This is a genomic window from Sphingomonas sp. SORGH_AS_0789, from assembly GCF_031453055.1.
Classification (GTDB): domain Bacteria; phylum Pseudomonadota; class Alphaproteobacteria; order Sphingomonadales; family Sphingomonadaceae; genus Sphingomonas.
The window spans coordinates 3,737,314-3,794,984 of record NZ_JAVIYV010000001.1 but is presented as its reverse complement, the minus strand read 5'-3'; the positions used below and the strand labels follow the sequence as shown (position 1 = coordinate 3,794,984).

Sequence of the window (57,671 nt, the reverse complement as noted above, 5' to 3'; positions counted from 1 at the left end):
GCTGTATCCGGCAGTCCTGCTGTCCGGCTTCCCGGCGGCGGCTGTACTGGCCTCGGCCCGTTCGCCCGGTGGCGGACGGACAGGGACGCGCGTTCGCGAGACGCTAGTGGTGTTTCAGTTCGCACTTGCCATCGCCTTCATGATCGGAACGGCGGTGCTCGTTGCCCAGACCCAACATGTTCGTAAGACCGATGTCGGTTTCCGTCGTGACGGTTTGGTGATCGTCAGTTCGACCAGCGACTCCGCCGTGGACAAGGCGCAGAGGACGGCCTTTCTGGCAAGGGCTGCCGCACTGCCTGGTATAGTATCGGTCACGACTTCGGATGCCACGCCGGGATCGAGCAGTTTCAACAATGACAGCTATGCCTTGCCCGGCAAGCCAGAACCCGGGCCTAGTCTGCAGGCAATCATCGCCGGACCGAATTTTTTCCCGACCTTTGGGCTGCGGGTGATCGCGGGACGGCTTCCCGACGATGCGCATCGTGCCGACGATACCCGTAATTTCGACAATGTCGGCGGGACGCCGGTGATCAATGTCGTCGTCAACCGCCGGGGCGTTCAGGACCTCGGCTTCGAAAGCCCGGAAGCGGCGCTGGGCAAGACGGTGGGTAGGTCGAACCCGCGCACGATCATCGGCGTTGTCGAGAATGCCCGGTTCTTTTCGCCGCGCGATCCCGTCAATGCGACAATGTATTATTATCGGTCGAGCTATTCGACGAGTCCTCGTACGACCTTGCGAGTCAACGGCGATCCACGCGCGACGATCGCTATGCTGCGCACGTTATGGCGGCAGATCGCACCCCAGGTGCCGTTTGACGCGCGCACTGCCAGCCAGAGTATGGAAGACTATTATACCGCCGACGACCGGGCGACCCGTCTGTTCGGCATCGGTGCGGGCCTCGCCGTCCTGATCGGCTGCGTCGGCCTCTGGGGCCTCGCCTCGTTCAACACCCAGCGGCGGGTGAAGGAGATCGGGATCCGCAAGACGCTTGGCGCATCGTCGGCTGCCATCGTGAAGCTGCTGGTCGGGCAGTTCCTGCGGCCCGTCATCCTGGCCAATCTCCTCGCTTGGCCGCTCGCCTATGTCGCGATGCGGACATGGCTGGCGGGGTTCGAGGATCGCATCAGCCTATCGCCGCTCTATTTCCTCGCCGCCACCGCCCTGGCGCTGACCATCGCGGTGCTGACCGTGCTGGGCCAGTCGCTGCGGGCCAGCCGGGCGGCGCCGGCCTGGGCGCTCCGTCATGACTAAGCGATGGCTTCTGACGGGGGCTGCGCTGGCCCTGGCCGTGCCCGCGTCGGGCGAAACCCTGCGCGATGCCATTGCCGCGGCATGGGACGGCAATCCCCAACTCGCCGCCGCGCGCGCCCGGCAGGAGGCGCTGGCCGAGACGCCCAACCAGGCGCGCGCGGCCGGGCGGCTGACGGCGGCGGCGACGGGCGGCGCGGGTTACGACCGGCTGGGCTATGACGATACGGGCAGGCGTTCGGGCGCGTCGAGCGGGACCGGCGCGGTGACGGCGACCCTGCCGATCTGGACCGGCGGGCGGGTGCGCGCGGCGGTGCGTGCGGCGGACGGCGATGTCGCGGCGGGGGGCGAGGCGCTGCGCGATGTCGAGGCCGATGTGCTCGAACGCGTCGTCGGTGCCTATGCCGACCTGCTCTATACGCAACAGGCGGTGGAGATCGCGCGGGTCGGGATCGAGCGGCTCGACCGGCAGGTGGCGGAGGCCCGCTCGCGCTATGGCCTGGGGCAGGCGACGCGCACCGACATCGCCCAGTTGGAGGCGCAGCGGGCCAGCGTCGTCTCCAACCTCGTCGATGCCGAGGGGGCGGCGGCGACGGCGGCGGCGAGTTATCGCGCAGTCGTGGGGCGCGACGCGGGGGCGCTCGACGCGACGATCGCGCCGCCCACGGCCTTGCCCCGCACCCTGGCCGATGCGCGCGGCGCGGCGGAGGCGGCCAATCCGCTGCTGCTGGCACAACGACAGCGGGTGGAGGCGGCGTCGGCGCGGGTCGATCAGGCCCGCGCCGAACGCGCGCCCGCGCTCGACCTGACCGGAAATTACGGGCGCGGGGTGCAGGTGACCGGAGGCCGCTGGACCGGCTTCGACAGCGCCGCGAGCGCGGGGCTGGGCCTGCGGGTGCCGCTGCTGACCGGGGGGCTGGTCGCCTCGCATGTCCGGCAAGCGGAGGCGGTGCGGCGGGCGGAGCGTTTCGATGTCGAGACGGCGGCGCGCGACGCGGTCCGGAGCGCGGATACCGCCTGGGCTTCGCTGATCGCGGCCGAGGGACGGCTGAAGGCCAGTGTCGAGGGGCTGTCTGCCGCCGACCTCGCGCTGAAGGGTGTGCGTGCCGAATATGGATTCGGGCTCCGTTCGACCATCGACATTCTGGTCGCCGACCAGAGCTATCGCTCGGCGCAGCTGGCGGTGGCGCGGGCAAAGGTCGATGTGCTGACGGCGCAGGCCGCGCTGCTGCGCGCGACCGGGCGGATGGGGCGGGGCGCGTTCGACTGAGCGCGGACCCGCCTCAACTGGCTTCGCGGTCGCCTTCGCTGGGGCCCGATACCGCCATCGACAGGGTGCGGCGGAGCAGCGAGGGTGAGCAGGGCTTGCCGCACACCGCCGAGCCCGGATAGCGATTTTGGAGAGCCTGCTCATCGGCATGACCCGAATGGAAGATCAACGGCACGCCCGCCTCGCGCAGCCGTTCCGCCGCCGGAAAGACCTCTCCGTCGCGCAGCCGAACGTCCAGGATCGCGCAGGCCAGGTCGGGACGATCGCCGTCGAGATGCGCCAGCACCTCTTCGACGCTGACATAAGGGCCGTCGACCTCGTAGCCGCCGTCTTCGATGATATTCTGGATGTCCAGGGCCACGAAAAATTCGTCTTCGACCAGCAAAATCGTTTTAGTCATGCGCGAGGACCGTTTCGGGTAGAGCCAAGTTAAGAATGAAACGCCCATCGGCGTAATTCCGCTCCAGCCGCGCACCCAATTGTCGTGAGGAAGTCTGGACGAGAAGTGTCCCGAAACCGTGCGCCGCGTCGCTGTCGGTCGGCGAACCGCCGGTTTCGACCCATTCGATGGACAGCGTGCCCCCGGCCAGCGTCCAATGGATGGACAATTCGCCCAGTCGGTGCGCCAGCGCGCCATATTTGACCGAGTTGGTCGCCCATTCGTGCAGGATCAGCGCCAGCGGCGACAGGCAACGGCGGTCGACCAGCAGGCGCGGGCCGTCGATGGCGATCTTCGACTGGCCGCTATAGGGCGCGATCGTCGCCTCCACCAAGGCGCGCAGCTCGATCGCCTGCTGCTCGCCCGCGGGCGAGGCCAGCGAATGCGCGCGGCCCAGCGTCGCGATGCGCTCGCGGACATCGTCGGCCAGCTCGGTGACATCCCCATGCGAACGCGCCGCCGCCGACACGATCCCCGAGATGATCGCGAACAGGTTCTTCACCCGGTGGTTCATCTCGCGCAGCATCAGCTCGCGCGTCTCGGCGATGGCATATTCGGCGGTGACGTCGATCGACACGCCGACCATGCGGTGCGGCGGACTGGTGGTGACGCGGCGGCCGAAGCCCTTGATCCAGCGCTGGGTGCCGTCGATGTCGAGGCGGAAGGTCATCTCGAAATCGCCGTTCCCGGCCATCGCCTCGGCCATGCCCAGTTCGACCCCGGCGCGATCCTCGGCTACGATCCGCTCCAGCCAGCGGCCCATTCGGGCCCCGTCATCCTCCGCGCCCAGGCCGAACAGCGCACGGCCGGTGTCGTCCAGAAAGGTCTCGCCGGTGTCGCCGCGATATTCCCAGACGCCGATGCCGCCCGCCTTGATCGCCAGGTCCAGCCGCTCGCGCTCGGCGGCCAGCGCGCGTTCCATGCCGAGCGCCTCGGTGATGTCGGTCAGGACCAGCGTCGCCCCCTCGATCCCGTCCGACTGGGTGCGATAGGGCAGGATGCGCAGCGACAGCGTCCGCGCGCCGTCGCGGGTCGTGACCCGCTGCTGCGACGGCAATCCGCCCGCCGCGACCGATGCCGCGCCGTCGAGATAGTCGGTGTTGCTCAGCCGGGTCGACACATCGGCCAGCAGGCGCCCCCGGTCGCTAGGTTGCAGCGGGAAGATCGCGCGTGCCGCCTCGGTATAGCTGCGCACGCGCAGGTGCCGGTCGAGCACCACCACCGCCAGGTCGGTCGATTCGAAGAAATTGCGCAGGTCGGAATTGGCGATGGTCAGCTGGTCGACCTTGGTCTTCAGCTCGTCATTGACGGTCGACAATTCCTCGTTGGTCGATTGAAGCTCCTCGTTCATCGACATCATTTCTTCGTTGGAGCTTTTCAGCTCCTCGTTCGCCGTCTCCAGTTCCTCGACCGTCGAGCGCAGGCGGTGGCGGGTCAGGCGGAGCTCGTCCTCCAGCGCCTCGATATGATCGTCGCCTGGTTCCAGATCGGCCAGGTCGCTCGCCTCGACCGGGCTGAACGGCTCGGTATCGCGGAACAGGAACAGCAGCGATCCGTCGGTCAGCGGATCGCAGATCACCTCGACCTTCTGGACGCCATATTCGGTCGTCACCGCGACGTCGCGCGCGGCGATCCGCTTGCGGGCGTCGCGCGCCTGGCGGAGCATCGGGCCGATCACTTCGCGCAGGCCGGTCCGCGCCAGCGTCACCGCGCTCGATCCGCCCGCGCGGGTGACGGGGAAGTTGAAATAGCGGCTGAGCTTGCCGAACGCGGCCAGGATGCCGCCGTCCTGATCGACCACCATGCTGGGCGGGGCATAGCGATCGACGATGCGGCGGGCCGCCAGGCTTTCCTCGCCCATCGGTGCGCCATGGTCCCGCTCGCCGCGCTCGCCGCGCCGCCGGATGCTGCGGCTCGTCCCGCCGGGCAGGTCGATCGGATAGGAGGGGGAGCCCGGCGAACGCTCGAACAGGCGGGCATGGCCGTCGATCGCGGGGAAGAGATGGTCGAACCGCCCGACGCTTTCCGACGGACCCAGGAACAGATAGCCGCCCGGCCGCAGCGCATAATGCAGCAGCGGCAACACCGATTGCTGCAACCGATCGTCGAAATAGATCAGCAGGTTGCGGCACGACACCAGGTCGATCCGCGAAAAGGGCGGGTCCTTGACCAGGCTGTGGTTGGAGAAGCGGATCATGTCGCGGATCTGCGCGCTGATCGTGAACCGCTCGGCATGCGGCATGGTGTAGCGTTCGCGCAGCGCCGCCGGAATGTCGGCCAGCGCGGCGGCGGGATAGCTGCCCTCGCGCGCGATCTGGAGCATCTGCTCGTCAATGTCGGTCGCGAAGATCTGCACCGCCAGCGGCTGTCCGCTTTCGCGCGCGGCCTCGGCGAAGAGCATCGCGATGCTATAGGCTTCCTCGCCGCTGGAGCAGCCGGGAATCCAGATGCGGATATCCTCGTCCGGGTCGCGCGCGCGGGTCAGCGGCAGGACCGCCTTGGCCTTCAGCGTGTCGAACAGCTCGGCATCGCGGAAGAAGCGGGTGACGTTGATCAGCAGGTCGCGGAACAGCGCCTCGCACTCGTCGGCATCCTTCTTGACCCGCGCCAGATAGGCCGAGCCCGTCGCGATGCCCAGAACGTGCATCCGCCGCTCGACCCGACGGACCAGCGTGGTCCGCTTATACCCCGAAAAGTCATGGCCGATGGCGTTGCGCAGGACGCGGCACAGATCGTCGATATGATCGGCGACGACCTCGGCCTCTTCCTCCTTGGGGTCGCCCGAACGGCGCGCGAAAAAGGCGTGGAGACAATCCAGTATCTCGCCCGCGGGCTTCACGAAATCGACCAGGCCGGTGCCGACCGCCGAAAGCGGCATGCCGTCATAGCGGGCGCTTTCGGGTTTCTGGACGACGCTGACCCCGCCATTTTCCTTGATCGCGCGCAGCCCGGTCGTGCCGTCCGCGCCGGTGCCCGACAGGATGACGCAGGCGGCATTGGCCTGCTGGTCGCTGGCCAGCGACAGGAAGAAATCGTCGATGGGGCGGCGCAGCCCGCGCGGCTGGATGAAGTCGGTCAGCTCCAGCACGCCGCCGCGTATCGCCAGTCCCCGGCCGGGCGGAATGATATAGACGTGATCGGGCTCGATCCGCTCCAACCCCTCGCACTGACGCACCGCCAGATTGGTGTGCCGGTCGAGCAGTTGCGCCAGCATGCTCTCGTGATTGGGGTCGAGATGCTGGACGACGACAAAGGCCATGCCGGTCGGCGCGCGCGCCGGGGTCAGCATCTCGCGAAGCGCCTCCAGCCCGCCCGCCGAGGCGCCGATGCCGACCACCGGCACGCTCAGGCAGTCATGGTTCGGCATGTCGTGATCCCCGGCCGCGGGCTGCCCCGCATTCACGGAAAGGGCGCTCGGTCGAGGTCCGAAAGCGTCAGCTTGGCCTGGGCGATGGTCGCTGCGGTATTGGCGATCGCGGTCAGCGATCCCTCCAGGACCATGCCGCTTTCCGCCAGGATCGGGGTCAGTCGTCCCAGCGTGCGCCCCAGTTCGGCGTCATAGGCGGACAGCCGGTCGGGATGCGAACGGCTGATGTCGAATTGCGAGGCGAAGATATAGGGCATGTCGCCGCCCAGTTGGCGCAGCTTCGACATGTACAGAAGGTTGACGAAGGGCGAGCCGTCCTTGCGGAAGTTGATCAAAGTCGTGCGGACATTGACCTGACGATCATTCGCCAGAAATTCGCGGATCCGGTCGCGCGCCTCGCGATTGTCGGCATGGCGTTGCAGCATCCGGCAATTCTCGCCGACCACCTCTTCGCTGGTATAGCCGGTCAGTTCGCGAAACCCGTGATTGATGAAGATCAACGGATTGTCGTCGCGCGCATCGGCCAGTGCCAGGGCAATCGGGGACTGGTCCAGATACGCGGCCAGTTGGGTCGGAATGTCGAGATTGTGCAGCAAAACTGGCTCCCTGACGCGCATTCGCATGGCGCCTGCCCCATCGCAAGGGCCGTGAACGCGGCCGGCCCCGAAAAAAGACACATGGATAAACATTCCGGATCGGAAATCCGTTCCCGATCCGAAACGACATCATCCCGTCGTCTTGGCGGGGGATGCGGGGAACGTGCCGACCGATGTTTCACCCAGCCAGGATCGACGGAACCGGACTTGCGCGGGCGTCAGGGTCCGGCCGAGCGTCTCGTCGGGCACGATCTGCATCGTGGGATCGGCCGCAAGCGTCAGCAAGGCGCGACGCTCGGCACCGCGCTGGCGATAGACGATGGGCAGGCGGTCGCCCGGCGCATGGGCGGCGAGCAGGGCGGTCCATGCCCCCGCATCGGCCAGCGGCTTGCCGTCGAGGCTGACGATCCGGTCGCCCTTGTCGAGTCCAGCATCATACAGCGGCGTGCCCGGCGCGGTGGCGCTGGTCAGGGTCAGGCCGTCCTCCCCCGCGACCGGCGTCGCGCCCGCCCAGGCGGCGTCGGCATGGGCCGGGCGCAGGGTCAGTCCGGCCTGCGCCAGAAGCGGCGCGAAGTCGGGCAGCCCGCTGGCCGTCACGCTGCGCGCGAAGAAGCGGTCGGCAAAACCCTGGTCGCCGGTCACCTGCGCCAGCGCCTGGCGGAGATCGTCGGGGCGATATGGCCGCTCGTTCCGGCCGTGGTTCCGCCACAGCTGGCGCATGTAATCGTCCAGCGTCAGCCGCGGAAAGGCCTGGCGCAGCTCCAGGTCGAGCGCGAGTGCGATGACCGCGCCGTAAGGATAATAGGAAACGAAGATATTGGGATTGGTCGGGTCGATCGACTGCGCTGCATCGACGAAGGGCGCGCGCAGGCTCATCTCCTGCGGTCCGCCATAGCGGCGCGCGGGGGTGTTGAGCAGGCCGTTCAGCGTTCCCGACAATTGCCGGATATAATCCGCCAGCGGCATCTCGCCCGCGCGCAGCACCGCCAGCGGGCCGTAATATTGGGTGAAGCCCTCCGCCAGCCAGAGCGACGGCGTGGCGTTGGCGCGGGTGAAGTCGAACGGCTCCAGTTCGGCGGGGCGGATACGCTCGACATTCCAGGCGTGGAAGAATTCGTGGCTGAGCGTCTGAATCTGCTGGAAATTCGCGGCCGCCAGCGAGCGGGGCATGCTGATGACGGTCGAGTTGCGATGCTCCATCCCGTCGCCGCTGATCTGCGGCATATAGTCGGCCAGGAAGGTATAGGTGCCATAGTCGAAGGGCGGCGGCGCGCCGAAGATCGCGATCTGCTGGGCGACGACCTTCTTGGCCATTGCGGCGAAGCGGTCGACATCGGCGGCGCTGCCGTCGTGGTGCACGGTGAGCCGGATGGTATAGCGCTTGGCCCCGTCCGCCACCGTCCAGTTGCGCACGTCATGCGCCGAAAGCTCGACCGGGCTGTCCATGAAATATTGCAGGTCGCGCGCGGTGAAGACGGCCGGATCGTCGGTCGGGGCGAGCTGGGTAGCGATCTTCCAGTCGGGCCGGGGGTGGAAGCGGACGCGGATGGGGCGGTCGTCCTGACCGGTCGCCCAGAGGAAGGTCGCGGGGATGTTCAGCCGGGCATGGGTCGGGTCGATCTGCGCATAGGTGCCGTCGCCGCGATCGCCGAACAGCGTGTAGCGGACGGTGACCGTCCCGTCATGTCCCGCCACCGTCCAGCCATAGGGATCGGTGCGTGTCACGGTCAGCGGGCGGCCCGCGCCGTCGGTGGCGGATACCGCATAGACGTTCTTGCCGAATTCGTGGAGCGCGTAGCGGCCGGGCGAGGACCGCGCCATCTGGAAGCGGACGGGGGCGCTGTCCAGCCCGCGATAAGTGACGCTGACCTGCGCCTCGTGATGCTCGGGATGGGGGAAGGCAACGTCATAGTCGACCGGCGCGCGCGTCGTGGCTGCCTCAGCCGTGTCGCGCGCCCGGGCCGTGGCGGGTGCCAGTCCGCCCAGCGCCAGCGCGATCGTCGCGGCCATCGTTACGTTGCGCATATATCCCCCTGCAAAGCGTCGAGAAACCCGATCTAGGCGTTACGGGGCGACGGGGTCCATCGCTTTTCCGAACCGGCATGGCGGGGGGGGGGGCAGGGCAGGGGCGGGCGGCATATTCCCGTCCGGGGCAGGCATCATGCCCGCCCGCATCGTTCGTCCATCTTCCAGGGGAAACTGGAGGCGCGACCGGGAATCGAACCCGGGTGCAAGGATTTGCAGTCCTCTGCGTCACCACTCCGCCATCGCGCCTCGATGCGGTGAGGCGCGCCCTTTGCGCAGCTTTTGGGGCGGCGTCAACCGCTCATTCATCCAAATGTCGCATTCTTGGCAAAACCCGCTAGGTCATGACCCCGCTTGATCGCGTACTCCGCTTGGCGAGGGCGGGCCCGCGCGATAGAAGCGGCAGGATTGATTTAGTGTATTGCACAGCTAAAACGGTTGTGCGACAGGGATGGGCCATGATGACGATCAGCAATGATTCCTCGAATTTCGACGCGATGCGCCACGCGATGGTGGTGAGCCAGCTGCGCACCACGGCGGTCAGCGACCAGCGCGTCGTCGCCGCGATGGCCCGCGTGCCGCGTGAAACCTTCGTGCCCGAGGCGCTTCGCGCGGTGGCTTACCGCGACGGGACGCTCGATCTGGGCCAGGGGCGCGCGATCAACCTGCCGATGGCGACCGGCCGCCTGCTGACCGAGGCCTATCTGGAGGCGGGCGACCGCGTGCTGCTGATCGGCGCGGCGACCGGCTATACCGCCACGCTGCTGGCCGAGATCGTGGCCGAGGTGGTCGCGGTCGAGGAACAGGGTGAGCTGGTCGCCGCCGCGCGCACCGCGCTGGCCGGGCAGGGCAAGGTCACGCTGGTCGAGGGCCCGCTCAAGGCCGGTCATGCCGCCGGTGCGCCCTATGACGTGCTGATCGTCGACGGCGCGGTCGAGGAACTGCCCGCCGCCCTGGTCGAGCAGGTCAAGGTCGATGGCCGCATCGTCACGGGCCTGGTCGAAAACGGCGTCACCCGTCTGGCCAGCGGTCGCCGGACCGAGGGCGGCCACGGCGTGCGCCCCTTCGCCGATGCCGAATGCACCATCCTGCCGGGCTTTGCCCGTCCCCGCGCCTTCCAATTCTGAGTGTCTATGCGCCCGTATCTTAACCTTGGCCTGACCTCTGGTGTCCTGATCGGGGCGGTGCTGCTCGGCAGCACCGCTTCGGCGGATACGTTGCGCGAGGCGATGCTACGGGCGTATCAAAGCAATCCGACGATCACCGGCCAGCGCGCGGCGCAGCGTGCGACGGATGAGAATGTCCCGATCGCGCGGGCCAGCGGTCTGCCCTCGCTCCAGTCGACCGGGCAGATCACCGACAATATCGTGGTCGCCAACAACAACTTCCTGAACCCCGAACGGACGGCGACCGGCGCGGTGCAGCTGTCGGTGCCGCTCTATCAGGGCGGGGCGGTCAAGAATGCGGTGCGCGCGGCCGAGACGCGGGTGGATGCGGGCCGGGCGCAGCTGCGCGGGGTCGAGGCCAATCTGTTCACCAATGTGGTGGGCGCCTATATGAACGTCATCCGGGACGAGGCGATCGTCAACCTCAACACCCGGAACGTCAATGTGCTGGAGACGAACCTGCGCGCCTCGCGCGACCGGTTCCAGGTCGGCGACCTGACCCGCACCGATGTCGCCCAGTCGGAGGCGCGTCTGGCGCAGGCCCGCGCGCAGCTGCAATCGGCGCAGGCCAATTTGATCTCCAGCCGCGAGAATTACATCAACATCGTCGGGGTCGAGCCGGTCGGGCTGGAACAGCCGCCGGCGCTGCCCAGCCTGCCCGCCTCGCCCAATGCGGCGGTCGGCATCGCGCTCGACCAGAATCCGCAGCTGATCGCGGCGCGTCGCAGCGCGGACGCCACCCGCTATGACATCGACGTCGCGCGCGCCAACCGGCTGCCCCGCGTGTCGGCGGTGTCGAGCGGCAACTATTTCAACTATCTGGGCTCGCTGAACGTCGCCACCGTGCCGTCCTCGGGCGTCAACGCGACGGTCGGCCTGCAGCTGTCGATGCCTTTGTTCCAGGGCGGCCGCCCGGCGGCGCAGGTCCGCCAGGCCGAGGCGCTGCGCGGACAGGCGTTGGAGAATGCAACCGCGACCGAGCGGCAGGTCGTCGCGCAGGTCCGCTCCGCCTATGCCGTGTGGCAATCCTCGCAGGAGGTGATCCTGTCGGCCGAATCGGCGGTGCGCGCCAACTCGCTGTCGCTGGAGGGCGTGCGCGCCGAGAATAGCGTGGGCACCCGCACCGTGCTCGACATACTGAACGCCGAGCAGGAACTGCTGAACAGCCAGGTGACGCTCGTCACCGCGCGCCGCGATGCCTATGTCGCCGGTTTCGCGCTGATCGCCGCGATGGGCAATGCCGAGGCGCGCGACCTGGGGCTGGACGGCGGGGCGCTCTACGACCCGGTCGCCAACTACAAGCGGGTGCGCAACAAGATCAACGACTGGGGCGGCGATGGCGAGCCCGCGCCGGTGGCCTCGACCACCGCCGGAACGCCCGCGCAGACGGCGGTCATCACCCGTCCGCTCGACCCCGACGTCAACGCCCCTGTTGACAGAAGCCCCGCATTAACCACAGGTGCATCGGCACCAAGCCGGCAATAAGGTCGGCTGCGGCCTTTGGGGGCCTTGGGGGGCTGAAATGGGGTTTGCGGTCATGGGTGATATCAGCGCCGAACCGTCGATGGAGGAGATCCTCTCCTCGATCAAACGCATCATCGCCGAAGAAGGGGAGGCCCCGACGCGCCAGCGTCGCCCTGCGCGCCCCGTGCCGTCACCGGCCGTCGAGGAGGATTCGCCCGAGGTCCTCGAACTCAGCGATCCGATGCCCCTGCGCATGAAGGTCGAGGCCGCCGCCGCGCGCGCCGCCGAATCGACGTTGCGCGCCGAACTCGCCCCCCGTCCCGCGCCCGAACCGGCGGCGGCCAAGCCCGAGCCGGTCGCCCCGGCCCCCGTTCCCGCACCCGCAGCCCCCGTGGCGGCACAGAACGGGATCGAGGCGGATGACGGTGAGGAAGCGATCGTCAGCCCTCGCGCGGCGGAGGCCAGCCGTGGTTCCCTGGAGGCGCTCAGCCGTATGATGGTCAAGCCCGAACCGAGCAGCGACGGCACCCTGGAGGGGCTGGTCCGCGACATGCTGCGCCCGATGCTGCGCGACTGGCTCGACGCGAACCTGCCCGAGATGGTCGAGGCGATGGTCGCGCGCGAGATTGCCCGGATCACTCGCGAAGGGCGCTGAGCCGCGCAATTCCCGTCGATTTCCGCCCGTGCCGTTGCGCGGGCGGAACCCGCGTGACCTGACCGGGTTCGATAGCGCATGGCCCCGAGAGACGAGACGCCCGAGATGGAAAAATCGCCGCGCTCGCTCGTGTCCTCACCCCCCATCTCGGACGCGCGGCAGCCGCATACGGGCCAGTCCGACATTTTCTTCGCGGCGGTCAAGACGACGCGCATGCCGATGATCGTCACCGATCCGCGCCAGCCCGACAACCCGATCGTCTTCTGTAACGAAGCCTTCAGCTTCATGACCGGCTATTCCGAGGATGAGATCCTCGGCACCAATTGTCGTTTCCTGCAGGGGCCGGAAACCGACCGTGACGTGGTGGCGCAGGTGCGGGCCGCCGTCGAACGCCGCGACGAGATCGCGGTCGAACTGCTGAATTATCGCAAGAACGGCTCGACCTTCTGGAACGCGCTGTTCGTCTCGCCGGTCTATGACGATGCGGGCGAGCTGGTCTATTTCTTCAGCAGCCAGCTGGACATTTCACGCCGCCGCGAGGCCGAGGATGCATTGCACGAGGCGCAGAAGATGGAGGCGGTCGGCAAGCTGACCGGCGGCATCGCGCACGACTTCAACAATCTGCTGCAAGTCATTCTGGGCTATGCCGATATTCTGGAGGCCCGCGTCGATCAGGGCGACCGCAGCGGGCGGCGCGCGGTCGAGGCAATCGCGGCGGCGGCGGCACGCGGCGCGACGCTGACCCAGCAGTTGCTCGCCTTTGCCCGCAAGCAGGAGCTGCGCGACCGGCTGCTCAACTTCAACCAGCTGATCGAGGATTTCCGGCCGATCATCAACCGCACGGCGGGCGAGGGGCTGGCGGTCCGCCAGAAGCTGGAGGAAAATCTCTGGAACTGCCGGATCGACCCGGTCCAGGCGGAAATGGCGCTGATCAACATCGTGACCAATGCGCGCGAGGCGATCGCGCGCAACCAGGGCCATGGCGAGATCATGCTGTCCACCCGCAACATGATCCAGTCCGCCGACCAGCCCGAGGGACCGGCCAATCTGGAACCCGGCGAATATGTGATGGTTCGCATCGGCGACAATGGCCCCGGCATCGATCCGGCCATCGCCGACAAGGTCTTCGATCCCTTCTTCACGACCAAGGAGATGGGGAAGGGGGCCGGGTTGGGCCTGGCGATGGTCTATGGCTTCATGCGCCAGTCGGGCGGGCTCGCCTCGGTAGAGGCGGGCGAGGAGGGCGGCGCGGTGTTGTCGCTCTATTTCCCGCGCGCGGCGGGCGTGACCGAGCGGCGGCCCTCGCCGACCCAGCCCGCGCGCAGCGGCGGGGTCGAACGCGTCCTGATGGTCGAGGATCAGGAGGATGTCGGCGATCTGGGCAAGTCGATGCTCGAGGATCTGGGCTATGACGTGGTCCTGGCCCGCAGCGCGCGCGAGGCGCTCGACCATCTGGCCGAGGATAGCGACTTCTCGCTGCTGTTCACCGATATCCTCATGCCCGGCGGGATGAACGGGGTGGCGTTGGCGCAGGCGGTGCGGCGCGATTATCCGCGCCTGTCGGTGCTCTTGACCACGGGTTTCGCCGACGAGGCGATCGACGAGGGCGCGCGCTCCTATGAGCTGATCCGCAAGCCCTATCGCCGCGCCGAACTCAACGAGCGGATTCGCGCCGTGCTCGATCGGCCGGGCGCGCGGACCTGATAGCATCTGGCGTCCCAGCCTCAGGCTGATTAAGGCAGCGTCATGACTGAGCTGCCCAAGACGTTCGACCCCGCCGCAATCGAAGCCCGCTGGTATGGCCATTGGGAGGAAAAGGGCCTGTTCCGCCCCGACCGCCCCAATGCCGAGCCCTGGACGATCGTCAACCCGCCGCCCAACGTCACCGGCAACCTGCATATCGGCCATGCGCTCGACAACACGTTGCAGGACATTCTCGTCCGCCATGCCCGGTTGAAGGGCAAGGATGCGCTGTGGGTGGTCGGCACCGACCATGCGGGCATCGCGACCCAGATGGTGGTCGAGCGCCAGATGAACGCGAAGGGGCAGAAGCGCACCGACTTCACCCGTGACCAGTTCCTCGAAAAGGTATGGACGTGGAAGGCGGAGAGCGGCGGCCAGATCACCGGCCAGCTGCGCCGCCTGGGCTGCTCGATGGACTGGGCCAATGAGCGCTTCACCATGGACGAGGGCTTCAGCAAGGCGGTGCTGAAGGTGTTCGTCGATCTGTACCGTCAGGGCCTGCTCTACCGCGACAAGCGACTGGTCAATTGGGACGCCGGGCTCGGCACCGCGATCAGCGACCTGGAGGTCGAGACGCGCGAAGTGAAGGGCAGCTTCTGGCGCCTGCGCTATCCGCTCGCCGATGGGTCGGGCTTTATCGAGGTCGCGACGACCCGGCCGGAGACGATGCTCGCCGACATGGCGGTCGCGGTGCACCCGGACGATGCGCGCTACACCCCGCTGATCGGCAAGCAGGTCCGCCTGCCGATCACCGGCCGCCTGATCCCGATCGTCGCCGACGAACATGCCGACCCCGAACTGGGATCGGGCGCGGTCAAGATCACGCCGGGCCATGACTTCAACGATTTCGAGGTCGGCCGCCGCGCCGGTATCGAAGCGCGCGACATGCTCAACATGCTCGATGCCAAGGCGTGCATCGTCCAGACGGCGGACGGCCTGATCCCCGACGCGTTCCTGGGCCTGTCGACCGCCGAGGCGCGCAAGGCCGTCGTGGCGCGGCTGAAGGACGAGGGCGTCCTGATCCCGCATATCGACAAGGACGGCGAGGAGCATGACGCCGAGCCGCGCACGATCCAGACCCCGTTCGGCGACCGCTCCGGCGTGGTGATCGAGCCGTGGCTGACCGACCAATGGTATGTCGATGCCAAGACGCTGGCCCAGCCCGCGATCCAGGCGGTGCGCGGCGGCGATATCAAGATCGTGCCACAGGCGTGGGAAAAGACCTTCTTCAACTGGATGGAGAATATCCAGCCCTGGTGCGTCAGCCGCCAGCTCTGGTGGGGCCATCAGATTCCGGCCTGGTTCGCCGAGGATGGCCGCGTGTTCGTCGCCGAGAGCGAGGAAGAGGCGCAGGCGGAAGCGGGGGAGGGCGTCACCTTGACCCGCGACCCGGACGTGCTCGACACCTGGTTCTCCTCCGCGCTCTGGCCGTTCGCGACGCTCGGCTGGCCCGATAATGGCGACAAGGCGCTGGCGGGGCGTTACCCGAACGACGTCCTGATCTCCGGCTTCGACATCCTGTTCTTCTGGGACGCGCGGATGATGATGCAGGGCATGCACTTCATGGAAGATGTGCCCTTCAAGACCCTGTATCTGCACGGTCTTGTCCGCGCCGCCGACGGCTCGAAAATGTCGAAGTCGAAGGGTAATACGGTCGATCCGCTGGGCCTGATCGACCAGTATGGCGCCGACGCGCTGCGCTTCTTCATGGCGGCGATGGAGAGCCAGGGCCGCGACATCAAGATGGATGAACGCCGCGTCGAGGGCTATCGCAACTTCGCGACCAAGCTGTGGAATGCGGCGCGCTTCGCCCAGGCCAATGGCATCGGCGCGTCGGCGACGCAGGAGGCCCCGAACGCCACGCTGGCGGTCAACAAGTGGATCATCGCCGAAACGGTGAAGACCGTGCAGGCGGTCGACCTCGCACTGGCCGATTACCGCTTCGACGGCGCGGCGAACGCGATCTACCAGTTCGTGTGGAGCCGTTTCTGCGACTGGTATCTCGAACTCATCAAGCCGGTGCTTCAGGGCGGCGAAGCGGGCGGCGAGGAAACCCGCGCGGTGGCGGGCTGGGTGCTCGACCAGATCCTGGTCCTGCTCCATCCGTTCATGCCGTTCATCACCGAGGAATTGTGGCACGCCATGGGCGCGCGCGATCATGACCTGATCGTCGCGCATTGGCCGATGGCCGATGCCCGCGCGCTCGACCCCGAGGCGGAGCGCGAGATCGACTGGCTGATCCGTCTGGTCAGCGAGATCCGCGCCGCGCGGACCGAGCTGAACGTGCCGCCGGGCGCGCGGCTGCCGATGCATGTCCGCGATGCGAATGAGGCGACGACGGCGCGGCTGGTCCGTCAGGCCTCGGCACTGGCGCGCCTCGCGCGCGTCGACGCGGCCGATGGCGAAGTGTCGGGCGGTGCGGCGCAGGTGGTGGTGGACGAAGCGACCTTCGTCCTGCCGCTGGAAGGCGTGATCGATCTCGACGCCGAACGCCAGCGGCTGACCAAGGCGATCGCGGCGGTCGAAAAGGAACGCGATGCGCTGGGCGGTCGGCTGAGCAATGCCAGCTTCGTCGAACGCGCCAAGCCCGAAGCGGTCGAAAAGGCCCGCGCCGACCATGCCGACAAGATGGCCGAGGCCGCCCGGTTGCACGCCGCCCTGGGCCGGCTGGGCTGACCCCTAAAATCCTCCCCATGCGTAGCATGGGGAGGGGGACCGCGCCCGCAGGGCGTGGTGGAGGGGCAAGGCGCCATCCGTCTCGCCCCTGCGCCGCCGCGACGGTCTCCCTCCCCAGGCATGACCTGGGGAGGATCGGCTCCTACCCCTGTTCCCCCAGCCGCCGCAGCCGCCGAATGCGCGGTTCGCGTTGCAGCTGTGCCTCGCGGCGGATGACCTGACGCAGTTCGTCGCGCTTCTCATGGATCGATGCGATCACCGGTCCCATCGCGACGCCCAGGTCGACCAGCACCGCCTCCGACAATTGCAGCGAGCTTTCCAGGGTTTCGGGCACCGCCTCGCTGACGCCCGCGCGGTAGAGTTCGGTGGCGTGCGCCATGTCGCGCGCACGGGCGATGATCGGCAGGTCGGGCGCCGCCTCGCGGATGCGCCGCGCCAGCCGCACCGTCAGCACGGGGTCGTCCATCGTCAGGATCAGCGCGCGGGCGGCGGGCAGGTTAAGCCGGTCGACCAGCTCCGCCCGCGCGACATCGCCGAACAGCACCGGATAGCCTGCGCGCCGGGCGTCGCTGACCGAATCGATATCCGCCTCGACCGCGACATAGGATTGACCGTGCACGGTCAGCATGTCGGCGATCATCTTGCCGACGCGGCCAAAGCCGATGATTACGGTCCGGCCGCCGTCATGCTCCAGTTCGGGCGGGGCGGGGCCATCGGTGCTGCGCGCCTCGATCCGGCGGGAGATGACGCGCCCGGCTTTCGCGAGCAGCGGCGTGATGGTCAGCCCGATCGCGGTCACGGTCTGCCAGAAGGCGGCGGTCGAGGGCAGGATCAACTGTGCCTGCGCCGCGGTGCCCAGCACGATCAGCGTGGTTTCGGACGGGCTGCCCATCAGCAGCCCGGTCTCCGCCGCGACCCCGCGCCGCGCATGGGCGACGCGGAGCAGCAGATAGGTGACAATCGCCTTGACCGCGACGACCCCGATCACCGCGAGCAGCAGCGTATCCCAGTTCCGCGCGATCAGCCGCAGGTCCAGGCTCATGCCGACGGTGATCAGGAACACACCCAGCGCCAGCCCCTTGAAGGGGGCCGTCATCACCTCGACCTCCGAATGATATTCGGTCTCGGCGATCAACAGCCCGGCGAGCAGCGCGCCGACGATCGGCGACAATCCGGCGGCGGTCGTCGCGACGCTCGCGACGATGACGACGAGCAGCGAGGCGGCCAGGAACAGCTCGGGGCTCTTGGTCCGCGCGGCCTGGGCGAACAGGCGCGGCAGGACGAACTTGCCGCCCAGATACATCGCTACCACGGTCAGTCCGCCGCGCAGCGCCACGCCCGCAATCCCGACCCAGCCCTCGTCGCTCGCGGTCGGTGCCATGGCGCCCAGTGCGAAGATGATCGGCACGAGCGCCAGATCCTCGAATAACAGCATCGCGAACGCCCCGCGACCGACCGGGCTGGTCGTGCCGACCAGCGGCAACACCAAGGCGGTCGAGGAAAGGGTCAGCGCCAGCCCCAGCCCGATCGCCCCGGCCCAGCCCTGTCCCAGCAGGTTCAACGCCGTCCCGATCAGCACCGCCGATCCGAGCAGCTCGGCCACGCCGGTTCCGAAGACCAGCCGCCGCATCGCCCATAGCCTGCGAAAAGATAGCTCCAGGCCTATGGAAAACAGCAATAATATGATGCCGAACTCGGCAAAGGGCTCGATCGATTCGGGGTTGGAGATGGTCAGATAATAGAGCCACGGTGCCTGGGGGACGAGCGATCCCAGTCCGGCGGGGCCGACCAGCAGGCCGACCAGAATGAAGCCGATGACCGGGCTGACCCGGAAACGGGCGAAGGCCGGGATGACGATCCCTGCGGCCCCGAGGATGACGAGCGCGTCGGAGAAACCCTGATTGTCGAGCCGTAATGCCATGACGGCAACCTAACCCGGGTTGGTCGCGCTTGTCAGGTCGTTAATCGGGCGAAACGGTGATGGGACGATCGGTCCACTGACGGCGGGCCTCCCCCGAGGCTAGGGGGCGGCGATGACCAAGGCCCTTCGTTTCGCTTTCCTGCCCCTTTTGTCGATGCTTGTCCTGACGGGATGTGGGGACGGCGACCGCGAGGCACGGCTGAAAGCGGCGGGTCCGAACCCGTCGCTTGATGCGTTGATGCGGGTGGCCAATGCGGATGCGGGGGCGAAGACGTTCGGCCAGTGCCTGGCCTGCCACACGATCGGCAAGGGCGAACTCGATCGCGGCGGGCCCAATCTCCACGGTATCATGGGCAAGCCGGTGGCGGGTGGCAGCGAACGCTTCGGCTATACCGCGGCGCTGATGCGGGTCGGCGGCCGCTGGGACCGGGCGACGATGGACCGCTGGCTCACCTCGCCGCAACGCTTCGCGCCGGGGACCAGAATGACCTTTGCGGGCCTGCCCGATCCGCTCGCGCGGGCGGATGTGATTGCCTATCTGGAGCGGGAAGGGCGGGAGTAACGGACTACCTGAGCGGCGAGGGCCGGGCGTGCGCCTCGACTTCGCTTGGCGTGAACGGAGGTTCGGTCAAGGGGGTATTCGGTTATATCCCCATTGTTCAGCCTGAGCCTCTGGCTGGCCACTCGGAATAGAATTCGGGGCGAAGATCCTGTGACGTTGTTCGCGCAGAGGCGCGGAGGGCGCAGAGAAGGTTTTGCTCTCGCCCTCCACTCCGGCCTGCGTCCGGGTGGTAGGAGGTTCGTAGGGGGGCTTCTCAGCGTCCTCTGCGCCTCTGCGCGAAACAGGATTATTTCTTCGGCCTTTGGCCTCACGCAACTTGGGCGGAACGAAAAAAAGGGCCCGGAGACAATGCCTCCGAGCCCCTTCTTCGCAACAGGCGGCAGGATTACTGCCAGTTGCCCATTTCGGTTTCGAGGTTGACGCGGATCGCCTCGAAGAACTGCTCGGTGGTCATCCAGGGCTGGTCCGGGCCGATCAGGATGGCGAGGTCCTTGGTCATCTGGCCGTTTTCGACGGTCTTGATGCAGACCTTTTCCAGCGTCTCGGCGAAGCGGACGACGTCGGGGGTGTTGTCGAACTTGCCGCGATACTTCAGGCCGCCGGTCCAGGCGAAGATCGACGCGATCGGGTTGGTCGAGGTCGCCTTGCCCTGCTGGTGCTGGCGATAGTGACGGGTCACGGTGCCGTGCGCCGCTTCCGCCTCGATCGTCTTGCCGTCCGGGGTCATCAGCACCGAGGTCATCAGGCCCAGCGAGCCGAAGCCCTGCGCCACCTGGTCCGACTGCACGTCGCCGTCATAGTTCTTGCAGGCCCAGACGAACTCGCCATGCCACTTCAGCGCCGAGGCGACCATGTCGTCGATCAGGCGGTGCTGATATTCGATGCCCGCCGCCTTGAACTGATCGGCGAACTCGGTCTCGTACACCTCCTGGAAGATGTCCTTGAAGCGGCCGTCATAGGCCTTCAGGATGGTGTTCTTGGTCGACAGATAGACCGGCCAGCCGCGACCCAGGCCATAGTTCATCGAGGCGCGCGCGAAGTCGCGGATCGATTCGTCCAGATTGTACATGCCCATGGCGACGCCCGAGCTGGGGAAGTTGAACACCTCCTCCTCGATCGTCTCGCCATTCTCGCCTTCCCACTTCATGGTCAGCTTGCCCTTGCCGGGCACCTTGAAGTCGGTCGCCTTATACTGGTCGCCGAAAGCGTGACGGCCGACGACGATCGGGTGGGTCCAGCCGGGGATCAGGCGGGGAACGTTCTTGATGACGATCGGCTCGCGGAAGACCACGCCGCCCAGGATGTTGCGGATCGTGCCGTTGGGCGACTTCCACATCTTCTTCAGGCCGAATTCCTCGACGCGCTGCTCGTCGGGGGTGATGGTCGCGCACTTGATCGCGACGCCGTACTTCTGCGTCGCATGGGCGCTGTCGATCGTCACCTGGTCGCTGGTGGCGTCGCGATTCTGCACCGACAGGTCGTAATAGGCCAGTTCGATGTCGAGATACGGCTTGATCAGGCGTTCGCGAATCCACTCCCAGATGATCCGGGTCATTTCGTCGCCGTCGATCTCCACGACGGGCGTGTTCACCTTGATCTTCGCCATATGCGCATCCTTAGATTTGGCAGGTTTGGCAACGCGTCTAGGGGAGGGGGCGCGGCGGATCAACCACCCTGCGCGATCCGCGAAAGGGCCGGGGCGAACCGAAAAGATTGTGCGATGGCCGGTGGACAGGTAGACAGGCCCGATGCCTTCGCTTGAAAAGCCTCCCATCGCCACCACCACGGTCAAGTGGCGTTTCCCCGCCGTCCATCCCGAAGGGCGCAAATATGTGCTGATCGGGGCGGGCCTGACCCTGCTCGCCACGCTGATCACCAAGGTGCTGTTCTGGCCGTTCGTTGGCCTGTGCATCTGGATCGCCGCGTTCTTCCGCGATCCCGTCCGCACCACGCCGCAGGGCGACGACCTGATCGTCGCGCCCGCCGATGGCCTCGTCACCATGATCCAGCGCGTCGCGATCCCGCGCGAGCTGGTCGGCGAGCTGGGCGAGGCGCCGCTGGTCCGCGTGTCGATCTTCATGTCGGTGTTCGACGTGCACATCAACCGCACGCCGATCGCGGGCGTCATCCGCCAGGTCGTCTATATCTCGGGCAAGTTCCTCAACGCCGACCTCGACAAGGCGTCGGACGAGAATGAGCGCCAGCATTTCGTGGTCGAGGGGCGGGACGGTCGCAAGATCGGTTTCACCCAGATCGCGGGCCTCGTCGCGCGTCGCATCGTCGGCTTCGTGAAGCCCGGGGACATGGTCGCCGCCGGACAGCGGGTTGGCCTGATCCGGTTCGGCAGCCGGGTCGACGTGTATCTGCCCGACGACGTCACGCCGCAGGTCTGCCTGGGCCAGCGGTCGGTCGCGGGCGAGACGGTGCTGGGGCGTGTCGGCGGCAAGCCGATGAGCGGCATCGCGCAATAACCGATCCGATGGCCATCTCCCCCCGCTTCGCCCGTCGAGGCCCGCCGCGCGGTCTGCCGCTCCGGGCCATCGCGCCTAATGCCGTCACCGCGCTGGCGCTCTGCTCCGGCCTGACCGGCGTGAAGTTTGCCATTGCGGGGTCGTGGGAAGCGGCGGTCACGATGATCATGGTCGCGGCGGCGCTCGACGGCCTGGACGGGCGGATCGCGCGGCTGCTGCGCGGGGAGAGCCGGTTCGGCGCCGAGCTGGACTCGCTCTCGGACGCGATTTCATTCGGCGTCGCGCCTGCGCTCATCCTCTATCTCTGGTCGCTGCAAAACCTGCCTCGCATCGGCTGGATCTGCGCACTGCTCCAGGCGGTCTTCTGCGCGCTTCGCCTGGCGCGGTTCAATTCCCAGCTCGACGTAATCGACCAGCCGCGCAAGACGGCGGGTTTCTTCACCGGGGTTCCCGCACCCGCCGGAGCGGGGCTGGCGATGCTGCCTCTCTATCTCTGGTTCTGGACCGGCGAGCCGATCTTCGCCTCGCCATTGCTCGTCGCGCCATGGGTGGCCTTTGTCGCGCTGCTGATGGTGTCCAGCATCGCCACCCTGTCATGGACCTCGTTCCGGTTGCGGCGCCATATCCGGTTCGAGGCGCTGGCCATCATCGTCCTGGTCGGCGTGGCGCTGATCTCCGCGCCCTGGCATGCCCTGACGGCGATCTGCCTTGCCTATCTGGCAAGCATCCCCTTCACGATGCTCGCCTATGCCCGCATCAAGCGGCCGCGCGGCGGCGCACCAGCGAAGGGGCAGGCGAGTTCGCCGCCCAGCGCCTGACCGCGATCCGCCGCTCGGCCACCACCAGCGTGGCGAGCGGCGTGAAGGCCGGCTCGGCATGTCCGGTCGCCAGATGGAGAATGCGCCGCCACTGGGGCGCGACCATCATGACGATGGTGCCGAGCGAGGCGACCAGCGCGCCCATGAAAACCAGAACACTCACCACGATCATCATGATGCCTGCCTCCTGCCGTTCCCAAACGGTGCGGCCATTAACCGAACCGCAACCGTTGATTTTTTCGTCCGGTTCCGTCGCCATCGCGGCAACATCAGGGCGAGTCGTGCCAAAACCCCGATGTTGCGATTCCGTGATAAGGCGATCCGTCCCGTTTCCCTGTTGTGGTCATCTTATGTTCCATCGATGTTCCAGAGTCAATCGGCGGCGGAACAAAAGTGAACGCAAAGGGTGGCTTGCCAGGCGGTCGGCCATCGTCTAAGGGCGCGCACCTCAACACCGCATGGGAAGCATCATATTTCGGTGCGCATGGGCTTTGCCCGCCGCGTCATCCGCTTCCCAGAGGACCAACCGGAAGGAATTATCTTATGGCGGCACCCGTCGTCACCATGCAGCAGCTGGTCGAGACCGGCGCGCACTTCGGCCACCAGACCCACCGCTGGAACCCGAAGATGAAGCCTTACATCTTTGGCGACCGCAACGGCGTCCACATCCTCGACCTGTCGCAGACCGTGCCGCTCTTCGCGCGCGCTCTGGAGTTCATCAGCTCGACCGTCGCGGGCGGTGGCAAGGTCCTGTTCGTCGGCACCAAGCGCCAGGCGCAGGAGCCGGTCGCCGAGGCCGCTCGTCGCGCGGGCCAGCACTTCGTCAACCATCGCTGGCTGGGCGGCATGCTCACCAACTGGAAGACGATCTCGAACTCGATCAAGCGCCTCAAGACCCTCGAGGAGCAGCTGTCGGGCGACACGCACGGCCTGACCAAGAAGGAAGTGCTGAACCTGACCCGCGAGCGCGACAAGCTCGAGCTGTCGCTGGGCGGCATCCGCGACATGGGCGGCATCCCGGACGTGATGTTCGTGATCGACGCCAACAAGGAAGAGCTGGCGATCAAGGAAGCCAACACGCTGGGCATCCCCGTCGTCGCGATCCTCGATTCGAACGTCTCGCCCGACGGCATCGCCTTCCCGGTTCCCGCGAATGACGACGCCAGCCGCGCGATCCGCCTGTACTGCGAAGCCGTTGCCATCGCCGCGACCCGTGGCGGTCACGAGCAGCAGCGCCGTGGCGGTGCGGACTTCGGCGCGATGGCCGAGCCGCCCGTCGAGGAAGCGCTGACCGTCGCCCCGGCGGACGTCGCCGAGCAGGCGGTCGAGGCCGAGCGCCAGATCGACGCGTAATCGCGTGAGAAAGCCCCGCGGTGCGGGCGGGGCGATCATCGACCGGATGGGGCAACCCGTCGGTCGATGACATCGGCTTGACATGCAAGCCGTGCTAAGGGCCGCCTCCGATGGGGCGGCCCTACCCGCATCCCCCTTTTCAGACAGAGGAAATCAGACAATGGCCGATATCACCGCAGCGATGGTCAAGGACCTGCGCGAAAAGAGCGGCGCGGGCATGATGGACTGCAAGAAGGCGCTGGCCGAGGCGAATGGCGACATGGACGCCGCGCTGGACTGGCTGCGCACGAAGGGCCTGGCGGCCGCGCAGAAGAAGTCGAGCCGTACCGCAGCCGAGGGCCTGGTCGGCGTCGCCACCAGCGGCACCGTCGGCGCGGCCGTCGAAGTGAATTCGGAAACCGACTTCGTCGCCAAGAACGACCAGTTCCAGTCGTTCGTGAAGGACGTCACCGCGATCGCGCTGAAGTCGACCGACGATGTCGAGGCGCTGAAGAACGAAGCGATGCCGCAGGGCGGCACCGTCGCCGAAGTGCTGACCAACAACGTCGCGACCATCGGTGAGAACCAGTCGCTGCGTCGCGCCAAGCGCCTCGAAGTGTCGAAGGGCGCGGTCGTGTCCTATGTCCACAACCAGCAGGCGCCGGGCCTGGGCAAGATCGGCGTGCTCGTCGCGCTCGAATCGGATGCGTCGGACGAGGTCCTGCAGAAGCTGGGCAAGGACCTGGCCATGCACGTCGCGGCCGCCTTCCCCAAGGCGCTGAACGAGGAAGACCTGGACGAGGCCGAGATCGAGCGTGAGCGCGCGATCGCGACCGAAAAGGCCGCCGAATCGGGCAAGCCCGCCGACATCATCGCCAAGATGGTCGAGGGCGGCATCGCCAAGTACCGCAAGGAGCACGCGCTGGTCAGCCAGCTGTTCGTGATGGACGGCAAGACCAAGATCAGCGACGTGGTGGCCAAGGCCGCCAAGGACGCCGGTGCCGAGATCAAGCTGGTGGACTATGTCCGCTTCCAGCTGGGCGAGGGCATCGAGAAGGAAGCGTCGGACTTCGCCGCCGAAGTCGCCGCAGCCTCGGGCGTTCCGCAGAAGGCGTAACGATCCGGGCCGTCCCTTGATGGGACGGTGACGGCAAAGGGGAGCGGTCGCCGCGAGGTGGTCGCTCCCTTTGCGTTTGGGGGTGGGCGATCGCTGCCGAGCCTTTGTTCGCCCTGGGCGAAGTCGAAGGGTGCCGGGTCGGCGGAGCTCCATGGGCTTCGACGTCGCGCCGCCTGAACGGGGCTGGGCCGAAACGCCGAGTCGCTTTTGTGAGACACGGCAGGCCCACGAAAATCCCCGCGATCCGCCGCTCCACGGTTGCCCGCCGCCCGCCCGCCGCCTAAGGTCCGCGGCACTTTCACCATCAAGATCCGAGAAACGATGACCAGCCCGCGCTTCAAACGTATCCTATTGAAACTCTCGGGTGAGGTGCTGATGGGCGAGGGGGGACTGTCCATCTCCCCCGAGATCACCGCGCGCGTGGCGCAGGAGATCGCCGATGTCCGGGCGCAGGGTTATGAACTCTGCATCGTGGTTGGTGGCGGCAACATCTTCCGCGGCCTGTCGGCGGCGGCCAAGGGGTTCGAGCGCGCGACCGCCGACTATATGGGCATGCTGGCGACCGTCATGAATGCGCTGGCGGTGCAGAACGCGCTGGAGCAGATCGGCGTCGACACGCGCGTCCAGTCGGCCATTCCGATGGCCAGCGTGTGCGAACCCTTCATCCGTCGTCGCGCCGAGCGGCATCTGGAGAAGGGCCGGGTGGTGATCTTCGCGGCGGGCGTCGGATCGCCCTTCTTCACTACCGACAGCGGTGCCGCGCTGCGCGCCGCCGAGATGAAGTGCGACGCGCTGTTCAAGGGCACCAGCGTCGACGGCGTCTATGACGCCGATCCCAAGAAGGTGCCGACCGCCACCCGTTACGAAACCGTCAGCTATTCCAAGGTTCTGTCCGACGACCTGAAGGTCATGGACGCCTCGGCCATCGCGCTGTGCCGCGACAACAATATCCCGATCGTCGTCTTCAACATCCGCGAACATGGCAATTTCGGTGCCGTGCTCGCCGGTCAGGGTGTGTCGACGGTCGTTCAGAACGCAGGAGCTTAACCCATGCCAGCCTATGACAAGTCCGATCTCGAGCGCCGTATGCAGGGCGCGGTCGAATCGCTGAAGCACGACCTGAACGGTCTGCGCACCGGTCGCGCGTCGACCGCCTTGCTCGATCCGGTGACGGTCGAGGTCTATGGCAGCCACATGCCGCTGAACCAGGTCGCGACCGTCTCGGCGCCCGAGCCGCGCATGCTGTCGGTGCAGGTGTGGGACAAGTCGAACGTGTCGTCGGTCGAAAAGGCGATCCGCTCGGCGGGTCTGGGCCTGAACCCGATCAATGACGGCCAGACTCTACGCCTGCCGATCCCCGACCTGACCGAGGAGCGCCGCAAGGAGCTCGCCAAGCTGGCGAACAAATATGCCGAGGGCGCGCGCATCGCGGTGCGCAACGTGCGTCGCGACGGCATGGACAGCCTGAAGACCGACGAGAAGAAGGGCGTCTTCGGCGAGGACGAGCGCAAGCGTCACGAGACCGAGGTCCAGAAGCTGACCGACGCCACCGTCGCCGAGCTGGATGCGGCGGCGGCGGCCAAGGAAAAGGAAATCCTGGGCAAGTGAGTCCTCCGGCCGCCTCGGCCCAGACGGCTCTGGGGTCGCTGGTGGCCGTGCCCGATACGGGTGCGGTCCCGCGTCACGTCGCGATCATCATGGACGGCAATGGCCGCTGGGCCAAACGCCGTCTGCTGCCCCGCTTCGCCGGTCACAAGGCCGGAGTGGATGCCGTGCGTCGCATCGCGCGCGCGGCGCGGGCGATGGGGATCGAGGCACTGACGCTCTACGCCTTTTCCTCGGAAAACTGGCGGCGGCCCGAAACCGAGATCAGCGACCTGATGGGGCTGCTCCGCATCTTCCTGCGCAAGGATCTGGCGGAGCTGGTGTCGGACAATGTCCGGCTGCGCGTGATCGGCGACTATCGCCGCTTCGCGCCCGATCTGGTCGCGATGATCGACGACGCCATTGCCCGGACCTCGGTCAATAGCGGGCCGGTCCTGGCCATCGCGCTGAACTATGGCGCGCAGGCCGAACTGGTCGAGGCGACGAAGCGGCTGGCGATGAAGGTGGCGGCGGGCGAGATGACCGCCGACGCCATCACGCCCGAGGCGATCGAGGGCGAGTTGCAGACCAACGGCCTGCCGCCGCTCGACCTGGTCATCCGCACCTCGGGCGAACAGCGTCTGTCCAACTTCCTGTTGTGGCAGGCCGCCTATGCCGAGTTGATGTTCGTCGACACGCTCTGGCCCGATTTCGACGAGGCCGCGCTGGCCGATGCGGTGGCCGCCTTCGGACAACGGCACAGGCGTTTCGGCGGCCTGTGATCGATCGCGATTCCGAACCCGCGGCAAGGCCGGTCGAGCCCGCCGCCAAGCCCATGTCCAACCTGACCAAGCGGGTGTTGGCCAGCATCGTGATGATCGCGGTGGCCAGCCTGTGCCTGGCGCTGGGCGATCTGGCCTTCTGGCTGCTGGCGGTGGTCGTCGGCCTGTTCATGATGGCCGAATGGTCCGACCTGTTGAAGGTTGACGCCAAGCAGAAGCGACTGGCGCAGTTCGCGCTGTCGGTGCCGCTGGCGATCATGGCGCCGGGCCTGGCGGCCGGGCCGGGCTTTTTCGCGCTGGGTCTGATCGCGGCGACCTTTTTCTTCCTGACCATCGTGTCGCGGCGGCCTGCATTCGGGGCCGGTGCCTTCTATGTCGGTCTGCCGGTCTTCTCGCTGCTGGCGATCCGTCTGCATGACGACGGACTGGCGCTGTCGCTCTGGACGATGGCGCTGGTCTGGGCCTGCGACAGCGGGGCGTTCTTCGTCGGGCGGCAGTTCGGCGGACCCAAGCTCGCGCCGAGCATCAGCCCGGCCAAGACCTGGTCGGGGCTGATCGGCGGCGTGGCGGCGGCGACGCTGCTGGCGGTGCTGATGCGCGCCTATCACGGCCTGCCTTTGCACCTCGTCATCGCGACCCCGGTGCTGGCGGTGCTGGCGCAGATCGGCGACCTGTTCGAAAGCGGGCTGAAGCGGCGGGCGGGGGTGAAGGACAGCGGCAATGTCCTGCCAGGCCATGGCGGCGTCATGGACCGGCTCGACGGCATCGTGCCCGTGGCCCCGATCGCGGCTCTCCTGATCTTTCTGCCGGACCTGTTCTGATGCGAAGCGTGACGATTCTCGGCGCGACCGGCTCGGTCGGCACCTCGACGCTGGACCTGATCGAGCGCGAGCCCGATCGCTACCGCGTCCGCGCGCTGACCGCCAATGGCGATGTTGCCAAGCTGGCGGCGGCGGCGAAGCGGACCCATGCCGAGCTGGCGGTGGTCGCCGACGAACGCTGCCTGCCCGATCTGCGCGAGGCGCTGGCGGGAACCGGGACGCGGGTGGCGGGCGGCCGCGCGGCGGTGATCGAGGCGGCGGCAAGCGGCGCGGACTGGACGATGGGGGCGATCGTCGGGTGCGCCGGACTGGAGCCCGCCATGGCCGCGATCGCCCAGGGCGGCACGGTGGTGCTGGCCAACAAGGAGCCGCTCGTCTCGGCGGGTGAGGTGGTGCTGGCGGCGGCCGTGAAGGCGGGGGCGACGCTGCTGCCCGCCGACAGCGAGCACAACGCCATCTACCAATGTTTCGACTTTGCGCGGCCCGAGCGGGTGCGACGCATCGTCCTGACCGCCAGCGGCGGCCCGTTCCGGACTTGGACCACCGAGGCCATGCGCCAGGTCACCCCCGAACAGGCGGTGGCGCATCCCAACTGGTCGATGGGCGCGAAGATCTCGGTCGATTCGGCGACGATGATGAACAAGGGGCTGGAACTGATCGAGGCGGCCCGGCTGTTCCCGGTCCCCTCCGACCGGATCGAGATCGTGTTGCATCCCCAATCGGTGATCCATTCGGCGGTCGATTATGTCGACGGCTCGATGCTGGCGCAGCTGGGGCCGTCCGACATGCGGGTGCCGATCGCGCATTGCCTGGCCTGGCCGGACCGGATGCCGACGCCGATGGCGCCGCTCGACCTGGTCGCGCTGGGCCGGATGGACTTCGCCGCGCCCGACCCGGTGCGCTTTCCCGCGCTGCGACTGGCGCGTGCCGCGCTGGAGGTGGGCGGGGCGGCTCCGGCCATTCTGAATGCGGCCAATGAGGTCGCGGTCGCGGCTTTTCTCGCACGCCGCATCGGCTTCCTCGAAATTGCCGCAATCGTTGAGGATATTCTCCATCGCTACGACCCGGCCCCGCCGGAAACGCTCGACGCGGTGATCGCGATCGATGCGGAGACGCGGGAGCTGGCGGGCGAGCGCGTTGAGGATTGCGTCGTTTGATCGAAACCCCCGGCCTGTTGTTGACCATCCTGGCCTTTGTTCTCGCCATCGGTCCGCTCGTGTTCGTACACGAGATGGGCCATTACCTCGCCGGGCGCTGGTTCGGGGTGAAGGCGGAAACCTTCGCGATCGGCTTCGGGCACGAGGTGTTCGGGCTGACCGACCGGCGCGGTACGCGGTGGAAGATCGGGTGGCTGCCGCTGGGCGGCTATGTGAAGTTCGCCGGCGACATGAACCCCGCCAGCCAGCCCGACGCGGCCTGGCTCTCGCTCCCGCCCGAGGAGCGCGCACGGACGTTCCAGGCCAAGCCGGTGTGGCAGCGCGCGATCATCGTCGCGGCGGGCCCCGCGATCAATTTCGTCGCGGCGATCCTGATCCTGGCGGGCTTTGCCTGTGCCTATGGCGAGGCGGTGATCCCGCCGGTGGTGGGTGAGGTCGTGACGGGAAGCGCCGCTGCCTCTTCGGCGCTGCGCCCCGGCGACCGGGTGACGGCGATCGACGGGCGCTCCGTCACCGATTTCGCCGATATCGCGCGCTATGTGCAGATCCGCGCCGGGCAGCGGGTGACGATCGAGGCGACGCGCGGCGGCGTGCCGTTCGCGACCGACGTCACCGTCGGCACCGACGAGCAGCGCGATCGCTTCGGCAACCGCTATCGCATCGGCCGCCTGGGCGTGCGCGGCACCGGCACGGTCGATGTCCGCCCGGTCGGCGTTCTTCGCGCGCCCGTGGTGGCGGTGAAGCGCACCGGCGAGATCGTCCGCATGATGGTCGAGACGCTGGGGCAGGTGATTTCCGGCCGCCGCTCGGTCAAGGAACTGGGCGGGCCGGTGTCGATCGCCAAGGTGTCGGGCGAGCAGATGGCGCTGGGCCTCGACGCCTTTGTTTTCTTCGTGGCGCTGGTGTCCATCAATCTGGGGTTCATCAACCTCTTGCCAGTGCCGATGCTGGATGGCGGTCATCTTCTCTTCTATGCAATCGAAGCGGTGCGACGTCGCCCCCTGGAGCCGGCGGCCCAGGAATGGGCGTTCCGTGGCGGTTTGGTGGCGATCCTGGCCCTGATGCTCTTCGTGACGTTCAACGATCTGGGCAATTTGGGGCTTTGGAAAAATATCGCTGGCTTGATCGGCTGACGCCGATGGGGCAGGGCGCGAGGACGACAGGGGTCGGTTCGACTTTTCTGGGGTGGGTTTGGTGACAGCAATGACGGGTATCAAGACTGTGCGCGCAGGCGCCTTATTGCTGGCGGGCACGATGCTGTCGGGCGTCCCCGTCATGGCGCAGGTCGCGCCCGCGACGCCCGCCGGGGCGGCGGCACCCGCCGCGACGCCCGCGCCGCAGCGGATCATCAAGACGCTGCGGGTCGAGGGCGCGCAGCGGATCGAGCCGGAGACGGTTCTGTCCTACACCAAGCTGCGGGTGGGCATTCCCTATTCGGCCGAAACGCTCGACCAGGCGCTGAAGGATCTCCAGGCGTCCGAGCTGTTCGCCGACTATTCGATCTCGGGCGTCGAGAGCGGCGACATCGTGCTGCGCGTGCGCGAGAACCCGATCATCAATCGGGTCATTCTGGAGGGCAACAAGCGCCTGAAGGAAGACAAGATCAAGAAGGAGATCAAGCTCGCGCCGCGGCAGATCTTCACCCGCACCGCCGTCCGCCAGGACGTGGCGCGGATCGTCGAGCTGTACCGCCGCCAGGGCCGGTTCGGCGCGGTGGTTGACCCCAAGATGGTCAATCTTGACCAGAACCGCGTCGACGTGGTGTTCGAGATCAGCGAGGGGCCCAAGTCCAAGGTCCGCCAGATCAACATCATCGGCAACGAGAAATTCTCCGACGACGAACTGCGCGGTGCGATGTACACCAAGCAGTCGCGCTGGTTCCGCTTCCTGTCCTCGGCCACCAGCTACGACCAGGATCGCCTGGCCGCCGACCAGCAGAAGCTGCGCGCCTTCTATCTGTCCAACGGCTATGCCGATTTCCGCGTGACCAGCGCGGTGGCCGAGCTGACCCCGGACAAGAAGGACTTCATCATCACATACGTGGTGGAAGAAGGCCCGCGCTACAAATTCGGCGACGTCAAGGTCGACAGCCAGATCCGCGACTTCGACAATGAAAAGCTCGCCCAGTCGCTGCCGATGAAGAAGGGCGACTGGTACAATGCCAAGCTGATCGAGGATTCGATCGACAGCCTCAGCCAGACGGCGGGTCTGTTCGGGTACGCCTTTACCGACGTGAACCCCGAGTTCCAGCGTGACAAGGACACGCTGACCATGTCGATCACGTTCAACATCGCCGAGGCGAAGCGGACCTATATCGAGCGGATCGACATCAACGGCAACACGCAGACCCAGGACAAGGTCGTCCGCCGCGAGTTCCGCGTGGCCGAGGGCGATGCCTTCAACAGTTTCCAGGTCCGCCGCAGCCAGGACCGCATTAACTCGCTCGGCTATTTCCAGGAAAAGCTGGAGGTCAAGCAGAACCCCGGCTCGACCCCCGACCGGATCGTCCTCGAAACCAATACCGAGGAACAGTCCACCGGCTCGCTCCAGCTGTCGGCGGGCTATTCGTCGCTGGAACGCTTCATCATCCAGGCGAACATCACCCAGCGCAATTTCCGCGGCAAGGGCCAGGAACTGCGCGCGGGCGTGAACTATTCGGCCTATTCCAAGTCGATCGAGCTGGGCTTCACCGAGCCTTATGTGTTCGACAAGAACGTCGCGCTGGGCGTCGACGTGTTCCGTCGCGACTATAACTCGTTCAACTATCTGGGCACCACCCGCCAGACGACCTATAGCCAGGTGTCGACCGGCTTCCAGGTGCGCGCGGGCGTGCCGTTGACCGAATATTGGTCGCTGTCGGGCCGCTATGGCCTGACCTATGACGAGGTCGGCCTGGCCTCGTCCTTCTTCAACGCCGATGGCAGCTGTAACTTCCAGACGGCGGGCCGTTATCTCTGCGACGCGATCGGCAATCGCTGGACCTCGTCGGTCGGCTATTCGCTGATCTATGACAGCCTGAACAGCCGTCTGCGTCCGACTGCGGGTCAGCGTTTCTCGTTCAGCCAGGACTTTGCCGGTCTGGGCGGCGACGTGAAATATATCCGCACCCGTGGCGAAGGCGCCAAGTTCTGGGGTCTGGGCAAGGGCTTCGTCTTCTCGGTCCTGGGCGAGGGCGGCTATATCCACTCGCTGGAGGACAGCCGCGGTCCCGGCATCGACCCGGTGCGTATCGTCGACCGCTTCTATCTGGGCGAGCCGCAGTTCCGTGGCTTCGACATTCGCGGCGTCGGTCCGCGTGTGCTGCGCGTGCCCTATGTCATCGGCACCGACGGATCGCAGTCGCGTCAGACCGACCGCGACCAGATCGTCGACGACGCGCTGGGCGGCCGTGCTTATTATCTGACGCGCGCCGAACTCGAGATTCCGCTGGGCTCGGGCGCGCGCGAAATGGGTCTGCGGCCCAGCATCTACGTCCAGGCGGGCAGCCTGTGGGGCATCACCCGCCCGCTGCCGTCGCTCGACTTCCCGCAGGCGCGCGACGCCAACGGCAATCTGCTGTTCAACAAGGACGGGTCGAAGACGCTCGCCCCCTCGCTGCTCAAGGACGGGCAGGGGCGGCAGCTGTACGTCGTGCCGACCGGGTCGGACAATGCGGGCCAGTTCACCACCTGCTCGGTCGGCTTCTCGGCCACGTCGGGCGGTGCCTGCTCGGGCACCAGCACCAACACCATCGCGCAGAATACCAACTATGCCGAAGAGCAGTTCTACGGCGGCACCTGGCGTCCGCGCGTGTCGATCGGCATCGGTGTGAACTGGAATTCACCATTTGGACCGCTGCGCATCGACCTGGCCAAGGCATTGGTCACGCAGCCGGGCGACGACCCCAAGCTCATCACTTTCAACGTAGGGACGCAGTTCTGATGAAGACGATTTCCAAGCTCCTCCTCGCGGCGGCCCTGGTGGCCCCGGCCGCGACCGTCGCGACGACCGCGAGTGCGCAGGTGAACGGCGTCGCCGTGGCCGATCCGCAGGGTGCGATCGCCGGTTCGCGCGCCTGGGCTACCGCCCGCCAGCAGATCGAGACGACCTACAAGGCGCAGCTCGACCAGGCCGAGACCCGCCGCACCGCGCTCGCCGCCGAGCTGAACCCGCTGGTCCAGGCGTTCCAGACCGCGCGTTCGGCCCCCAACGCCAACGAAGCGGCGCTGCGCACCCAGGCGCAGGCGATCCAGACCAAGCAGCAGGCCGCCGAGCAGGAACTGGCCCGCCTGACCCAGCCCGCCGTCCGCGCGCAGACCTATGCCGTCGAGCAGCTCCAGGCCAAGCTGGGCGAAGCGGTGCAGAACGCCGTCCGCGCCAAGAATGTCAGCCTGCTGGTCAGCCCGCAGGCGGTGCTGTTCATGCAGCCGACCGCCGACATCACCTCGGCGGTGACGGCCGAGCTGGACAAGCTGGTCCCGACCGTCAGCATCACCCCGCCGGCGGGCTGGCAGCCCGGTCAGCAGGGTGGCCAGCAGGGCGCCGCCCCCGCCGCCGCTCCGGCCGCCACCCCGGCTCCGGCGCCCGCGCGTCGCCAGAACAGCGGCCGGTAATCGCTTCGTGAGCGACGTTGTGAACGACGAGGCGAAGACCGTCCTCGGCCCGCTGGACGTCACGCGGGTCATGGCGGCGATCCCGCACCGTTACCCGATGCTGCTGGTCGATCGTGTCGAGGAACTGGTCCTCGACACGTCGATCCGCGCGGTGAAGGCGGTGACGATCAACGAGGCGTTTTTCCAGGGCCATTATCCCGGCCGTCCGATCATGCCGGGCGTGCTGATCGTCGAGGCGCTGGCGCAGGCCGCCGGTGTCCTGGGCGTGGAAAGCCTGGGCCTCGCCAATTCGGGCAAGCTCGTCTACTTCATGTCGATCGACGGCGTGAAGTTCCGCAAGCCCGTGGAACCCGGCGTCCTCCTCCATCTGGAGGTGGAGTTCGTGTCGAAGCGGACCCGCGTGTGCAAGTTCGCGGGTGTCGCCAAGATCGACGGCGTCGCCGTGGCGGAGGCCAATTTCACCGCGATGATCGCCGATCCGCCCGCCGAGGCGTAAGGGCTCACGTCGCTTTTGACTATCGGGGCGCGGTCCGCTATGGGCCGCGCCTTGAGCTTTAAGGCTGGTCGGAACCAGCCATTTTCCGGAGCAATATCATGAAGACCGATACGCACCCCGACTATCACATGATCAAGGTCCAGATGACCGACGGCACCGTGTTCGAAACCCGCTCCACCTGGGGCAAGGAAGGCGACACGATGCAGCTCGACATCGATCCGCTGGCGCACCCGGCCTGGACCGGCGGCCGTGGCCAGATGCTGGACACCGGCGGTCAGGTCGCGCGCTTCAACAAGCGTTTCGGTGGCGGTCTCACGCTCCGCAAGTAATGGCCTGGCCCTGCGGGGCCGTGCCGTTGCAAATGACCCGGCGCCTCCATGCGGAGGGGCCGGGTTTTTTGTATCCGCCGGGCGGGGCGGGCAAATCGTTTGCGATGTATTTACCACCTCGCTTTAGCATTGCCTGCATGTTCGCCGCCGAATTCGAGCCCATGAAAATCCCGGCCCGCCGTCGCTCGAAGCGGACGGAGGTGAAGGTGGAGGCCGATTATGAGGGCGACGGCCTGGCCCGCGCGCTGTGCCGCGTTCTCGACATTTCGACCCACGGCGCCCGGCTGGAAACCTATACCGAGCTGCGCAGCGGGATGACGATCTGGCTGCGGCTGCCCAAGGTGGGGCAGGTGATCGCCCGGATCGTCTGGGCCGATGATTTCGCGGCGGGGTGTCAGTTCCAGACCCCGCTGGCGCAGGACGCCTATGAGGTGCTGGCGCCGCTCGCCTGATCGCGGGGTGGCCAGGGGCGATCGGCTGGGCTAGTCCATGGGCCTATTCGTTACAAATGGAACGATCTTGACCTTGCCAGTCCCTCCCGTGACCGCGCTACCGCGTGGCGAAGACAGTGTCGCCGCGGTCAGCGTGACCGAGCTGTTCACGATCGGTATCGGCCCCTCCAGCTCGCACACGGTCGGGCCGATGCGCGCGGCCAAGGCCTTTGCGGTCGAGATGCTCGACACCGGGCTGATCCCGGTGCGGGTGCAGGCCGAGCTGTTCGGATCGCTGTCGCTGACCGGGCGCGGGCACCATAGCGACCGTGCCGTCCTGTTGGGTCTGGCGGGGGAGACGCCCGAGACGATCGATCCCGACGCCGTCGAGGGACTGCTCGCGCAGATCGGTGAGACGCGGCGGATCACGCTCGACGGGCGGCATGCGATGGATTTCGATCCCGAGGCCGATCTGCTGTTCCGCCCCGGCTTCCTGCCCGCCCATCCCAACGGGATGGTCTTCACCGCCTTCCTGTCCGACGGCAGTTCGGTGGTGCGGCGCTTCTATTCGATCGGCGGCGGTGCGATCCGGATGGAGGGGGCCGAACTGGCGCGGACCAACCGGCGACTCGCCTATCCCTTCGCCTCCGGTGCGGAACTGCTCGAGCGTACCGGGGATACCGGCCTGTCGATCGCGCAGATCGTCCGCGCCAACGAGGCGGCGTGGCGCGAGGATGTGGAGACGGACGCGTTCCTCGACCGGGTTCGCGACGCGATGGTGGGCGCGATCGATCGCGGCTGTACCGCGACGGGCATCCTGCCCGGCGGGCTGAAGGTCCAGCGCCGTGCGCAGGCGATCAAGCAGAAGCTGCTCGACCGAGGGCCGCGCACCGATCCCAGCCTGGTGTTCGAATGGGTCAGCCTGTGGGCGCTGGCGGTCAATGAGGAGAATGCGGCGGGCGGACGGGTCGTGACCGCGCCGACCAACGGCGCGGCCGGGGTCATCCCGGCGGTGCTGCGCTATTATGAGGCCTTCGTCCATGGTGCGACGCGCGACGGGGTTCGCACCCTGTTGCTGACGGCGGCGGCGGTGGGAATGCTCTACAAGAAGCGGGCCTCCATCTCGGCGGCTGAGATGGGCTGCCAGGGCGAGGTCGGCGTCGCCTGCTCGATGGCGGCGGCGGGGCTGGCGGCGGCGCTGGGCGGCACTCCCGCCCAGGTCGAGAATGCCGCCGAGATCGGCATGGAGCATAATCTGGGCCTGACCTGCGATCCGATCGGCGGGCTGGTCCAGATACCCTGTATCGAGCGCAACACGATGGGCGCGATCAAGGCGATCAACGCCGCCTATCTCGCGCTGCACGGCGACGGGCGGCACATCGTCAGCCTGGATCAGGTGATCGAGACGATGCGCCAGACCGGCGAGGACATGAAGTCGCAATATAAGGAAACCAGCCTGGGCGGGCTGGCGGTCAACGTCGTCGAGTGCTGACCCGCCCGGTCAGCGCGCTGCCCAGCGGATCGCGTTGGTCAGGATGCGGCGATAGGCGGGATCGTCATAGAGCTGCGGCTCATGCCCCAGCGCGGAATAGACGACCCGCCCCTTGCTACGCGGGTTGATCCACAGCACGGGATGATCTGCGCCCATGCGCAACCGCTCGCCGGGGCGATAGCTGCCCTCGTCGACGCGGGCGAGCACGGTCATCCCGCGCGCCGCCGGATTGGCGTCGAAGCTGTACCACTCGTCGCGCGCGACCCAGGGCATCGTCACGCCGCGAAGCACGGGATGGTCCGGCCGGACCGCGACGACTCGCGCGGGCTGGATGTGATCCGCGCCGCCCGGATGGCCGATAAAGGTCGTGCCGATGATCGTATCGGTATACCAGGGCTCCTTGTGGCTGTCGTCGCCCGCCGCGTGCAGCGCCACCACGCCGCCACCGCGCGCGACGAAGCGCGCAAAGGCCGCCTGCTGCTCGGCGCTCAGGAAATCGCCGCTGGCGCTGTTGAGGACGACGACCGAGAAGCGCGATAGCTGGTCGTCGTTGAAGATGGCGGCATTCTCGGTGGTGAAGCTGGGGCGACCCAGACCCTTGGCGATGTCGGCCAGCACGGCGTTGGAATGCGGGATATGCTCGATATGGCGCCAGCCATTGGTCTTGGAGACGATCAGCACGCCGCGCTGCAACCCTGCGGGCAGGGTGGGGGCGACGCTGTCGACGGTCCGGCCGGGCAGATGCGGGTCCGATGGCGCCTGCGCGGCCACGACAAGCGCCATCATCATCAGTGTTTTCAGCATCATCTGTCTCCCTTTTGGGAGAGGCTACCGAGATTGGTTACGCGCGCAACCTCTTCCTCCCCTGTAAGGGGAGGGGGACCATGCGTAGCATGGTGGAGGGGTATCTCCATCGGCCATGACACCCCTCCGTCAGCCCTTCGGGCTGCCACCTCCCCTTACAGGGGAGGAATTACCATCAATCCGCCGCGATCGGGCCGTCATGCGGCTTGGGTCGCCGGGTGAACCAGGTCAGCGCCGCCAGCACGATGCACAGCCAGGCCGACACATAGAAGATGTCGGTCGAGGCGAGCAGATAGGCCTGGCCGACCATCTGCCGGGTGACGGCGGCGGCGGCCTGGGTATCGGTCAGGCCGAGATGGTTGAGCCCGGTCCGGGCCATCTGCCACACCGGGTTCTGGCCGATCGCCTCGGACAGATGCGCTTGGTGCAGCGCCTCGCGCCGGTCCCACATCGTCGTCGTCAGCGACGCGGCAAAGCTGCCCGCCGTGATGCGCGCGAAATTGGAAATGCCGGTCGCCGACGGAATGCGATGCTGGGGCACGCCGTCCAGCGCGATGGTCAGCATCGCAAGGAAGAAGGTGCTCATCGCGATCCCCTGCACCATCAGCGGCAGGACGAAGTCGCCGAAGCTGGCCGAGGTGTTGAGCCCCGAGCGCATCCAGTAGGACAGGCCGAAGGCGGCAAAGGCGATGGTCGCCATGATCCGCGCATCGACCTTGCCCGACAGCCGCGCGACGATGGGGGTGAGGACCACCGCCACCGCCCCGCTGGGCGCGGCGACCAGCCCCGCCCAGGTCGCGGTATAGCCGAGCTGAGTCTGGAGCCAGAGCGGCAGCAGCAGCGTGTTGGCGAAGAACACCGCATAGCCCAGGCAGAAGGCCAGCGTCCCGATGCTGAAATTGCGCCCCTTGAACAACGACAGGTCGACCGCCGGATTGGCGTCGGTCAGTTCCCAGATCAGCCATGCGACGAAGCCGACGATGGCGATCACCGTCATCACCACGATCCGGGTCGAATGGAACCAGTCGTCATTCTTCCCCAGGTCGAGCATCATCTGGAGCGCCCCGACCCAGACGACCAGCATGATGAGGCCGACCTTGTCGATCGGCAGGTTGCGGGTCGGCGTTTCCCGGCTCGACAGGCCGCGCCAGCAGACACCGGCGCAGAACAGGCCGACCGGCACGTTGATCAGGAAGATCCAGCTCCAGTGATAATTGTCGGAGATGTAGCCACCCAGGATCGGCCCCATGATCGGCGCGACCAGCGTCGTCATCGACCAGATGCCGAGCGCGGTCGAGCGTTTCTGCGGCGGGAAGATCGAGATCAGCAGCGCCTGGCTGCCCGGGATCATCGGCCCCGACACCGCGCCCTGTAGCACGCGGAAACCGATCAGCGAGGACAGGTCCCATGCGATCCCGCACAGGAAGGACGCGATGGTGAACAGGAAGACCGAGACGCAGAAGGTCCGCACCACCCCGAACTTGCCCATCAGCCAGCCGGTCAGCGGCACCGCCACGCCGTTGGCGACGGCGAAGGCGGTGACGACCCAGGTCGAGTTGTCCGAGCTGACGCCCAGATTGCCCGCGATGGTGGGCAGCGAGACGTTGGCGATGGTCGAATCGAGCACCTGCATGAAGGTGCCCAGCGCCAACGCGAAGGCGATCAGCGCCAGCGAGGCGCCTTTCAGCGGAGCGGGGCCATCCCCCGCGCCCGCCTGGGGAGGGCCGCCCGCCATCAGCGATTGGCCGCGATGATCTGCGCGATCCGCGCCTCGATCGCGGGATCGTTGCCGTCGGTCGCGGGGGTGCGATAGGTCTGGCTGGCGGGCGCGCCGATGCGCGGACCGCGCTGGTCGGCGGTGTCGACCGTGACGGTCGCCGACAGGCCGACGCGCAGCGGGTTCTGGCGAAGCTCATTGGCGTCCAGCCCGATCCGCACCGGCACGCGCTGGACGATCTTGATCCAGTTGCCGCTGGCATTTTGCGGCGGCAGCAGCGCGAAGGCGTTGCCGCTGCCCGCGCCCAGGCCGATCACCTTGCCGTGATAGACGATCTTGCCGCCATAGATGTCGGCGACGATCGTCGCGGGCTGGCCGATCCGCAGGTCCTTCAGCTGGGTTTCGCGGAAATTGGCGTCGACCCAGAGCCGGTCGAGCGGCACCACCGCCATCAGCGGGGTTCCGGCGGCGACCTGCTGGCCGACCTGCACGGTGCGCTGCGCGACGACGCCGGTGATCGGCGCGACGACGTGCATATGGCTGCGCGCGATGGCGGCGCGGCGATAGGCGGCGATCGCGGCGAGGACCGACGGGTTGGTCGATACCTCGGTTCCCTGCACGGCGGTCCGCGCCTGCGCCGCCTGGGCGCGGGCGAGGTTCAGGTTGGCGGTCGCGACCTTCACCGCGTCGGCGGCGTGCGACAGCTCCTCGCCCGACACGGCCCCCTCGGCGGCGGCACCCCGGCGGCGGGCATAATCGGCCTGCGCCTGGGTCAGTTCGGCCTGCGCCTGGACGATGGCCGCGCCACTCTGGTTGACCTTGGTGAAGTCCGCCCGCGTCGCGCGGACCGCGCGCGCCAGCTCGGCGGCGGCCGAGGCCAGGCCGACATCGGCGGTGGCGGGGTCCAGGTCGATCAGCGGCGCGCCCTGCTTCACCGTCTGGGTGTTGTCGGCATGGATGGCCAGCACCGTGCCCGGATCGCGCGCGGTGATCGCCACCACATCGCCCGCGACATAGGCGTCGTCGGTCTCTTCCTCGGGCTTGGCGAGCAGGAAGTGGAACACGGCCCAGATGATCGCGGCGATCACCACGACGACCGCCAGGATGGTCAGGCCGGTCTTGCGCGCCCTGGGCTTGCCGGCGGGCGCGGGCGCGGGGGAGGGGGCGGCGGTGGCGGTGTCGCTCATCGGGGCGTGCTTTCGGTGGAAGGGGAGAAACCGCCGCCCAGGGCGACGGCCAGCGCGATCCGCGCCTGGACCGCGTCGGCGGCGAGATTGGCGTCGGCCTGATCGGCCTCCAGCTGGCGGATATCGGGGTCGATCAGCCCCAGTTGCGATTGCAGCCCGCTCGATACGCGAATGGCGTTCAGGCGGCGCGTCTCGGCCAGTCCGCGCGTGACCTCGCTCTGGCGGGCGCGCTCGGTGGCGAGGGTGCGGCTGCGCGTCACCGCATCGGCGGCCTCGCGCACCGCGCCGACGACCCGGTCGTTATAGTCGGCGGTCGCCAGGTCGAGCGCGGCGGTGGCGCCGGCCAAGCCCGCGCGAAGCCGTCCGCTGTCGAAGATCGGCAGGTGGATGGCGGGCCCGGCGCCGACGGTCCCGGCATCGGCGGTGAACAGATTGCCCAGCCCGACCGCCTGGAACCCCGCCAGCGCCATCAGATTGACATTGGGCAGGAACGCCTTGCGCGCGACTTCCTGCCCGCCCTTCGCTGCTTCGATCCGGGCGAGCGCGGCGGCGATGTCGGGACGACGGGACAGCAGGTCGGCGGGCACGATCCCCGGCATGGGGAGCGCGGTGTCGAGCGCGATCCGCGTCGGCGCGATCGTCGCGGGATAGTCGAGGCCCCGCCCGGCCAGCGCCGCCAGCGCGTTGCGTGCCAGCGCCGCCTGTGCCTCGGCCCTCGCCAACGCGACCCGCGCCTGGGCGAGCAAAGTCTGCGCGCTGCTGGCGTCGAGCTGGCTGGCGAGGTGGTTGCGGATGCGCGCCTGCACCAGCCCCAGCGAGCGGGTGCGCGTATCGATGGTCCGGCGCGCGATCGCCGCCTGACGCTCGGCACGGGCGAGTTCGACATAGGTCTGCGCGACCGATCCCGCGAGCGCGAGCCGCGCCGCCGTCACGTCGAGCATCGCCGCGCGGGTGGAAGCGCGCGCCGCCTGGATCGCGGCGGCCTGTCGCCCGAACAGGTCGATCGTCCAGTTCAGACTGGCCTGTGCCTGCCCCAGCCACTGGGTCGTGCCCGCATAGGGTGGCGGGATGGTATAGCGGCCCGAGATGCGGCTATATTGCTCCTGCGCGTCGAGCGACACGGCGGGGCCGTCCTCCGCCCGGCGGCTGGCCAGCACCGACTCGGCCTGGCGCAGTCGCGCCATCGCGATCTCCAGCGACGGATTGCCGGACAGCGCATCGCCGACGATCCGGTCGAGCTGCGGATCGCCCAGCCCATGCCACCACTCGGTCGCCACTAGCGGCGCCTGCGCGGTGCCCAGACCCAGCGTGTCGGGCGCGACGGGAGCGACGGCGGGATGCGCCTGCGGCACCGAACAGCCCGCCAGCAGAAGGGCGGTGAGGAATGCCGACCGCTTCATGCCTGGGTCTCCAGACGGTCGCGAAGCCTGAGGAGAAGGGCGACGAGCTGGTCGGCATCCTCCTGCGACCAGTCGGCCATCCAGTCGTTCCACAGGGTGACGACCTTCACCTTGCAGCGTTCCGCGACGATGCGCCCGGCCTCGGTCAGCGCGAGGCGGACGACCCGCCGATCGGATGTGCAGCGGCGGCGCGCGATCAGGCCGCGCTCCTCCAGCGTGTCGATGATCCGCGTCGTCGCGCCGGTATCGTGGCACAGGTGGCGCGACATCTCCGCCGCCGTCTCCCCGAAACCGCAGAGCAGCGTCATCAGCGCGCTCCACTGGACATGGGTGACTTCCTCATCCTGAAAGATCGGCTCCATCCCGATCCGGGCGAGCTGGAACACGCGCTTGGTCAAATAACCGACCGAGCGTTCGGGATCGAAATGGGCAGTATCTTGGTGAGCCATATGACTGCCATGGCAATAGCTGCCACGGCAGTCAATTTAGGGATGCCATCATGACGTATTTGTCATGACGGAGCGGGGGCGAAGGGCGAGACGATCGCGTCTCGCCCCGTTCGGGTCAGCGGGTTTCGCGGGTCGCCGCGATCGCGGCATTGGCGGCGAGGATATAGGCCGAGGTGGTCGCGACCGTATATTCATTCTCGAACCACAGGAACGGCCAGTCGGTCTTCAACTCGGGGAAGTCCGGCTTCACGATCAGCACGCCCGGCACCAGCCCGCCGGGGATGAAGCCGTAATCGGCGCGGTTGTGGCCATAGCCGATCAGCTTGGACGCGGTGCCCACCGTCGAGACGAGGGACAGGTTGTTCGCCGGGTGCCGCCCCAGCACATAGTCGATCGCGTTCAGCGTGTATTCGGTCCCGACGATCTCCGGGAACGCCTTGTGCATCAGGTACATGTTCGATCCGAACGCAACGACCTGATGCGATCCGGCCCAATTGGCCTCGCTGATCGGCACGCCGAAGGGGTTTTTGGCCAGATCGGCATCGAGCTTCGCCTTGGCCCGCCGGACCAGCGGCACCAGTGCGGCCCGGTACTTGGCGTCCATGAAGGGCAGGGCGCGGATCGCCGAGGCCCCGACCCATTCGAAGCTCTTGCCCACCACCGGCATCAGCGCGCGGAGGCGATCGGCATAGACGCGGTCGCCCTTGCTGGTGATCAGCATTTCCACCGTCGCGCCGACATTGGCGCCCTCCGCCGACCAGGGCGATCCCGAATCGTCACGCCCGTCGCCCGCCTTGACCGGGCCCTTTTGCTGGCGGGACCACAGCGTCTTGGCGGCATCCCATGCCTCGGCCGCCATGGTCGGGTCGCTGTCGGCCAGCGCCCGCGAGGCGGCGGCCAGCGCGCCCGCCACCGCCAGATTGTTGGCGGGCAGATCGGTGGTGAAGGCCCAGCGATCGTCCTGCGCGCCCGACGACCCGCCACGCCGCTCGGTTACGCCCAGCGAGGCGTCATAGGTCAGATTGTCGGTCTGGGACCCCGCATCGCCCAGATGGGCATATTGCCGCTGGACGGGATCGATGATGCCGACGATCGCATGGCCGAACACCTTGTACTGGGCGAGCAGTTGCAGCGCGCCGTGGCGGATCTGCTGGAGCGCGTCCTGCTGGCCGTCGGGCTTGCGGATCTCGACCGCGCGAGCGGTCTCGTCCACGCTCGTCTCGTCCCAGTCGAGTCCATAAAGCTCGCGTCCCCAGGCCAGATCGCGGACCACGGCGGCGTTTTGCGGCGTCTGGATGTCGTAATCGCCCGCATCCTGGAAGCCGCCGACGTTCAGCCCCGGAATATGCTCGCCCGGCTTGAACGGCGAATCGAGGGTCGGACCCATCTTATAGCCGTCGAAATGGACGTGATTGGCCGGCGCCTGGCGCGCATCGTCCAGATGCGAGGGGGCGGACCAGACGCGATATTGTTCGCGAATGCCGACATGGTCCATCTGCTCGGCGATGAAGGTGTCGAGCGAGGTCTGCCAGATGCGGTCATAGGCGTCGGGCGCAATGCGGAAGGGGTTGGTCACCTGGCCACCATAGGAAATGGCATAGACGCCCGGTTCGCGGACCTGCGAGAAGTCGAAGGCGGCGTAGTCATAACGCATCCAGCGCCCGCGTGGGGTGACGCGGCTGCGCAGCACCGATTGCCGGGTTCCGTCGGCGGCCAGGCGGACGAGTTCGGCCTCGGCGGGGGCGGAGCCGTGCGGATCGGTCTCGATCAGCGCGACTTTGGATCGGCCCGGCGTATAGCCCGCCTGGTTGAACGAGACGACCGGCGCGCGGACCCAGTCCTTCACGACATTGGGACGGACATGCCAGACGACGGCATTCTCCTTGGCCCCGGCCGCGATCAGCGAGCGGACGACGAACCAGCCATTCTGCGCCCGGTTGCGCGCGTCATAGAGTTCCAGCGCCCCGGCGTCCGAGGTGATGGTGACGCGGGTCAGCGGATCTTCGGGCGACAGGGTGATCGACCTGCCCCCGGCGGCCAGCGGCATCGGATCGCCCGACCCATCCTTGCGCATCGGCCCCGTGGCGTGACGTGGGAACAGGCCCGGCGCGCTGTCCATCAGATAGGTCTTCCCGAAATAGCTGGTCGGCAGGAAATCGAGGTTGAACCCCGCCTTGCCCGCCAGCGCCGCGGGCAGCGGCTTGTCGAGGTCGACCGCGATGCGAAACCCGTCGCCCTCCGCCGTCACCTTCACCCGATAACCCAGATCGACGTCCTTATAGGTGGATCGGACCACCACCTGATTGGGCTCGGTCCCGCGCGTCCGGCTGATGAAGGCGGGGACCGGGTCCCATTGTTCGGGCGTGCGGTTCAGCCGCACCGCGCCATCGGTCGCGATCCGTTCGCCATGCAGGACGATCTGGAGCCCGGCATTCTTCTCGTCGAAGAAGATCGGGCTGAACTGGTTCTGGTCGAGCATGACGGTCAGCCCCTGGCGCTCGAGCGTCTCCGCCGGGGTGACGGCCAGCGACTGTGCCCGGACCGCCTGGGCCCCGGCGATCACGCTGGCCGAGGCCAACAAGGCAATCCCCATCCGTTTCAGCATATCCCCTCCTAGTAGCGCTATCATTTCCGAATGCGGAAGCGGCGCCCGGACGGAGAGTCCGTCCCGCATTCCGCGTCCCGCATGCCGGGGCCTTTATGGCCTCGCGGCGCGGGCAATCTGTGGCAGATTGTTGGATTAAACAACGGAAAAGTGGAGGGTTATCCTGCATCAGCCAAAGGGGCGGCACGGGCTATGTCCAGCCGGTGCAACGGGCCGCAGGGGGTGTGAGTATAACGCTCACATGATTGGGCGTGAGACGACCCAAGGCCACGAAAAAAGGGCAGGAACGGATCGCCGCTCATGCCCCTGTGTATCGAGGAGGGGGCCGGACGCCGCGATGCGGCATACGGCTGGGGATCAGGGTTGCGACTTGTAGCGCGGCTGGGCGCGTCCGGCTTCGTCGGCGGCCTGGCGGATCAGCGCGATGTTGCGCTTGATCGAGGCGGCCAGCGCCGCGCGCACGGCTTCGTCGGCATCCGAACCGGCGGGCACGTCGCGCAACAGCGCCAGCCAGTCGCCCACCGCTTCGTCATGCTGGCCCTTCAGATCCTTTTCCATCGCGAAATAGAAACGCGCGCGCGCATCGCGCGGATCGAGCGCCAGCGCCTTGCGAAAGGCTTCGGCGGCGGGGGCGGGGAGGTCGGCGGAGTTGGACTTGGTCGTCTGCATCACCGCTTCGCCGAGCGCCGACCAGGCGGTCGACTGGTTGGGATCGATCGCCAGCGAGGCGCGATAGGCGGCGGCGGCCTCGTCGAAGCGGCGGGCGGCGAGCATCGCATCGCCCAGGCGCTTCTGGGCGGCGGCATCGCCGGGCGCCTTGGTCGCGGCGGCCTGCGCGGCGGCGGGGGCTATGGCGGGGGCCGGGCGGTCGACGAAGACGGGGGCGGGCTCGGCCTTGTCGACCGGGCGGCGCAGCAGCACCATGGCGATGAACGCCAGAAGGGCCAGCACGAGCACAATGCCCGCAATGACGAAGAATTTGCCCCGTTTCATCTGATGGATCCTGTTGGAATGGGTCGGCCGCGCCCTTCTGGGTCAATCCCGTTGACAGACTGTAAACGAAACGGGGCGTGGCGATGCGGTGACAGCCTTCGCCGTCAGACGCGGGCGCCTTTCAGCGTCTCCATCTCGCCCATCACCCGCGCCTGGCGGCCATAGACCAGCTCGAACAGCGGGCTGGCCATCATCGTCGTCACGATCGCCATCAGCACCAGCATCGAGAACAGCGCGGGGCCGATAATCCCCTTCTGCAACCCGATATTGATGATGATCAGCTCCATCAGCCCGCGCGAGTTCATCAGCGCGCCGATGCCCATCGCGGTCCGGTTGTCCTCGCCGCACACCCGCGCCGCGAGATAGCAGGCGCCGAACTTCGCCGCGATCGATGCGGCCAGGATGCCCAGCGCGATCAGCAGCAGCGGGAGGGAATTGACCATGTCCATCCGGGTATTGAGCCCCGAATAGGTGAAGAACATCGGCAGCAGCAGGACGACGGCCAGCGGCTCGACCTTCTTCTTCAGCTCGGCGACGAACAGTCCGCGCGGCATGAAGACGCCCAGGATGAAGCCGCCGAAAATGCCGTGAACCCCGATCGCATCCATGATGAAGGCCGAGATGCAGAAGGCCATCAGCGTGATCGCCAGCACGTTCATGCTCATCTCGCCCCGCGCCTCGACCGCGCGGCCGAGCGGGGCGAGGATGCGGCGGCCGAACAGGATCAGGAAACCGACATAGAGGATCGCGCCGCCGATCGCCAGGATCGCGACCCCGCTGCCCCCGCCGAACGTCGCCAGCACCACGGCCAGCACGCACCAGGACGTTGCGTCATCGAACGCCCCCGCCGCCAGCGACAGGGTGCCCAGCGGACTGTCGGCCAGCCCGCGCTCGTTGATGATCCGCGCCAGCATCGGAAAGGCGGTCAGTGCGATGCAGGCGCCCATGAACAGCGTCGCATTGGCCTGGCTGATTCCCGGCGCGAACAGCCCCGGTACGGTCAGCAGCGCAGGCGTGATGACCGCCGCGATCAGGAACGGCGCGATGACGCCCGAGGCCGACACCGCCATCGCGCTGCGCGCCTTGGACTGGAAATGGTCGAGCCGCAGGGTCAGGCCGACCAGGAACATGTAGAGCGCCACCCCGAGCTGCGCCCCGGCATAGAGGATGTTGCGCGTCTCCTTGGGGAAGATCGCGCCCTGAAGCTCGGGAAAGGCCAGTCCCAGCAGCGAGGGGCCCAGCACCACGCCCGCGATCATTTCCCCCACGACCGGCGGTTGCGCCAGGAAACGCTGCCCCAGCCATCCGACGATGCGGCAGGCGAACAGGATGACGGCGAGTTGCAGGAAGAAATGGATGCTGAAGTCGCCGGGGGCATAGCTGGCCGCCGCCGCTGCGGTCGCCGGGCCATGCGGCGACAATATGCCCCCCGCCGTCTGCCAAAAACTGTCGATCGCGTCGTTCATATCGCCCTGCCGAGCCCCCTCCTGCCATCCGTTCCCCTTTGGGGAGCGGTATCATCATGACCTTAGCGGGGCAGACCATGCTCTGCATAGGTCCTGACGATATCAGGCGAAGGGGAAGCCGACGGTCGATCACGCCATGGCGGGCAGCCGGTCGAGATGCTTTTCCAGCGTCAGCGGATAGTCGCGAATGCGCACGCCGGTCGCGTTATAGACCGCATTCGCCACCGCCGCGCCTACCCCGCACAGGCCCAGCTCGCCCACCCCCTTGGCCTTCATCGGATTGGCCTTGTCATCGGCTTCCTCCAGCAAGACGACCTCCTGATGCGGGATGTCGGCATGGACCGGCACCTCATAACCGGCCAGGTCGTGGTTGACGAAGAAGCCGAAACGCTTGTCGACCGCCAGTTCCTCCATCAGCGCCGAGCCCACGCCCATCGTCATCGCGCCGATCACCTGGCTGCGTGCCGATTTGGGATTGAGGATGCGGCCCGCCGCGCAGACCGCCAGCATCCGGCGCAGGCGGGTGACGCCGGTATAGGCGTCCACCCCGACCTCGACGAAATGCGCGCCGAAGGTCGACAGCTGGTATGTCTTGTCGAGGTCGCCGAACTCGATCCGGTCCTCGGCGGACAGCGGACCGGCGGCGACGGCGTCGCGCAGCGCGACCGATCGGTTGCCGCTCGTGACCTTGCCCTCTGCAAAGCTGAGGTCGGCCGAGTTGAAGCCCAGCCGCTGCGCGATCGCCTCGCGCAGCTTGACGCACGCGGCATAGACCCCGGCCGTCGCATTGGCCGCGCCGAACTGCCCGCCCGAGCCCGCCGATACGGGATAGGCGGAATCACCCAGCCGGACATCGACCCTGTCCATCGGCACGCCCATCATCTCGGCGGCGGTCTGGGCGATGATCGTATAGCTGCCGGTGCCGATATCGGTCATGTCGGTTTCGACGACGAGGCGGCCGTCCTTGCCCAGCGTGACCCGTGCGGCCGACTTCATGTTCATGTGATTGCGAAAGGCGGAGGCGACGCCCATGCCAACCAGCCAGCGTCCGTCGCGGACCTGGGCGGGCTTGGCGCTGCGCCGCGACCAGCCGAAACGCTGCGCCCCTTCCTCCAGACAACGCACCAGCTGGCGCTGCGAAAAGCGGCGCTCGGGCTTTTCGGGATCGACCTGGGTGTCGTTCTTCACGCGGAAGGCGACCGGGTCCAGCCCCAGCTTCTCGGCCATTTCGTCCATGGCGATTTCCAGCGCCATCATGCCGGGCGCCTCGCCGGGCGCGCGCATCGCATTGCCTTCCGGCAGGTTGAGCACCGCGAGCCGCATCGAGGTCAGGCGGTTGGGACCGGCATAGAGCAGCTTGGTCTGGTTGACCGCCGTTTCGGGGCCGCCGCCGGGCTGGTCGCCCGATCCGCTTTCATGCGCGATCGCCTGGATGCTGCCGTCCTTGCTCGCGCCGATCCGGATGCGCTGCGTGGTGGCGGGGCGGTGGGTGGCGTTGTTGGCCATCAGCGGCCGCTGCATCGCGACCTTGACCGGCCGCCCGACCGCCCTGGCGCCCAGCGCCGCCATCACCGCATCGGCGCGCAGGAACAGTTTTCCGCCAAACCCGCCGCCGACATAAGGAGAGATCAGCCGCACCTTCTCCTTGGGCAGACCCAGCGTCTTGGCAAGGTCGCCGCGCCCCCAGGCGATCATCTGGTTGGAGGTCCACACGGTCAGCTGGTCGCCGTCCCAGGATGCGATCGACGCGAACGGCTCCATCATCGCATGGCTGTGATCGGGCGTCGTATAGGTCGCGTCGAGCTGGACTGGAGCGGCGGCGAAGGCGCTCTCGAAACTGCCGGTCCGGTCGGCCTTGCCGGGCTTGCCCTCTTCGCCGCCGGTCAGCGGCGCGGTCTTCAGCGCATCGTCCAGATCATATTGGCCCTTGGCGCGTTCGTAATCGATGCGCACGAGGCCGGCGGCGGCGCGCGCCTGTTCGAAGGTCTCCGCGACGACGATGGCGATCGTCTGGTGATAATGGTCGATCTCGGGCCCGCCGAGCAGCTTGACGGTGTTGAAATTGCCCTTGTTCAGCTTGCCCGCATCGGCGGCGGTGGCGATGCCCAGCACGCCCGGCGCGCCGCGCGCATCGTCCAGGTTCATCGACCGGATGCGGCCCTTGGCGATGGCCGAACCGATGATCCAGCCATAGGCGGCATTCGGCGCCTCGGCATGATGCTCATAGGCGTAAGGGGCGGTGCCGGTGACCTTTTTCGGGCCGTCGATCCGGTCATGCGCCCGGCCGACCACGGCCATGCGGTCGATGGGGTTGGCGCCCGCAGGCTCGGTGAATTTCATGCGGTCCTCGCCTGGCTGATGACGGCCGCCAGCGTCCGTTCGACGAGCGGCACCTTATAGGCATTGTCCTGGGTGGGGCGGGCGTCGGCGAGCAGGGTCGCCGTCACCGCTTTGGCCCCTTGCGGCAAGGCGGCCTCCGCCGCCTCGACCCGCCAGGGCTTGTGCGCGACGCCGCCCACTGCGACCCGGCCGGTGCCATCCTTCTGGACGACGGCCGCGACCGAGACGAGCGCGAAGGCATAGGAGGCGCGGTCGCGCACCTTTTCATAGATATGCGTGCCGCCGATCGGGCGGGGTAGGGTGATCGCGGTGATCAGCTCGCCCGGTTGCAGCGCCGTCTCGATATGCGGGGTGCTGCCGGGCAGGCGGTGGAAGTCGGCGATGGGGATGGCGCGGGTCCGGCCGTCCGCATTCACCGTCTCGACCGTGGCGTCGAGCACCCGCATCGCGACGTTCATGTCGCTGGGGTTGGTGGCGATACAGTCGCTGCTCGCCCCCACCACCGCCAGCTGGCGCGAATAGCCGCCGATCGCGCTGCACCCGGTGCCGGGCTTGCGCTTGTTGCAGGCCATGTTGGTATCGTAGAAATAGGGGCAGCGCGTCCGCTGGAGCAGATTGCCCGCCGTCGTCGCCTTGTTGCGCAGCTGGCCGCTGGCCCCCGCGACGATCGCGCGCGACAGGACACCATAATCGCGCCGCACCCGATCGTCGGCGGCGAGCGCGGTGTTGGTCGCGAAGGCGCCGATACGCAGCCCGCCCTCCTTCGTCTTCTCGATCCGGTCGAGCCCCAGATCCTGGACGTCGATCAGGTGGGTCGGCGTCTCCACCTCGATCTTCATCAGGTCGAGCAGATTGGTGCCGCCCGCCAGGAACCTGGCACCCGGCCGCGACGCCGCGCGCGCCGCCGCGACCGCGTCCCTGGCGCGCTCATAGGTAAAGGCCTTCATGCCCTGGCTCCCGCGACTTCGGTCATCGCCTCGGCGATGTTGGAATAGGCGCCGCAGCGGCAGATATTGCCGCTCATCCGCTCGCGCATCTCGGCGCCGGTCGCCTGCGGACGCGCGGTGATGTCGGCCTGCACATGGCTGGGCACGCCGCGCTTGATCTCGTCGAGCACCCCGACCGCCGAGCAGATCTGGCCGGGCGTGCAATAGCCGCATTGATAGCCGTCATGCTTGACGAAGGCCGCCTGCATCGGGTGCAGCCGATCGGGCGTGCCCAACCCCTCGATGGTGGTGATCTCGTCGCCGTCATGCTGGAGCGCGAGCGAGAGGCAGCTGTTGATCCGCTGGCCGTTGACGATCACCGTACAGGCCCCGCACTGGCCATGGTCGCACCCTTTCTTGGTGCCGGTCAGGTGGAGATGTTCGCGAAGCGTGTCGAGCAGCGTGGTGCGCGGATCGAGCGACAGCGCGCGGTCCTTGCCATTGACCTTCAGGGTGACGGGCATGGTGGCGGGCTCTGGGGGCATGGTCGCCTTTCGGGGTTGCGCCTCGGCCGGGCTGTGCGCCGCCATCGCGGTTGCCGCGCCGCCGATCATGACGCCGCGTCGCGACACGGAAAATTCGCTCTTGTCCGCCACCGTCCTGCTCCCTTGGATTCCGGTCATCCGTCATCCGCGCGAAAAGGTCTCAGGACGCAACCGGCCCGGTCGACAGGCCAGCGCGGCTGGCGGTCATCATGTCACACAACGCGCCTAAGTCATTTTGGTGGCGTCCGAAAATATCATAGGATAGTTTGCCGCCAAAGGACCAGCATCATGGTGATCGAAGACGATAGCCGCTCGCGTCTCGCCGAGGCGCTGCTCCGCACCGCGCAGGAGGATCGCGCGGCCTTTCGGGAGGTGTATCGCCTGTCGTCGGCGCGACTGTTCGGCATCTGCCTGCGTATCTGCGGCGAGCGCCAGGCGGCCGAGGATGTGTTACAGGACGTCTATCTGACCGTCTGGAAACGCGCTGGCGGCTATGAGCCCGGACCCGCCAGCCCGCTGGCCTGGCTGGCGACGATTGCGCGCAACCGGGCGATCGACTGGCGGCGGGCGCATGGGCGGCACCGGGCCTCGCCGATCGACGAACAGCCGGTGCTGGTCGACGACGCCCCCATCGCCAGCACGGTCGTCGAGGATGCGCAGGAATCGCATCGCCTGGGCCGCTGCCTCGATGAACTGGAAGGGCGGTCGCGGGACGCCATCCGCACCGCCTTTTTCGACGGCTGCACCTATGCCGAACTGGCCGATCGGTCCGCCGTGCCGCTCAGCACCATGAAGACCTGGATCCGCCGCGGCCTGATCCGCCTGAAGGATTGCATGGAGCGATGACACCGCCACCGACCATGACGGGCGACGAACCCGACGCGATGGCCGCCGAACTGGCGCTCGGGCTGCTGGAGGGGGAGGAGCGGGCGACGGCGCTCCGCCGGATGCTGGCCGATCCCGGTTTCGCGGCCCAAGTGGCGTGGTGGCGCGACCGTTTCGCGCTCTGGTTCGAGGCCTGGCCCGAAGTCGCGGCTCCGGCGGACGGGCTCGCCCGGCTGGAAGCGACGATCTTCGGCGCGCCGCCGCAGCAGCGGTCGTCGGTCCGGCTGTGGCAGGGGCTGGCGGCGCTGTCGGGGCTGGTCGCGGCCTGTCTGTTGCTGTTCGTCGCCCTGCGCGGGCCCGAGGTGGCTTCGCCATCGCCGCTGTTGACGACGATCGTCGCGAACAACGGGGCCGGGCCGATCGCCGCACTCTATGACCCCGCGACCGGCCGCCTGTCGCTGGACGTCGCCAACCAGCGCCGGGCGGGGCGGAGCGCGCAGCTCTGGATCATCGGAGCGGACGGCGTGCCGCATTCGCTGGGCCTGATGGCGGATCGGGGTGCGACCCGGCTGGCCCTGTCTCGCGCGCTTCGCGACCGGATGCGGGTCGGGGCGACCATCGCCATCTCGATCGAGCCCGTTGGCGGCGCGCCGGGGCCGCTGCCCACCGGGCCGGTGGTGGCAACCGGCGCATGGACGCCGGTGTGACGGCAGAAACAGCGCGACGGGTGGGGGCGGACATGCTAGTCGGTGGCATCGCCGGTTTGACGACCGCAAGCGCTGGCGGCTGAGAGACCTTGTGCTCCCGCTTGTCGCGTCGGAGCAACCTGGTGATCCTTTTCCTCGACGGACCGGGCGGCGCATGATTGCACGCTTCGTGACCCGCTGGCTTCGGCGGCGCTATTGGCGGCGGATGGGCTGCCGATGAGCCGGCGCCCTTCGAGCATCGAAGACCATGACCGCGCCTATCGCGCGCTGATGGACGGCATCCGCGTGGTGGAGGAACGGATTGCGCCGCTATGGAGCGCCGACCGCCGGGGGCTGTCGGATCGCCACCATATTGTCCGCCACCGCGTGACCGCCAACGGCTTTCGCGAACTCGACGTGCTGCTGGCGCACTGGATCGGGCTGGTCGCCCGCCGGCCGGTCCGCATGACCGAGATCGACGGCTGGCGCGAAGCCCCGCAGGACGCGCGCGGCGCCGCCGAGATGGTCTATACGCCTGCCGAAATCCTGCGGATCGCGGGGGACTATCGGCTCGCCGCGCCGCCGCCCCGGATGGCGCATGGTTGCGGAATGGCGGCCTGATCCCCATATCGTCGGGGCTTTAGTCGCATATCGACGGTTCTCGGCGCTTTGCGGCCCCCTTTTCCTTCTTTCCCTGCTGCCCGGGCATCCGGGTCCGCCGATCCTCGGCAGACCGTGATCCGAAGGAAATATCATGAGCCAGAACGGCACCGTCAAATTCTTTAACATGGACAAGGGCTATGGCTTCATCGCGCCCGATAATGGCGGCACCGATGCCTTTGTCCATATCTCGGCGGTCGAGCGTGCGGGGATGATCACGCTCCAGCAGAACCAGCGTGTCGGTTACGAGCTGGAGCAGGATCGTCGCGGCAAGATGGCGGCGGTCAACCTGCAACCGGTCGACTGACGCGTATCGATGGCGGGGCCCGATAGTCCGGTCCCGCCTGTTCCTGATGTTGGTGTCGGAAAGGATCCTGCCATGCGTGATTCCGAACTCTATCAGCAGCGTGCGGCCGATTGCCGCGACCAGGCGGCGGCCTCCGACCTGGCCAATGTGCGCGAACGCTGTCTGCGCGCGGAGGCGGCCTGGTCCGCCATGGCGCAACGCTCGCTCCGCACCGAGGCCGCGCGCGACGCACGGGTCCAGACGGTGACCGCCATCTGCCCGTAAAGGGTGCCTCCGCTGGTTGATCCCCACCATCAAGCCGTGCACAAGCGCGCAAACGCGATCGATCGCGGATGATGGGAAGGGAAAAGTCATGCGCCGTGAACTGGTTACAGCTCTGTTGGCGCTGGCGGCGGCGGCTCCGGCGGGTGCCCAGTCGACCGAGATCCCCCGCATCGCGACCCGCGACGGTCGCCACGCGCTGATCGTCGATGGACGGCCTTTCCTGATGCTGGGCGGGCAGGTCAACAATTCGAGCAACTATGCCGCCGCCCTGCCGCAGGTCTGGCCGGTGCTCGACCGCATCCATGCCAATACCGTCGAGATCCCCGTAGCATGGCAACAGGTCGAGCCGGAGGAGGGGCGTTTCGACTTTTCCTTTGTACAGACCCTGCTCGACCAGGCGCGCGCGCATGACAAGCGGGTCGTGCTGCTGTGGTTCGGGACGTGGAAGAACACCTCGCCCGGCTATACCCCCGATTGGGTCAAGCTGGACAATCGCCGCTTTCCCCGGATGAAGACGCGCGACGGCAAGGACCATTACGTCCTGTCGCCGATGTTCCGTGCGACGTTGGAGGCGGACAAGCGCGCCTTCGTCCGGCTGATGACCTATCTGAAGGATCATGATCCGCAGAACACGGTCATCATGGTCCAGCCGGAAAACGAGGTCGGCAGCTATCGCAACCCGCGCGACTATGGACCGGAGGCGCAGCGGCTGTTCGCCGGGCCGGTCCCCGCCATGCTGGTCCGCCGCTTGGGCAAGCGGCCGGGCACGTGGAGCGCCGTGTTCGGGACGCAGGCCGACCGCGCCTTCAATACCTGGTACACCGCGCGTTTCATCGACGAGATCGCGGCGGCGGGCAAGGCGGTGAAGCCGCTGCCCATGTACGTCAACGCCGCGCTGGCGGGCCCCTCCAACGTGCCCGACCCCGACGGGGTGGCGAGTGGCGGGCCGCAGCAGGACGTGCTCGACATCTGGAAGGTCGCGGCCCCCGCCATCGATGCCGAGGCCCCCGATATCTATGACCGCGCCAGCGGCAATGTCGCGCTGTATCTCAAGGCCTTTGCCCGGCCCGACAATCCGCTGCTGGTGCCCGAGATCGGCAATGCGCGTGAGTTCGGCCGCTATTTCTACGACGCGCTGGGGCGCGGGGCGATCGGTTTTGCGCCGTTCGGCATGGATGACACCGGCTTCTTCAACTATCCGCTGGGCGCGACGAAGCTCGATGCGGCGACGCTCGATGCCTTTGCCGGGCCTTATGGCGCGGTGGCGGGGGTGATGTGCGACTGGGCGCGGCTGGCGTTCGAGCATCCGACCTGGGGCGCGTCCAAGCCCGACGACGGCGCCGACGTGAAGACGGTGATGGGCGACTGGTCGATCCAAGGCAGCTTCGGCCAGTGGCAGTTCGGCGAGAAGAGCTGGAGCTGGCTCAAGTCCGAGCCCGCCCCCTGGGGCAAGGAGCCGGTCGGCGGCCTGGCGGTGATCCAGCTGTCGCGCGACGAATTCCTGATGACCGCCGACCATGTCCGCGTCCGCTTCGAGCCCGCGACCCCCGATCCCAGGGCGATGGTGCTGCGGGTCGAGGAGGGGCATTTCGCGGAGGGGCGCTGGGTCATGGACCGGCTGTGGAACGGCGACCAGACCGATTACGGCATCAACATCGTCGATCGTCCCGTCGTCCTGAAGGTCGTCATGGGGCGCTATCGCTGACCCTGGCCGTGCGCGCGGACGGTTCAGGCGGCGCGGCTTATAAATATGTACCGGCATGACAATTTCGTCAGGCAAGAAAAATTTGCCTGTGCCGATTGAGGCGTCATGGAAAGTCGCTACGTTCGACCCCTTCTTGGGGTGGGGACGATAATGTTCGGACGTGCGTTACTGGTGACTATGCTGTTGTCGTCGGCAAGTGTTGTGCAGGGGAGCGACAAACCTCTTTACCAGCCGGTGCCGGACTGGGTGAAGCTGGCTCCCGCGCCCGATACCAAGAGTCTGACGGCGGACAGTCCCGCGACGCTGATCGCCGACGCGCAGGTGCGGCTGGGCGACGGGATGAGCTGGTCCTATTTCGAACAGGCCACGCGCGCCAATTCGGTCCAGGCGCTGTCGCAGGCAGGGACGATCAGCCTGTCCTGGCAACCCGCGCATGGCGATCTGATCATCCACGGCGTCGACATCATCCGCGACGGGGAGCGGATCGACGCGCTGAAAGGCAAGCAGTTCACCGTCCTGCGCCGCGAACAGGGGCTGGAGCGGATGTCGATGGACGGGATGCTCACCGCGACGCTGGCGGTCGAGGGGTTGCGGGAGGGCGACATACTCGATGTGCGCGCATCGCGTACCGTCAAGGACCCCAGCCTGATGGGCAACAGCATGGGCAATGCGCCGTTGCTGGCGCAGCCGGTCAAGATCGGCTTTTCGCGTGCGCGCCTGCTCTGGCCGCAGAAATCGGCGGTCCAGTGGCGCGCCTATCTGACCGGGGCCGATCCCGTGGTCGGCGATGCCAATGGCTGGCATGAACTGGTCTTCGCCCAGCCGTTCCCGCGCCAGCCCGACATCGCCCCGCAGGCGCCGGGGCGCTATGCACGACCCGGCTTTGTCGAGGCGTCGACCTTCGCTGACTGGCCGAGCGTGTCGAAGGTCGCGGTGACGCTCTACAAGACCGACGGACTGATCCCGGCGGGCAGCCCGCTCGCCGCCGAGGTCGCCCGGATCGCCGCCGCCGAAAAGGACCCCCGCCACCGCGTCGCCGCCGCCCTGGCGCTGGTGCAGGGCAAGGTCCGTTATCTGTTCAACGGCATGAATAACGGCAACTATGTCCCGCAGAAACCGGCCGAAACCTGGTCGCTTCGCTATGGCGACTGCAAGGCCAAGACGCTGCTGCTCCTCGCCATGCTCCACGAACTGGGGCTCGAGGCGGAACCCGCGCTCGCCAATATGGAGGGGGGCGACATGGTGTCGCGGCGGCTGCCGTCGTTCGCGGCGTTCAACCATATCTTCGTCGTCGCGACGGTCGGCGGCGACAAGCTGTGGCTCGACGGGACGGGCGCGGGCACGCAATATGAGGATCTGGGCGACAGCCTGCCGTTCCGCTGGGTCCTGCCGTTGCGGGCCGAGGGCGCGCAGCTGGTCGAAATGCCCAGTCGCGCCCCCGCCCGGCCCGAAATGGAGGCGACGCTCAATATCGACCAGCGCGGCGGCCTGAACATCGCCGCCCCCGCCGACATCCGCATGACTTTTCGCGGCGGTGTCGCCGGGCAGATCAAGACGTTGGCCAGCGGGCTCGACAAGCAGAAGCTGCGCGAATTGTTCGGCCATGTCGCCCCGCGCGTGGGGGAGGACCGCATCGTCCTGACCGACAGCAACGTCACGTTCGACGATGCGGCGGGCACGGCGACGGTGGCGCTGAGCGGGATCGCGAACCCGTCCTGGAATTACGCGCAGCGTCGCTATAGCGACCAGACCGAGAATTTCTCCAATCTCCGCCTGCCCGACCGCTCGCGCGAGGCATGGAAGGATGTTCCCGTCGCGACGGGCAATCCCAGCCATGCGCTGCTCACCTATTCGGTCCGCCTGCCCGGCGATGGACAGGGCTTCGAGATCGAAGGGCCCGCGACGCTCGACGCGGCGCTGCCCGGTGGGCGGGTCAAGACGACCACGACCCTGGCGGGCCCGTTGCTGACGGTGCGGACCGAACGCCTGACCAGCGGCGCGGAGATCGCGCCCGCCGACTTCCCGGCCGAACGGACGCGGCTGGCGGAGTTGCGCAACAAGCGGATGATGGTGCGGACCCAGCCCGGCTATCCCGGCCCGTGGCGCGGGATCGAGGCGGCACGGCGCGCGCATCTGTATGACACGGTGCTCCAGCGTTATGCCTCGCTGATCGCCGAGCGGCCCGACGATCCCGAACGCTATGCCGCCCGCGCGCAGTTCCAGAGCCATATCCTCGA

Annotated in this window: 49 protein-coding genes and 1 tRNA gene (2 of these 50 only partly in view); 31 read left to right on the top strand and 19 right to left on the bottom strand. The window is 67.5% G+C overall.

The window, feature by feature from the left end:
* Nucleotides 1-1,252, top strand: partial view of an FtsX-like permease family protein gene (locus QE360_RS17100; protein ID WP_309703492.1) — the 3' portion only. The gene continues 1,151 nt to the left of window position 1, outside the view; the window shows 1,252 of its 2,403 coding nt (coding positions 1,152-2,403); the start codon falls outside the window, past its left edge; the stop codon is at nt 1,250-1,252.
* Nucleotides 1,245-2,519, top strand: coding sequence for a TolC family outer membrane protein (locus QE360_RS17095; RefSeq protein WP_309703489.1), 1,275 nt, complete (start codon nt 1,245-1,247; stop codon nt 2,517-2,519). The genes QE360_RS17100 and QE360_RS17095 overlap by 8 nt, the downstream gene beginning before the upstream one ends.
* Nucleotides 2,520-2,532: 13 nt before the next feature.
* Here QE360_RS17095 and QE360_RS17090 read toward each other — a convergent pair whose 3' ends face one another.
* The 5 genes from QE360_RS17090 to QE360_RS17070 all read right to left on the bottom strand — a co-directional run bounded on the left by QE360_RS17090 (nt 2,533) and on the right by QE360_RS17070 (nt 9,195).
* A complete protein-coding gene (locus QE360_RS17090; RefSeq protein ID WP_307097973.1) occupies nt 2,533-2,919 on the bottom strand; it encodes a response regulator in 387 nt (128 codons plus the stop codon).
* Nucleotides 2,912-6,325, bottom strand: a complete 3,414-nt coding sequence (locus QE360_RS17085; RefSeq protein WP_309703487.1) for a CheR family methyltransferase — start codon at nt 6,323-6,325, stop codon at nt 2,912-2,914. The genes QE360_RS17090 and QE360_RS17085 overlap by 8 nt, the downstream gene beginning before the upstream one ends.
* A gap of 32 nt (nt 6,326-6,357) precedes the next feature.
* Entirely contained in the window at nt 6,358-6,942 is a 585-nt protein-coding gene (locus QE360_RS17080; protein ID WP_309703485.1) for a PAS domain-containing protein, read from the bottom strand.
* Nucleotides 6,943-7,050: 108 nt separating this feature from the next.
* A complete protein-coding gene (locus QE360_RS17075; RefSeq protein ID WP_309703483.1) occupies nt 7,051-8,946 on the bottom strand; it encodes a M61 family peptidase in 1,896 nt (631 codons plus the stop codon).
* A 175-nt stretch (nt 8,947-9,121) separates the two neighbouring features.
* Nucleotides 9,122-9,195, bottom strand: a tRNA-Cys gene (locus QE360_RS17070).
* Nucleotides 9,196-9,404: 209 nt separating this feature from the next.
* On the opposite strand from QE360_RS17070, the gene QE360_RS17065 reads away from it, so the two are divergent.
* The 5 genes from QE360_RS17065 (at nt 9,405) to QE360_RS17045 (ending at nt 16,650) form a co-directional block, all read left to right on the top strand.
* A complete protein-coding gene (locus QE360_RS17065) occupies nt 9,405-10,073 on the top strand; it encodes a protein-L-isoaspartate O-methyltransferase (protein WP_309703480.1) in 669 nt (222 codons plus the stop codon).
* Between the two features lie 6 nt (nt 10,074-10,079).
* Nucleotides 10,080-11,597 (top strand): TolC family outer membrane protein, encoded by a 1,518-nt coding sequence (locus tag QE360_RS17060; protein ID WP_309703478.1) that lies wholly within the window; start codon nt 10,080-10,082, stop codon nt 11,595-11,597.
* Between the two features lie 52 nt (nt 11,598-11,649).
* Nucleotides 11,650-12,231, top strand: coding sequence for a DUF2497 domain-containing protein (locus tag QE360_RS17055; RefSeq protein ID WP_309703477.1), 582 nt, complete (start codon nt 11,650-11,652; stop codon nt 12,229-12,231).
* Nucleotides 12,232-12,336: 105 nt separating this feature from the next.
* Nucleotides 12,337-13,935 carry a histidine kinase famiy protein gene (locus QE360_RS17050; protein WP_309703475.1) on the top strand — a complete coding sequence of 533 codons (1,599 nt, stop codon included), beginning with the start codon at nt 12,337-12,339 and terminating at the stop codon, nt 13,933-13,935.
* 42 nt (nt 13,936-13,977) lie between these two features.
* A complete protein-coding gene (locus tag QE360_RS17045; protein ID WP_309703474.1) occupies nt 13,978-16,650 on the top strand; it encodes a valine--tRNA ligase in 2,673 nt (890 codons plus the stop codon).
* A gap of 142 nt (nt 16,651-16,792) precedes the next feature.
* Here QE360_RS17045 and QE360_RS17040 read toward each other — a convergent pair whose 3' ends face one another.
* The gene (locus tag QE360_RS17040) at nt 16,793-18,571 is read right to left on the bottom strand and encodes a cation:proton antiporter (RefSeq protein WP_309703471.1); all 1,779 of its coding nucleotides are present in this window, start codon (nt 18,569-18,571) and stop codon (nt 16,793-16,795) included.
* 112 nt (nt 18,572-18,683) lie between these two features.
* Here QE360_RS17040 and QE360_RS17035 point away from each other — a divergent pair, with 112 nt between their 5' ends.
* Nucleotides 18,684-19,133: a c-type cytochrome gene (locus QE360_RS17035; RefSeq protein ID WP_309703469.1), complete on the top strand. Its 450-nt coding sequence runs from the start codon at nt 18,684-18,686 to the stop codon at nt 19,131-19,133.
* 385 nt (nt 19,134-19,518) lie between these two features.
* On the opposite strand, the gene QE360_RS17030 is transcribed toward QE360_RS17035, so the two are convergent.
* Complete coding sequence (locus QE360_RS17030) at nt 19,519-20,739, bottom strand: NADP-dependent isocitrate dehydrogenase (protein WP_307097984.1); 1,221 nt, start codon at nt 20,737-20,739, stop codon at nt 19,519-19,521.
* Nucleotides 20,740-20,881: 142 nt separating this feature from the next.
* On the opposite strand from QE360_RS17030, the gene QE360_RS17025 reads away from it, so the two are divergent.
* Both QE360_RS17025 and pssA read left to right on the top strand, forming a co-directional pair.
* Entirely contained in the window at nt 20,882-21,604 is a 723-nt protein-coding gene (locus QE360_RS17025) for a phosphatidylserine decarboxylase (protein ID WP_307097985.1), read from the top strand.
* A gap of 8 nt (nt 21,605-21,612) precedes the next feature.
* Complete coding sequence (gene pssA, locus QE360_RS17020; RefSeq protein ID WP_307097986.1) at nt 21,613-22,422, top strand: CDP-diacylglycerol--serine O-phosphatidyltransferase; 810 nt, start codon at nt 21,613-21,615, stop codon at nt 22,420-22,422.
* On the opposite strand, the gene QE360_RS17015 is transcribed toward pssA, so the two are convergent.
* On the bottom strand, nt 22,361-22,597 hold the full coding sequence (locus tag QE360_RS17015) for a hypothetical protein (RefSeq protein ID WP_309703467.1): 237 nt from the start codon (nt 22,595-22,597) through the stop codon (nt 22,361-22,363). The genes pssA and QE360_RS17015 overlap by 62 nt on opposite strands.
* Before the next feature lie 368 nt (nt 22,598-22,965).
* Between QE360_RS17015 and rpsB the strand changes: the two genes are divergently transcribed.
* The 14 genes from rpsB to QE360_RS16945 all read left to right on the top strand — a co-directional run bounded on the left by rpsB (nt 22,966) and on the right by QE360_RS16945 (nt 36,555).
* Complete coding sequence (gene rpsB, locus QE360_RS17010; protein ID WP_307097988.1) at nt 22,966-23,775, top strand: 30S ribosomal protein S2; 810 nt, start codon at nt 22,966-22,968, stop codon at nt 23,773-23,775.
* 160 nt (nt 23,776-23,935) lie between these two features.
* Nucleotides 23,936-24,871, top strand: coding sequence for a translation elongation factor Ts (gene tsf, locus QE360_RS17005; RefSeq protein WP_307097989.1), 936 nt, complete (start codon nt 23,936-23,938; stop codon nt 24,869-24,871).
* A gap of 321 nt (nt 24,872-25,192) precedes the next feature.
* Nucleotides 25,193-25,918: a UMP kinase gene (gene pyrH / locus QE360_RS17000; protein ID WP_307097990.1), complete on the top strand. Its 726-nt coding sequence runs from the start codon at nt 25,193-25,195 to the stop codon at nt 25,916-25,918.
* Nucleotides 25,919-25,921: 3 nt separating this feature from the next.
* Complete coding sequence (frr, locus tag QE360_RS16995; protein WP_307097991.1) at nt 25,922-26,479, top strand: ribosome recycling factor; 558 nt, start codon at nt 25,922-25,924, stop codon at nt 26,477-26,479.
* Between the two features lie 89 nt (nt 26,480-26,568).
* Nucleotides 26,569-27,237, top strand: a complete 669-nt coding sequence (gene uppS / locus QE360_RS16990) for a polyprenyl diphosphate synthase (protein WP_373424703.1) — start codon at nt 26,569-26,571, stop codon at nt 27,235-27,237.
* A gap of 53 nt (nt 27,238-27,290) precedes the next feature.
* Nucleotides 27,291-28,058, top strand: a complete 768-nt coding sequence (locus QE360_RS16985) for a phosphatidate cytidylyltransferase (protein WP_309698157.1) — start codon at nt 27,291-27,293, stop codon at nt 28,056-28,058.
* Nucleotides 28,058-29,215, top strand: a complete 1,158-nt coding sequence (gene dxr / locus QE360_RS16980; protein WP_309703464.1) for a 1-deoxy-D-xylulose-5-phosphate reductoisomerase — start codon at nt 28,058-28,060, stop codon at nt 29,213-29,215. Before QE360_RS16985 ends, dxr begins: the two co-directional genes overlap by 1 nt.
* Entirely contained in the window at nt 29,212-30,348 is a 1,137-nt protein-coding gene (rseP, locus tag QE360_RS16975; protein ID WP_309703462.1) for an RIP metalloprotease RseP, read from the top strand. Before dxr ends, rseP begins: the two co-directional genes overlap by 4 nt.
* Nucleotides 30,349-30,418: 70 nt before the next feature.
* Nucleotides 30,419-33,136, top strand: coding sequence for an outer membrane protein assembly factor BamA (bamA, locus tag QE360_RS16970; RefSeq protein ID WP_309703460.1), 2,718 nt, complete (start codon nt 30,419-30,421; stop codon nt 33,134-33,136).
* Nucleotides 33,136-33,807 (top strand): OmpH family outer membrane protein, encoded by a 672-nt coding sequence (locus QE360_RS16965; protein ID WP_307097995.1) that lies wholly within the window; start codon nt 33,136-33,138, stop codon nt 33,805-33,807. The genes bamA and QE360_RS16965 overlap by 1 nt, the downstream gene beginning before the upstream one ends.
* A 7-nt stretch (nt 33,808-33,814) precedes the next feature.
* Entirely contained in the window at nt 33,815-34,303 is a 489-nt protein-coding gene (gene fabZ, locus QE360_RS16960; protein ID WP_307097996.1) for a 3-hydroxyacyl-ACP dehydratase FabZ, read from the top strand.
* A 98-nt stretch (nt 34,304-34,401) separates the two neighbouring features.
* A complete protein-coding gene (gene rpmE / locus QE360_RS16955) occupies nt 34,402-34,632 on the top strand; it encodes a 50S ribosomal protein L31 (RefSeq protein WP_007404343.1) in 231 nt (76 codons plus the stop codon).
* Nucleotides 34,633-34,769: 137 nt separating this feature from the next.
* On the top strand, nt 34,770-35,084 hold the full coding sequence (locus tag QE360_RS16950; protein WP_309703458.1) for a PilZ domain-containing protein: 315 nt from the start codon (nt 34,770-34,772) through the stop codon (nt 35,082-35,084).
* Between the two features lie 73 nt (nt 35,085-35,157).
* Nucleotides 35,158-36,555, top strand: coding sequence for an L-serine ammonia-lyase (locus QE360_RS16945; protein ID WP_309703456.1), 1,398 nt, complete (start codon nt 35,158-35,160; stop codon nt 36,553-36,555).
* Between the two features lie 9 nt (nt 36,556-36,564).
* On the opposite strand, the gene QE360_RS16940 is transcribed toward QE360_RS16945, so the two are convergent.
* From QE360_RS16940 to paoA, 11 genes are all read right to left on the bottom strand, one after another.
* Nucleotides 36,565-37,362, bottom strand: coding sequence for a ThuA domain-containing protein (locus QE360_RS16940; RefSeq protein WP_309703453.1), 798 nt, complete (start codon nt 37,360-37,362; stop codon nt 36,565-36,567).
* Between the two features lie 172 nt (nt 37,363-37,534).
* The gene (locus tag QE360_RS16935; RefSeq protein WP_309703452.1) at nt 37,535-39,094 is read right to left on the bottom strand and encodes a DHA2 family efflux MFS transporter permease subunit; all 1,560 of its coding nucleotides are present in this window, start codon (nt 39,092-39,094) and stop codon (nt 37,535-37,537) included.
* Nucleotides 39,094-40,263: an efflux RND transporter periplasmic adaptor subunit gene (locus QE360_RS16930; protein WP_309703451.1), complete on the bottom strand. Its 1,170-nt coding sequence runs from the start codon at nt 40,261-40,263 to the stop codon at nt 39,094-39,096. Before QE360_RS16930 ends, QE360_RS16935 begins: the two co-directional genes overlap by 1 nt.
* On the bottom strand, nt 40,260-41,663 hold the full coding sequence (locus QE360_RS16925; protein WP_309703449.1) for an efflux transporter outer membrane subunit: 1,404 nt from the start codon (nt 41,661-41,663) through the stop codon (nt 40,260-40,262). The genes QE360_RS16930 and QE360_RS16925 overlap by 4 nt, the downstream gene beginning before the upstream one ends.
* Nucleotides 41,660-42,112, bottom strand: coding sequence for a MarR family winged helix-turn-helix transcriptional regulator (locus QE360_RS16920; protein ID WP_307098002.1), 453 nt, complete (start codon nt 42,110-42,112; stop codon nt 41,660-41,662). The genes QE360_RS16925 and QE360_RS16920 overlap by 4 nt, the downstream gene beginning before the upstream one ends.
* 115 nt (nt 42,113-42,227) lie before the next feature.
* Nucleotides 42,228-44,717, bottom strand: a complete 2,490-nt coding sequence (locus QE360_RS16915; protein WP_309703445.1) for a glycoside hydrolase family 9 protein — start codon at nt 44,715-44,717, stop codon at nt 42,228-42,230.
* A 357-nt stretch (nt 44,718-45,074) separates the two neighbouring features.
* Nucleotides 45,075-45,710: a tetratricopeptide repeat protein gene (locus QE360_RS16910; RefSeq protein WP_309703443.1), complete on the bottom strand. Its 636-nt coding sequence runs from the start codon at nt 45,708-45,710 to the stop codon at nt 45,075-45,077.
* A 104-nt stretch (nt 45,711-45,814) separates the two neighbouring features.
* Entirely contained in the window at nt 45,815-47,176 is a 1,362-nt protein-coding gene (locus QE360_RS16905; RefSeq protein WP_309703441.1) for a cation:proton antiporter, read from the bottom strand.
* A gap of 129 nt (nt 47,177-47,305) precedes the next feature.
* Nucleotides 47,306-49,516 carry an aldehyde oxidoreductase molybdenum-binding subunit PaoC gene (paoC, locus tag QE360_RS16900; RefSeq protein WP_309703439.1) on the bottom strand — a complete coding sequence of 737 codons (2,211 nt, stop codon included), beginning with the start codon at nt 49,514-49,516 and terminating at the stop codon, nt 47,306-47,308.
* Nucleotides 49,513-50,463 carry a xanthine dehydrogenase family protein subunit M gene (locus QE360_RS16895; RefSeq protein ID WP_309703437.1) on the bottom strand — a complete coding sequence of 317 codons (951 nt, stop codon included), beginning with the start codon at nt 50,461-50,463 and terminating at the stop codon, nt 49,513-49,515. The genes paoC and QE360_RS16895 overlap by 4 nt, the downstream gene beginning before the upstream one ends.
* The gene (gene paoA, locus QE360_RS16890) at nt 50,460-51,125 is read right to left on the bottom strand and encodes an aldehyde dehydrogenase iron-sulfur subunit PaoA (RefSeq protein WP_405052636.1); all 666 of its coding nucleotides are present in this window, start codon (nt 51,123-51,125) and stop codon (nt 50,460-50,462) included. The genes QE360_RS16895 and paoA overlap by 4 nt, the downstream gene beginning before the upstream one ends.
* A 150-nt stretch (nt 51,126-51,275) precedes the next feature.
* Between paoA and QE360_RS16885 the strand changes: the two genes are divergently transcribed.
* The 7 genes from QE360_RS16885 to QE360_RS16855 form a co-directional block, all read left to right on the top strand.
* Complete coding sequence (locus QE360_RS16885; RefSeq protein ID WP_309703433.1) at nt 51,276-51,833, top strand: sigma-70 family RNA polymerase sigma factor; 558 nt, start codon at nt 51,276-51,278, stop codon at nt 51,831-51,833.
* A complete protein-coding gene (locus QE360_RS16880; RefSeq protein ID WP_309703431.1) occupies nt 51,830-52,519 on the top strand; it encodes an anti-sigma factor domain-containing protein in 690 nt (229 codons plus the stop codon). Before QE360_RS16885 ends, QE360_RS16880 begins: the two co-directional genes overlap by 4 nt.
* A 216-nt stretch (nt 52,520-52,735) precedes the next feature.
* Nucleotides 52,736-53,119: a hypothetical protein gene (locus QE360_RS16875; RefSeq protein WP_307098011.1), complete on the top strand. Its 384-nt coding sequence runs from the start codon at nt 52,736-52,738 to the stop codon at nt 53,117-53,119.
* A 133-nt stretch (nt 53,120-53,252) separates the two neighbouring features.
* A complete protein-coding gene (locus QE360_RS16870) occupies nt 53,253-53,465 on the top strand; it encodes a cold-shock protein (RefSeq protein WP_307098012.1) in 213 nt (70 codons plus the stop codon).
* Between the two features lie 72 nt (nt 53,466-53,537).
* Nucleotides 53,538-53,729 (top strand): hypothetical protein, encoded by a 192-nt coding sequence (locus QE360_RS16865; protein WP_307098013.1) that lies wholly within the window; start codon nt 53,538-53,540, stop codon nt 53,727-53,729.
* An 88-nt stretch (nt 53,730-53,817) separates the two neighbouring features.
* Nucleotides 53,818-55,434, top strand: a complete 1,617-nt coding sequence (locus tag QE360_RS16860; protein ID WP_309703428.1) for a DUF5597 domain-containing protein — start codon at nt 53,818-53,820, stop codon at nt 55,432-55,434.
* Nucleotides 55,435-55,611: 177 nt separating this feature from the next.
* Nucleotides 55,612-57,671, top strand: the 5' portion of a protein-coding gene (locus tag QE360_RS16855) for a DUF3857 domain-containing protein (protein WP_309704219.1). Its footprint extends 709 nt past the window's final position; 2,060 of the gene's 2,769 nt are visible here — the first part of the coding sequence; it begins with the start codon at nt 55,612-55,614; its stop codon lies off the right edge, out of view.

Bases quoted from the DNA above. Each gene is read 5' to 3' on its own strand.
- QE360_RS17095 (WP_309703489.1), top strand. From the start codon at position 1,245: ATGACTAAGCGATGGCTTCTGACGGGGGCTGCGCTGGCCCTGGCCGTG.
- QE360_RS17090 (WP_307097973.1), bottom strand. From the start codon at position 2,919: ATGACTAAAACGATTTTGCTGGTCGAAGACGAATTTTTCGTGGCCCTG.
- QE360_RS17085 (WP_309703487.1), bottom strand. From the start codon at position 6,325: ATGCCGAACCATGACTGCCTGAGCGTGCCGGTGGTCGGCATCGGCGCC.
- QE360_RS17080 (WP_309703485.1), bottom strand. From the start codon at position 6,942: ATGCGCGTCAGGGAGCCAGTTTTGCTGCACAATCTCGACATTCCGACC.
- QE360_RS17075 (WP_309703483.1), bottom strand. From the start codon at position 8,946: ATGCGCAACGTAACGATGGCCGCGACGATCGCGCTGGCGCTGGGCGGA.
- QE360_RS17065 (WP_309703480.1), top strand. From the start codon at position 9,405: ATGATGACGATCAGCAATGATTCCTCGAATTTCGACGCGATGCGCCAC.
- QE360_RS17060 (WP_309703478.1), top strand. From the start codon at position 10,080: ATGCGCCCGTATCTTAACCTTGGCCTGACCTCTGGTGTCCTGATCGGG.
- QE360_RS17055 (WP_309703477.1), top strand. From the start codon at position 11,650: ATGGGTGATATCAGCGCCGAACCGTCGATGGAGGAGATCCTCTCCTCG.
- QE360_RS17050 (WP_309703475.1), top strand. From the start codon at position 12,337: ATGGAAAAATCGCCGCGCTCGCTCGTGTCCTCACCCCCCATCTCGGAC.
- QE360_RS17045 (WP_309703474.1), top strand. From the start codon at position 13,978: ATGACTGAGCTGCCCAAGACGTTCGACCCCGCCGCAATCGAAGCCCGC.
- QE360_RS17040 (WP_309703471.1), bottom strand. From the start codon at position 18,571: ATGGCATTACGGCTCGACAATCAGGGTTTCTCCGACGCGCTCGTCATC.
- QE360_RS17035 (WP_309703469.1), top strand. From the start codon at position 18,684: ATGACCAAGGCCCTTCGTTTCGCTTTCCTGCCCCTTTTGTCGATGCTT.
- QE360_RS17030 (WP_307097984.1), bottom strand. From the start codon at position 20,739: ATGGCGAAGATCAAGGTGAACACGCCCGTCGTGGAGATCGACGGCGAC.
- QE360_RS17025 (WP_307097985.1), top strand. From the start codon at position 20,882: ATGCCTTCGCTTGAAAAGCCTCCCATCGCCACCACCACGGTCAAGTGG.
- pssA (WP_307097986.1), top strand. From the start codon at position 21,613: ATGGCCATCTCCCCCCGCTTCGCCCGTCGAGGCCCGCCGCGCGGTCTG.
- QE360_RS17015 (WP_309703467.1), bottom strand. From the start codon at position 22,597: ATGATGATCGTGGTGAGTGTTCTGGTTTTCATGGGCGCGCTGGTCGCC.
- rpsB (WP_307097988.1), top strand. From the start codon at position 22,966: ATGGCGGCACCCGTCGTCACCATGCAGCAGCTGGTCGAGACCGGCGCG.
- tsf (WP_307097989.1), top strand. From the start codon at position 23,936: ATGGCCGATATCACCGCAGCGATGGTCAAGGACCTGCGCGAAAAGAGC.
- pyrH (WP_307097990.1), top strand. From the start codon at position 25,193: ATGACCAGCCCGCGCTTCAAACGTATCCTATTGAAACTCTCGGGTGAG.
- frr (WP_307097991.1), top strand. From the start codon at position 25,922: ATGCCAGCCTATGACAAGTCCGATCTCGAGCGCCGTATGCAGGGCGCG.
- uppS (WP_373424703.1), top strand. From the start codon at position 26,569: ATGGACGGCAATGGCCGCTGGGCCAAACGCCGTCTGCTGCCCCGCTTC.
- QE360_RS16985 (WP_309698157.1), top strand. From the start codon at position 27,291: ATGTCCAACCTGACCAAGCGGGTGTTGGCCAGCATCGTGATGATCGCG.
- dxr (WP_309703464.1), top strand. From the start codon at position 28,058: ATGCGAAGCGTGACGATTCTCGGCGCGACCGGCTCGGTCGGCACCTCG.
- bamA (WP_309703460.1), top strand. From the start codon at position 30,419: ATGACGGGTATCAAGACTGTGCGCGCAGGCGCCTTATTGCTGGCGGGC.
- QE360_RS16965 (WP_307097995.1), top strand. From the start codon at position 33,136: ATGAAGACGATTTCCAAGCTCCTCCTCGCGGCGGCCCTGGTGGCCCCG.
- rpmE (WP_007404343.1), top strand. From the start codon at position 34,402: ATGAAGACCGATACGCACCCCGACTATCACATGATCAAGGTCCAGATG.
- QE360_RS16950 (WP_309703458.1), top strand. From the start codon at position 34,770: ATGTTCGCCGCCGAATTCGAGCCCATGAAAATCCCGGCCCGCCGTCGC.
- QE360_RS16940 (WP_309703453.1), bottom strand. From the start codon at position 37,362: ATGATGCTGAAAACACTGATGATGATGGCGCTTGTCGTGGCCGCGCAG.
- QE360_RS16935 (WP_309703452.1), bottom strand. From the start codon at position 39,094: ATGGCGGGCGGCCCTCCCCAGGCGGGCGCGGGGGATGGCCCCGCTCCG.
- QE360_RS16930 (WP_309703451.1), bottom strand. From the start codon at position 40,263: ATGAGCGACACCGCCACCGCCGCCCCCTCCCCCGCGCCCGCGCCCGCC.
- QE360_RS16925 (WP_309703449.1), bottom strand. From the start codon at position 41,663: ATGAAGCGGTCGGCATTCCTCACCGCCCTTCTGCTGGCGGGCTGTTCG.
- QE360_RS16920 (WP_307098002.1), bottom strand. From the start codon at position 42,112: ATGGCTCACCAAGATACTGCCCATTTCGATCCCGAACGCTCGGTCGGT.
- QE360_RS16915 (WP_309703445.1), bottom strand. From the start codon at position 44,717: ATGCTGAAACGGATGGGGATTGCCTTGTTGGCCTCGGCCAGCGTGATC.
- QE360_RS16910 (WP_309703443.1), bottom strand. From the start codon at position 45,710: ATGAAACGGGGCAAATTCTTCGTCATTGCGGGCATTGTGCTCGTGCTG.
- QE360_RS16905 (WP_309703441.1), bottom strand. From the start codon at position 47,176: ATGAACGACGCGATCGACAGTTTTTGGCAGACGGCGGGGGGCATATTG.
- paoC (WP_309703439.1), bottom strand. From the start codon at position 49,516: ATGAAATTCACCGAGCCTGCGGGCGCCAACCCCATCGACCGCATGGCC.
- QE360_RS16895 (WP_309703437.1), bottom strand. From the start codon at position 50,463: ATGAAGGCCTTTACCTATGAGCGCGCCAGGGACGCGGTCGCGGCGGCG.
- paoA (WP_405052636.1), bottom strand. From the start codon at position 51,125: ATGACCGGAATCCAAGGGAGCAGGACGGTGGCGGACAAGAGCGAATTT.
- QE360_RS16885 (WP_309703433.1), top strand. From the start codon at position 51,276: ATGGTGATCGAAGACGATAGCCGCTCGCGTCTCGCCGAGGCGCTGCTC.
- QE360_RS16880 (WP_309703431.1), top strand. From the start codon at position 51,830: ATGACACCGCCACCGACCATGACGGGCGACGAACCCGACGCGATGGCC.
- QE360_RS16875 (WP_307098011.1), top strand. From the start codon at position 52,736: ATGAGCCGGCGCCCTTCGAGCATCGAAGACCATGACCGCGCCTATCGC.
- QE360_RS16870 (WP_307098012.1), top strand. From the start codon at position 53,253: ATGAGCCAGAACGGCACCGTCAAATTCTTTAACATGGACAAGGGCTAT.
- QE360_RS16865 (WP_307098013.1), top strand. From the start codon at position 53,538: ATGCGTGATTCCGAACTCTATCAGCAGCGTGCGGCCGATTGCCGCGAC.
- QE360_RS16860 (WP_309703428.1), top strand. From the start codon at position 53,818: ATGCGCCGTGAACTGGTTACAGCTCTGTTGGCGCTGGCGGCGGCGGCT.